This is a genomic window from Hymenobacter guriensis, assembly GCF_015773195.1.
Lineage (GTDB): Bacteria > Bacteroidota > Bacteroidia > Cytophagales > Hymenobacteraceae > Hymenobacter > Hymenobacter guriensis.
Window position 1 is genome coordinate 112433 of the sequence record NZ_JADWYK010000011.1, and the last position, 50643, is coordinate 163075.

Consider the following 50643-nt stretch of genomic DNA (forward strand, 5'->3'; position numbering starts at 1 on the left):
CCGACCCGCTGGAGTTGCTGGCCGTGGTGCGCGAGCTGCCCGACGAGGCTGACGCGGTGCTGCTCATCGGCCACAACAATACCATCACCGACTTTGCCAACCTGCTTTCGCCCAGCGCCATTCCCGAGATGCCCACAGCCGCGGTGGTGTGCCTGAAGTTCGACATCGGGCGCTGGCAGAACCTGGACCGCACCAACGCCGAATACTACTTTTTCGACGCGCCCAAGCACCACCGGGGCTAACCGGCCATCCTCCCTTTCCCCTGCCTCATGAGCCATCAGCCTACCTCCACCTTGCCCCGGTTCCAGGACCGGGAGCTAAGCTGGCTTTCCTTCAACTACCGCGTGCTGCAGGAGGCCCAGAACCCCCAGGTACCTCTGCTGGAGCGGCTGAAGTTTTTGGCCATCTTTTCTTCCAACCTCGACGAGTACTTCAAGGTGCGGGTAGCCACCATCCGCCGCCTGCTCAAGCTCAAGAAGAAAACCCTGGCCAAGCTGGGCGAAGACCCGGCCCAGCACTTGGATGACGTACTGCGCGAAGTAGGCCGCCAGCAGCAGGAATTCGGCAACACGTTTCGCAACCAGCTTCTGCCGGAGCTGCACGCCCAGCACATCCACCTCATCAACGAGCACGACCTCACCGACGAGCAGCGCCCGTGGGTGCAGCAGTATTTCCGGGACCGGGTGCAGGATCTGCTGTCGCCTGTTATCCTTGACGATACCCTGCACCACCTGTTTCTGAAGGACCAGACGGTGTACCTCACCTTCTTGCTGACGCAGCCCCTGCAGAAAAAGAAGGGTGAGGAGGACGAGCGGGTGCTGGTGATGGAGCTGCCCACCAAACGCCACGGCGGCCGCTTTGTGCGCCTGCCCGACCAGGGCGAGGAGCGCTACGTAATGTTTCTGGACGATGTGATTCGGTGCTGCGCAGCGGAGCTGTTTCCCCGGTTCGGGCGGGTGCAGGTGCACGCCATCAAGATTTCCCGGGATGCCGAGCTGGATATTCAGGAAGAGGTTTCGGGCAACCTGCTGGCCAAAATCAAGAGCAGCCTGCAGAAGCGCGAAACCGGCTACCCCGCCCGCCTGCTCTACGACCCGGCCATGCCCCGCGAGGTGCTGCGCGCCGTGCAGCAGAAAACCAACATCGACAAAAGTGAATTGGTGGAAGGCAGCCGCTACCACAATTTCCGGGACTTTTTCGGCTTTCCCGACCTGGGTTTGCCGCAGCTGAAGTATCCGAACCAGCCCCCCCTCAGGCATCCCACGCTGCCGCGCACCGGCTCCTTCCTGGATGCCATTGCCAAGCAGGACCACCTGTTGCACTTTCCCTATCAAAGCTACGATCTGGTGCTGCGCCTGCTGCGCGAAGCCGCCCAGGACGCGGCGGTATCCGCCATCAGCATCACGCTGTACCGGGTGGCCGACAAAAGCGAGGTAGCCAAGGCCCTGCTGAAAGCCGTGAAAAATGGCAAGCAGGTGACGGTAGTGGTAGAATTGAAGGCCCGCTTCGACGAGGAATCCAACATCAAGTGGGCCGAGAAGCTGCAGCGCGCCGGCGCCAACGTCATTTACGGGGTGCCCGAGCTGAAAGTACACAGCAAGCTGGTGCTCATTACCCGCGTCGAAAACGACCGTTCGCGCCAGTACGCCATGCTCAGTACCGGCAACTTCAACGAGGTAACCAGTGAAATCTACGCCGACCACGCCCTGCTCACCGCCGACGAGCGGCTGACCCACGAGGTAGGCCGCGTGTTCCGGTTTTTCGTGGACCGGGTGCCGCAAACCGGGTTCGAGCACCTGCTCGTGGCCCCATTTGAGCTGCGCGAAAAGCTCATTGCCCTCATCGACGAGGAAATCCGCCAGGCTCAGGCCGGAAACGACGCCTACATCATTCTCAAGCTGAACGCCCTGCAGGATGAGAGCATGATTCAGCGCCTGTATGATGCCAGCCAGGCTGGGGTGCGGGTGGAGCTGCTGATTCGGGGTATTTCGTGCGCGGTGCCCCAGGTGCCGGGCCAGAGCGAGAACCTGCACCAGCGGGGCCTTGTGGACCGCTACCTGGAGCACGCGCGGGTGTACGTATTTGGCAACGGCGGCGAGGAGAAAGTGTACGTGGCCTCCGCCGACTGGATGGTGCGCAACCTTGACCGGCGCGTGGAAGTGGCCTTCCCTCTCTACGACCCCGCGGTGCGCCAGGAAGTGCGCGACCTGCTGGACCTCCAGCGCCAGGACAACGTGAAGTCCCGCGACTTCCACAACCACTTCATCGGCCACGACGATACCCAGGCGCCCCGCATCCAGGCGCAAACGGCCACCTACGCCTACCTGAAAAAGCGCAGCACCCGCCGGCGCTAGGCGCCAGGGCACAGCGTCGGACCACCGTGCTTTCTCTTGTCCCGGCACCTGCCGGGGAGCACCCGGAAGTCACTACCGGGGCTTCGGAAGCTCTTGGCGAGGCTTCGGAAGTCGTTAGCGAATGTCCGAAAGTCGTTGGTGAATGTTCGGAAACTCCTGCCGAGGCTGCGGAAGTCATTAGTGGGAATCCGGAAGTCGTTTTAGGGGTTGTGGAAGTTACTGGCGGAAGGCCATAAGCTGGTCACAGGCATCTAAAAAGGCCCGAAGAATAGTTCTTCGGGCCTTTTTAGATGCCTGGCTTTCCTGACGAGCAGCTTACTTATTAAGCGTCTTGTTCAAAAATTTGCGCGGGGGCACAATGAACAGCTCTAGGCTGGCGTAGGGGGCGTTGGCCAGCTTGGAGTCGATGATTTTGCGCCGGTCGTTGTTGCTGCGGTCGAAGGCATCGAAGGCGTAGTTGTAGCGGTAGCCGCCTTCCACGCCAAACCAGAGGAAGTCGTAGATTTCCCGCTCCCAGCGCAGGCGGCCGCGCACCTCGGTTTCGCGCAGCTCCAGGGTGCGCAGCTGCCGGCCCTCGTCGTTGGTGATTGGCTCACGCAGCTTGATGTTGTAGCTGAGGCCATCCACGGAGTAGCCGGCAAAAAGCAGGGACCGGTCGGAAAGGTTGCGGCGCACCGTTACGCGGGCCGGAAACAGGGCCTCCACGCCCCACTTGTCATTGAAGGTGCGGTTGTAGAGCAGAGCCGGGTAGATGCTCTGCCGCCCGAAGGTGTAGCCCAGCTGCAAACCCAAACCCCAGGAAAACTGCGGGCTGCGCTTCCAGCCGTACACAAACTCCGACGACACCTTCAGGTAGTCCTTGATGCTCAGTTCCGAGGATGTGTAGTCGCCGTTCAGCTCACCTTTCACCCGAAACAAATACCAGTTAGTGGTATTCACGGGGCGGATAACGGCCAGCTGAGCGCCCAGTACTTTCAGGCCCTTGTCTTCGATATTCTGGTAGAGCTGGTAGTTGGCCGAGGGCGCAAACTGGAACTCCTCCCGCTCGTAGTTGATGCCCATCACCACCTTCAGGTGGGGGCGGTTGAGAAACGGAATGTAGCCTTTGATGATGAGGCGGGCATTTTTCGTGGCCTCGCCCTTGTAGTCCGTCAGGGTGCCCACTTTGCTGTCGGAGGCTACGTTGAAGCGCGGCATCCGCTCGTAGTGGAACACGAGGCCCTTGCTCGGGCCCATGCCTACCACCGAGGGCGTGGCAAATTCCTGGTCGCGGCCCACCTGGTCGGCCGCCACGGTATCGGAGGCCGGCGGAGCCGGAGGCGGGTACACCTGCGCCACCGCCAGCGGCCCGGCCGTCAGCAGACCAGCGGTCAGGAAGGCAGAAAAGCGTCGGCGACTTCGCGGGGCAACTAAAAACATCATGGCAGGCAAGCAAAAGAGCGGGGCTAGCCACCTGGCCGGCCCCAGGCATTAGAAGAGGAAATCGAAGCCCACGAAGACGAGGTTTTCCTCGCCCACGGAGTAGGTAGCGTTGATAACGGCCTGCTTGAGCACATCTACCCATACCCCACCGCCTACGGCCGTGTGGAAGGCTTTCAGGCCGGTGCGCTTATCCTGGGAGCTATACACGCGGGCTGCGTCGGCCAGACCCAAGATGCCGAACTTGCCGGGCACCAGATAGGCATTGAAGGTGAACAGCTGCACGCGCACTTCTCCGTTGGCGTACACCGAAGAGCGGCCGGCGAAGCGGGTGCGACGGTAGCCGCGCAGGTTGGTGGTGCCGCCCAGCGTGTTGGCCTGGTAAAAGCGGTAGTCACCCAGGTTGCGGTTGGCCCCGATGCGGCCGGCCCAGGTGAGCTGGAAGGGGAAGTTGGGCGAAAGGTAGAAGCGTACTTCCGAGGCCAGACGGCCATACTGCAGCTTTTCGCCGTTGAGCTGGCGGTTGTACTCGGCCGAGTTGTACCAGCGCAGGCCAATGCGCGGGTTCTTGGGTGAGGAGCTGGCATCCAGGTTCAGATAAGCCTTGCCGCCGAGGTAGCGGTTGTTTTGAAAATCGGAAGGGCGGATGCCCGAGGCAGCGCCGGTGTAGCCTTCATCGATGCCCTGCTGAATCTGCTGGCCCAGGTCTTCCCGGCTGATGCGCCACTGGTCGTACTGCGGGCCAAAGCCAAACTTCAGGAAGCTGAACACGTCTTTCTCCAGCATCGGCGCAAAGTTGAAGCGCGAGAAGCGGATGCGGTAGGTTTCGTTGATGTCGCGGTTGGTAATACGGTCATCGTCGGAGTCCAGCAATACGTTGCGGGTGTCGTTGCCTTTGCCGAAGTAGTTGTACAGCAGCTGTGGGCCGTAAAGCTGGCTGGTAATGTTCAGGTTCAGGTCGCCGATGACGTCGGTGAAGGTGCCGGTGTAGCGCACGTTGTAGGCCTTGCGGCTGGGGGCGTAGTTGGCGGCCAGCGTCTGCTCGGTGGCAAATGGCTCCCGCCGGAACCCGTAGGTGCGGTAGGTAGCGCCGCCGCCCACAAACAGGCCGTCGTCGATGTTGTAGCCGAAGTACAGAGCCGGGCCGAAGTAAGGCAGCTTGTAGTCCTTGCGGTCGGCGCGGTTAGGGTGGTCGTAGCGGCTCACTTCGGTGCCGGGCTCCAGGCGCAGGCGGGCTTCCTTGCCCACGTTGATGACGTTGCTGGTGTCGGCGTCGTAGATCTGGGTTTTGTGGCCCAGCCCACCCACGCGGGAGTTATCAGTGATGGAGTCGCGCTCTATGCCGCCGATAATGCGTACCACCGGCCCGCTTTTCGACTCACCCGTGACGCGGTACACGTCGTTGCCGGCAAAGCCGTAGATGCGGATATCCTTGGTCACGTCGCCGTCGAAGGTCTTATCGAAGAGCTGCTTGCTCCGCTCACCCTCCTTATTGATTTTGGTGACCGTGACGCGGGTTTTGTTGCCGGGCAGGCGCTGCACCTCAAACTGCTCGCGCTTGTCGGAGCCCTTCACCTCCACTATTTTGTCCAGCACCTCGTAGTAGTCGGCGGCCAGTTGGGGCAGCAGGTCGCGGCGGCTCTTGAGCTTGGCGGCAATTTCGGGGCCGTGCAAGCGGTAAATCTGGGGCGCCCAGTTGTCGCGCAGGGCCGAGTCAATGATGGCGTCGGTGAGGCTGGCCTTCATTTCCTGGGCAATCTTCACCCAGTCGTTCTTGCTCACTGAAGCCAGGAAGGTCCGGTCGTTGGCCAGGGCCGTGAGGTTAAGACCCTTATAGTCGGCGTAGTCCTTGCCGAAGTTCTGGAAGTTGCGGATGGCCCACTTGCGCGAAGCCAGGTACGGTAGCAGCCCGTCGCCCTTGAAAAAGGCCACGTCGCGGTCCTCGGGCACGGCCGTGAATTTCCGGTCGCCATCCTTGTCCTTGCGCTCAGCCCAGCGCCACTGGTCTTCGTGCCGGTCCCAGTCGCCAATCCACATATCGAAGAGGCGGGAACGGGCAAAGGCCTTTTCGTTAACGCGGTTGTCGTTGTCATCACGCAGGCGCTCCAGCACTTTATCGGTGCCCACCAGGTTGGTGGCGTTGCCCAGGCTTTCCACGTTGCTTTGGTCGTCCTTGGCATCTTCCTCAATAGCGGCCGGAATGTCAGCAAAACGGTCCACGTACGGCCCCAGCAGCGGGTCGCGGGGAATGTAGACGGGCGTGGGGTTGGTGTGCAGGATGCCGGCGGCCGTAGCCAGCGGCGGAATCACGAAGGAGGCATACGGGTGCTGGGCCGAAATCTGATCCTGCAGAATGTCCTTGGCGGCCGTTTCGCGCAGGGCCTCGGGCAGTACGGCGGCGGGGTCTTTGTTGAGGCTGCGCAGGGTGTAGAGGCGGCCTTCCTCGTTGCGCACTTTCAGGGAAGCCGTTTGCTTGCCACCACCCGTTTTGTAGGGCGTGAGGCCGCCGCGTTCCGTAGCCAGGTCCAGCACCGGAAACGCCACAGGTGTGGCCCACTCCTCGCGGTAATGCTCCCCAAACAGGGTTTTATGGAAACCGCCACGCTTGCTGTAGCGCGGGTTCACGGCCAGAGTTTTGGTGCTATCAGCAAAGGCCGGGCGGTTTACTTTGCCCGCATTGGCCAAACTGTCGACCACAGCCGTTTGCTGGGCGTACATGGGCGTGCGGAACACTAAGCGGCCTTTTTCGCCTTTGTCTTCGGGCACATAGTACTCCACCCATACCTCGCCGTTGTTGTAGTAGTTCACGCGGGCAAAGCCTTTCTCCTTGTCGGAGAAAAGGGCGTCGCCCCCGTCGCCGGGCTTCACGTGCTGGGTTTTGCAGCCCGAGCCGCTCACGATGTGGCTCAGGTTGCCTTCCTTGAAGTACTGAATGTTGTGCTCGTGCCCGGCGGCGTACACCACGTTGGGGTACTTGGCAAATATGTCGAGCAGGCCCTTCTTGTACTGCTGGTAGAGCGGGTGCGGAATATCCTGGCTGACGCCGCCATACTTGCGGGCAAAGGGGTAGATACTGCCGATGACGGGCAGCGGAATAAACGCGTACTTATAAACGATGCTGAGCGGGAAGAAATGGTCGGCCAGGGTGAAGTAGCCGCCGTGGATGCCGTCGGAGTACAGCGGGTGGTGGGCCACCACCATGATGTTCTTGCCCGCGTTGCGCCGGATTACGTCTTCGAGCTGGGAGAAGAAGTCGGTTTCGTCCTCTACGCCGCAGCCGCTGTTGCTGCCGTAGGGCCGCTCGTTGGTTTGCAGAAACCACTGCGAGTTGATGGCAATCATCACGATGTCGTCCTGCAGGCGCACCTCAAACGGGCCGGGGCAGGCGTCGCGCGGGATGAAAAAGTCACCGGTGTAGGCAAAGGCGGCCGAGTCCTTCTGCATGAAGTCCTCCACGAACTGCTGCTCGCGGTTCACCTGGTCCACGCTGCCTTTCAGGCCCTGTTTCCAGTCGTGGTTGCCGGGAATCATGTACTTCTCGCCGGCGTAGTTGCGCATGGTGTTGAGCTGCGCGATGATGCGCTTCTCCGACGTCTTGCGGTCCAGGGCCTTGGTTTCGGGCATCCCGTACTCGTAGATGTTGTCGCCCAGGAAGATGGTGGTGCTGCGCGAGCCCGCCGCCAGAATCTGGCGCCGCAGGAAATTAAGGGAAGGCTCACCTACCGAGTCAAGGGCGGGGGCGCCTACATCCCCAATCAGAAACACCGAGTAGCGGATGCGCGAGGTGTCGGGCGGAATTTGCTGCTCCCAGTTTTTACCCACGCCCCGATAGTTGGGACGCGTAGGATGCGGCGTTTGGGTTTTCTGAGCCCAGGCGGGCGCCGCGCTGCCCGCAAGCAGCAGGGCCAGACCCCAAAAGGCGGAAAATATCTTCATAGACAAAGGGTGATACGGCGGGCGGGAGCAACCCGGCGCGAAGGGAAGGCTACCAACGGGTCCGGCTCTGACAGGATACGGCCCCGGCAGCGCCTGCGTTGATGCTTGTGCGCTGCCGTACGCAAAGCAGCGCGGTACGGTTGGGCTGCCGGGCTTACAACCCGCCCGCCCGATTCGCGTTGTAGGCGGAAAGAACGGCTCCGCAGCGGGCCGCCGCTGCCCGCTGTCTTTTCCCCGCGCCGCCTCACTCATGGAAGCACCCGATACCCTCCCCGTCAAAAAGCCCAAGTCGGAAATCGTTAAGCAGGCCAAGGCCTACGTGGAAACGCTGTTCGAAGAAAAGCTCCCAAAACAGCTCGTGTACCACTCGCCGCGCCACACGCGCACGGTAGCCAAAGAGGCCACGGCTCTGGGCGAGGCGGCCGGCCTGTCGGCCGAAGATATAGAGGTGCTGCAGCTGGCCGCCTGGTTTCACGACACGGGCTACACAGAGGTGTATGACGGGCACGAGTTCCGCAGCATGGAGCTGGCGGCCCAGTGGCTGCAGCAGCAGCAGTATCCGGCCGAGCGTATTGCGCTGGTGCAGGAACTCATTAAAGCCACGCACCGCGACGAAACGCCCAAAACCGAGCTCCAGCAGCTCATGGTAGACGCCGACATGAGCAGCATGGGCCGGGAGGAGTTCTTTGGCAATGCCGAGCTGCTGCGTACTGAGTGGGAAACGACCCTGGGCAAAACCTACTCCAACCCCGACTGGGCCGAGTATCAGCTGGATTTTCTGTCGTCGGCGCATTTCTATTCCGATGCGGGCAAGGAGCGGTACCGCAAGCAGTTCAAGGCCAACATCAAGGAGCAGCGCGACCTGCTCAAGAAGATGGAGAAAAAGGCAAAGAAAAAAGAGGAAGAGCAGGTTGAGAACTTCGCCGAGGGCAAGCGGGGCGTCGAAACCATGTTTCGCTCTACCTACGGGCAGCACATCCAGCTCTCGGGCATGGCCGACCAGAAGGCCAACATGATGATCAGCTTGAACACAGTGATGCTGTCGGTTATCATCACGTACCTGGGTGCCAAAACCTCCCAGGTAGGCCCGGCCTTTACCAAAAACCCCATCCTGGCCATACCTATGGGCTTGCTGGTAGCCACGGCCCTGGGCTCGGTGGTCACGGCCATCCTTTCGGCCCAGCCCGACGTGACCAGCTTTAAGTGGCTGCGCCGTTCCCCGCAGATTGCCACCAACCGCCGGGTGAACCTGCTGTTTTTCGGCAACTTCACCACCCTCTCGCTCGACAACTTTCAGGCGGGCATGCACGAGCTGATGCGTAACAAGGACATGCTCTATACCAACATGATAACCGACATTTACTATCTGGGCGAAGTCCTCTCGCGCAAATACCGGCTGCTGCGCATCAGCTACACCATCTTCATGGTCGGCCTGATCCTGACGGCCATTTCCTTCGGTATCGTGCTGCTGTATAAGATGTAAGCATAAGATGTAAGCCCGCATAGTTTTCTGGTTGGCCGGCCGCCTTGTCATGGCCGAAAGCCAGAAAGCATCTAGCCATTCAACCACCCAACCAGAAACCCATTCAGCCATTCTCCCCCTTCCGCAGACGGCGGCAGAGGCCGGCCAGGGTGTGGGCCGAGGAGCCCAGCAGCCGGTGCAGCCGCCGCAGCTGCCCGAAGCGCACCAGTCGGCTGGTGGCGGCTACGTGTCCGTACCGAAACTCCAGCGTGAGGAGGCAGGCGTGGTCGGATATTTCTTCCAGAAAAAAGAATAGCAGCGAGTTCGGAAACATGCGGAAGTGCGCAATCTTCTCCACGTATTCCAGCCGCTCGGCACCCACAAAGTGCTGCACCGCCTGAAAATCGACCTGTCCACGGTTGAGTCCTACTTTGTAGGTGCTGCCCAGGCGGTTGCTTTTCGTTACATCATACTGCACGCCGTGGGCCCCGGTAAGCCAGTGCGGGCGCAGCCGCAGGTTGCTCACCACGCGCAGCGCGTAGGCCGCCGCCACAGGCAGCACGCGCCGCACCTGCACGGCGTTGGAGCTTCCCTGGCCGCCTAAATCAGCGCCCTGCACCAGCAGGCGCAGCGGGGTGAGGAGAGCATAGCGGTACGGAATGTCGCCCAGGTAAGCGTAGGAACTCACGCCAGCCAGCAGGCGCGTCCAGGTGAAGGCCGCGCGCACGGCCGCTACCGACTGCGTGGCCAGGTACTGTTGGGAAAGCAGCACGTACTCGTCGCCCACTACATCGTTTTTCAAAAGCCGGTGCACGATGATGACGTCGCGGCCCATGAGTTTGGTGTGCTCCCGAATGCGGGCCACATGTACCGGCCCGTAGTGCACAATCATTTTGAGCGTGAGGGCATGCTCGCGCACCACGGCCGCCAGCTGCGAGTCGGTGTCGCGCTCAATCAGGCGCAGGTAGTTCTGAAAATCCAGAAACACGCGGCGGCACTGCTGCACCAGCTCGGCAATGGAAGGCGGCGGCCCCAGCCGGTAGAATAGGATGGCGTCGCCCTGGATTTCGTTGACCTGCATGTTCAGCAGGTTGGCTTCGATGAGGATTTCCAGCAGATCGGCAATCAGCCAGGGGCCCCGGTCATTGCCGGACTCTTCGATAAAGCGCGTGAAGCCGCTGATATCGGGGATAAACAGCAAAGCCGGCTGAGCTGCGGCTTGCGGGGCGTCGGCCTGGGCGCGGCGCTGGCCCGCTATTTTGCGGGCCGTCCGCAGTTCATCGAGCAGCCCCATACCCCCGGCCACCGGCCGCAGCCGAAGAAAGAAATACGGCCCGGCACGATGGGCAGGCGGAGGCTGGTTTGGGTTCCATGGTTCTTTCCGGTTACTTTGCAGAAGCTGCGTTGTCTGGCCCCGTAGTTCAACGGATAGAATAGAAGTTTCCTAAACTTTTGATGTGGGTTCGATTCCCGCCGGGGCTACAATTTTATCGATATTATATCCGTTATGCTATTTTTTACCACTTCAACGGCTGTTTCTATAGACCCTGCATGATACGAATCATTCTGACGGATGACCACACGTTGCTGCGCAACGGCCTGCGGGCCCTGCTGGCCCGGGTGGAAGAAGTGGAAGTAGTGGGGGAGGCTGCCAACGGGCAGGAATTACTGGATATGCTGAGCACTACCCCGGCCGATGTGGTGCTGATGGATGTGGGCATGCCCGTGCTCGACGGACTGGCCACGCTGCCGTTTCTGCGCCAGCGTTTTCCCGAAGTGAAAGTACTGGCTTTATCAATGCTCGACCAGGAGGAGGACGTAAGCCAGATGCTGGCGGCCGGAGCCGTAGGCTATGCCCTCAAAACCGCCGACGCCGACGAGCTGGCTTACGCTATCCGCACGGTAGCGGCGGGCAAGCCCTTTCTGAGCTCCATCATTGGCCTCAATGCGCTGGCCCGGCTGCACGTTATGGCCCCGCGCAAGCCCGCGCCTCATATTCCCGAGCTTTCGGCCCGCGAGCTGGAAATCCTGGAGCTTATCGGGGAAGGCCTGACCAGCGGGGAAATTGCCGATCAGCTGTTTACCAGCAAGCGTACCGTCGAAACCCACCGGCTGAACATTCTGGACAAGCTACAGGTGAAAAACACAGCGGCCCTCATCAAGTATGCCGTGCGCCAGGGGCTGATTGTATAGACTCCCGCACTTCTGAAAAGAGTAGGCACAAAAAAGGGCTGGCAGAAACTGCCAGCCCTTTTCGTTCCTTGTGCACATAAACCAAGTACCTAGGATGATGGGGTTAAGAATACAATACTTATAAAACGTCCGATACCTTTTACAGAGCAGTAGTTGAACCAGATGCTACGCTTTTGCCTGGCGTAGTTGATACTGCATAGTTCCGCAAAAGGCGCCGTCATTTCGTCAGCATTCCTACGTATTCGCAGCAGGTATTTGTACGTATTTTTAAGTTTGACTTCCCAGCCATGTGACTAAAAAGCCCGCCAAGTATGGTTATTCCAGGCAGATACAGAAGCTAACCAGCAAAGCTAAATCAAATACAAACGCTTGTTGCCAAGCGCCTTGCAATGCTTCCAACAAAGAAACACTGTTAGCTGGGACGCCCCTCCTCCGACTTCCCGCCCAGCTTTTGCGTAAGCTCGCACAGCCATTCCGCACGTCTATGAACTCAGCTCCCCTCTCCGGCCTCTACGCCTCCTCGCTCAGCCTGCTCACCGACCTCTACCAGGTAACCATGGCCTACGGCTATTGGAAGCAGGGCCTGCAGGACCGCGAGGCGGTCTTTCACCTGTACTTCCGCAAGGCGCCATTCGGGGGGGGCTATGCCGTGGCGGCCGGCCTGGCCTACGTCGTCGATTTTCTCTCCACCCTTCGTTTCTCAGATGATGACCTCGCCTACCTCGGCAGCCTGCAAAGCGCCAAGGGCACCCCTATGTTTCCGCAGGAGTTCCTGACTTACCTGCGGGAGCTGAAGTTCACCTGCGACGTGGACGCCATTGCCGAGGGCACCGTGGTGTTTGGCAACGAGCCGCTGATTCGGGTGCAGGGGCCGCTGCTGCAGGCGCAGCTGGTAGAAACTGCCTTGCTTACCCTGGTTAATTTCCAGACACTTATTGCCACCAAAGCCGCCCGCATCCGTGAGGCAGCCGGTCAGGATACCGTGCTGGAATTTGGCCTGCGCCGCGCCCAGGGGCCCGATGGGGGCCTGAGTGCCAGTCGAGCCGCTTACCTGGGCGGGGCCGATGCTACCTCCAACGTGCTGGCCGGGCAGCGCTTTGGCATTCCGGTGAAAGGTACGCACGCCCACAGCTGGGTTATGGCTTTCGAAGATGAGCCTACTGCTTTTGCCGCATACGCCGAGGCATTTCCTGATGATTCCGTTTTCCTGGTAGACACTTACGATACGCTGGAGGGCGTACGCCACGCCATCAAAGTGGCTCGCGACCTGCGCGCCAACGGCCACGAGCTGGGCGGCATCCGCCTCGACTCGGGCGACTTGGCTTACCTCAGCCGCGAGGCCCGGGCCTTGCTCAATGAGGCGGGTTTCGAGAACGTACGCATCGTGGCCAGCAACGACCTGGAGGAAAACCTCATTACCAGCCTTAAGCAGCAGGGGGCCCGTATCGACACCTGGGGCATCGGTACCCAGCTCGTGACGGCCTACGACCAGCCGGCCCTGGGAGGCGTGTACAAGCTGGCCGCTCTGCGCAAACCCGACGATTCCGGCTGGGACTTCACCATCAAGCTCTCCGAGCAGCTGGCTAAAACCAGTATTCCCGGCATTCTGCAGGTGCGACGCTACGAAACCGAGAAGGGCCAGCCCCGCGCCGACATGCTTTATAACGCCGCTGAGCCCCTCCCCGACCAGCTCACTCTCGTAGACCCGCTGGATGCTACCCGCCGCCGCCCCGTACGCCCCGACGCGCAGTACCGGGAGCTGCTGGCGCCCATTTTCCGGCGCGGCGAACTTGTGCATCAACTGCCCACGCTGTCGGATAGCCGCGCCTACGCCCAGCGCGAGGTACAAAGCCTCGACCCCAGCATCCGCCGCTTCCTCAACCCGCACGTGTACCCGGTGGGGCTGGAAGAGTCGCTCAATACCTTCCGCACGAACCTGATTCTGTCGAAGCGGCCCCAACGGCCTGCCTAGAAGTTTACCTTATAGCGGCCGCGCACCGGACCGTTGCAACAGAAACATTATTACATCAAAAGGCCCGCTACCAGAAAAGTAGCGGGCCTTTTGCATAGCAGCGCGTCGGCCGCAGAAACAGCTACTTGGTGGTGACGATAACCACACCTTTGCGGCCTTTGGCGCCGTACTGCTTTTCGGCGTCGGCCCCCTGCAGGATGCGCATTTCTTTGATGGTTGATTCCGGGATTTTCCGCAGCTCCGCTTCAGTGGTTTCCTGGCCATTCACCAGAGTAAGCGCTTCTTTGAGGTCCACTTTCTGCTTCGGTGCCACGGCAGCTATGCGCTGGTTCAGCTCCCGCACGGCCGCGGAGTTGCTCTTGGCCTTGGTGGTGATGACTACCACACCATCCGCGGCTTTGTCGCCGAATAATGCACGGGCCGGCTCCCCCTTGAACACCTGCAGATCTGCATAATCATTTGGGTTAAGCTTGTCGACCTCGCTTTTGGAAGTGACTTTGCCATCCACGTAATACAGCGGCTCTACGGTCACTGCGGCTACTGGCTCGCCTTTCTCCGTGAACAGCACCTTTTCCGGACGGCGGCCAATGGCAATTTCGGCCAGGTAGCGCAGGTTGGAGCCATCAGCCGCCCGCACTTCCGATACGCCAATGAGCCGGTAGCCGGGATACTGCTTCACGATGTGCGCCAGCGCGGCCGGCGGCAGGGCACTGATGGTCGTGGGCGTCGTGACATCGGAGGCCGAAGCCGCGGCTTTGGTAACGGGAGCAAGAATAGCCGCGGCCCTCTCGGGCGCGGAGAAGCTCAGCAGGGCCAGGGCCAGGGGCAGCACCAGCAGATAGCGGGCCGCCTGCCGATGGGAAGATTTTTGGGCGTTCATCATCTGGATACGGGTTTTAAGCATGAGAAAAGAGAAAGGCGTTACCAGCGCCGGGCCCGGCGCCAGGGTGCTGAGCCGCACGAGGCTGTACTGGTACTGCTTGGCATCCACCTGCCCGGCCCGCAGCACGGCCGCATCGGTGATGAACTCCAGGTTTTCCTGCATGGCCCGTAGCAGCAGCCAGGGGCCGGGCCCAAACCAACCCACAATCCGCAGCCCGTGGCCCAAGAGAACATCCAGCGTGTGCCACTGCCGCACGTGTATCTGCTCGTGCAGCAGAATAGCCGGCAGTTCCGCGGGACCGTGCTGGGCGGGGTTCAGGTAAATCGTTTGCCAAAAGGAAAAGGGGTTGACATCGGCGGCTACCTCCCGGAAGGGCACACCCGCCGCAGCCGCCGGCCGCGAGGCCCGGTGCATACCCGCCAACGAGGCCCCCTGCAGCAACAGCCGTAGCGTGAGCAGCCCTACCCCGGTCCAGTATGCTCCCAGCAGCCAGAATTCGTAATTCGGGCCGGCAGCAGGCTCGGGGGCTCCCGCATTGCCCGGCAATGCCCAGACCGGAAAAACCACTTGCCGGAGTACTGCCGGCTGCGGCAGCACCACCGTCACGTCGAGCAGCGGGTACAGCATCGAGAAGCCACCAGCAACTAGCAGATAGGCTCGGTTGAGCTGATGAAACGTAAGGCGGCGCAGCAAAGCGTAGTATAAACCCAGTAGCAGCAGCAAGACCCCATTGGCTTTCAGCAAATACAAGAGCAGGTCCGGTATCATTTCTGGGGCGGCTTCTGGCGCTCAATCAGCTCAATGATTTCCTGCAGCTCCTGGGCGCTGATTTTCTGATCCTGCGCGAAAAAGGAAACTAATTCCTTGTAGGAGTTCCTGAAATAGTCGCCCACGAAGGTGCCCAGAAACCGCTTGCGGTACTCTTCGGCTGGTATCAGGGGCGTGAAGCGGAAGGTATTGCCGAGCTTTTCGCCGCGCAGGTACCCTTTACGCTCCAGGTTACGCACCGTAGAAGCCAGCGTAGTATAGGGTGGCCGGGGTTCAGGCAGCTGCTCCAGCACCTCCTTGATGAAGCCGCCGTTCAGTTGCCAGAAAACCCGCATGGCGTCTTCTTCGGGTTGGGTAAGTCGTTCCATTCTGCTTTTACGATTATTTCGTAATACTACGAACTATTCGTAAATACAAACACAAACCTGCCCGATATTTTTTTACTGACAAAGAAAAAGTCACGCTGCAGGCTGCAGCGTGACTTTTTCTTTACGGGCGTATTCCACAAGTTTTGCCGAAGCAAGTCTATCGGCCTCTCATGCCCGGTAATATTTACCTCAGCGAAGGCGGCCTTACCGTTGGCTGCTTCTCCCGGCCTCTCTACCGCCTTGGCTTGGCCCGCAGATACTGGTCGGGCCAGGCTACCTCGGCATCCAGCTCGTGAGCCGCGTGCAGCGGGAAGTACGGGTCACGCAGCAGCTCACGGGCTAGCAGTACCAGATTAGCCTGCCCGGTGGCAATGATAATTTCTGCTTCGGCCGCCGAGGTAATAAGGCCCACGGCGCCGGTTGGCAAGCCGGTTTCGCGCCGGATGCGTTCGGCAAACTGCACCTGATAGAGCGGACCCACTGGAATAGCGGCCTGCGGTACGTTTCCTCCGGTAGAACAGTCTATCAGATCTACACCCTTGGTCTTGAGCACACTTGCCAGCGTTACGGAGTCCTCATCGGTCCAGCCGCCAGGCGTCCAGTCGGTAGCGGAAATGCGCACCAGCAGCGGCAGCTCCTCGGGCCACACGGCGCGGGTGGCCGCCACCACTTCCAGCAGCAGCCGGATGCGGTTTTCAAAAGAGCCGCCGTAGGCATCGGTGCGCTGGTTGCTGAGCGGCGACAGGAACTCGTGCAGCAGGTAGCCGTGGGCCGCGTGCAGCTCAATCACCTGGTAGCCCGCCAACAGCGCCCGCTGAGCTGCTGCCCGAAAATCGTCCACCAGCCGCTGGATTTCGGCTAGAGAAAGTGCCTGGGGCGCGGGCTCATCAGTGGTGAAGGGTACGGCGCTGGGGGCCACGGTTGTCCAGCCCCCATTTGCCTCGGGCACCACGGCCCCACCCTGCCAGGGGCTGGCGTGGCTGGCCTTGCGGCCGGCGTGGGCCAGCTGAATTCCGGCCACGGCCCCCTGGGCTTTGATGAAATCGGTGATGCGGCGCAGAAAGGGCACGTGCTCATCCTGCCAGATGCCCAGGTCGGCGGGGGTGATGCGGCCTTCCGGCGCCACGGCCGTGGCTTCCTGAATGACCAGCGCGGCCCCGCCCACTGCCCGGCTTCCCAGATGCACCAGGTGCCAGTCGTTGGCGAAGCCGTCGGTGGCACTATACATGCACATGGGCGATACCGCAAGGCGGTTTTTCAGCGTAAGGCCGCGCAGGGCAAGCGGCGTAAATAAAGCAGCCATAAGAGGAAAAAGTCTACGGAGTGAAGTCCGTTTAAACCCTCGAAGGAGCCACCAGGTTTTACCGGCTGACTTAAAACCATCTGGCCCGGTAACGGGTATGCACAAAGCCGCTCCCTCAAGTCGGCTTCCCTGTATGCGCACGATTAAACAACTGCACCGCGCCCAGAGCGCGCCCATTGCCGACCTAGTAACGTACCGCGCCCTGCCTACGCGGGCCGTGGAGCACCTCGACCCGTTTCTGTTTCTCAACCACCACGGCCCGCAGGTGTACCGGCCCCACAACCAGGGTTTGCCGTTCGGCCCGCACCCGCACCGGGGCTTCGAGACGGTGACGTTCATCCTGGAAGGCGACATCATGCACCAGGATAGCGGCGGGCACCAGAGCGTGATTGAAGCCGGCGGCATTCAGTGGATGACGGCGGGCCGGGGGTTGATTCACTCCGAAATTTCTTCCGACGCCTTCAAGCAAACCGGCGGGCCGCTGGAAATCCTGCAGCTATGGGTGAACCTGCCCGCCAAAGACAAAATGGTGGAGCCGAAGTACCTCGGCCTGCAACGGGCGCAGATTCCGGCTGTTTCGCTGGATGAAGGCCGAGTGCAGCTCCACGCGGTTTCGGGCGGCTGGAGCGGCACGGCGGGCGCAGTCAGTTCGCCCGCGGGCATCAACCTGGCTACGGTGAATTTCCGGCAGGGCGGCAAGCTGGACCTGTCCGTTCCCGCCGAGCACACCGTTTTCTTTTACGTTATTCGGGGGAAGCTGCGCGTGAACGGGCAGGAAGCCGAAGCCCGCCAGCTGGTGGAGTTCAACTACGACGGCGACGACCTGACCGTGGAGGCCCTGACGGATGACACGGTGCTGCTGCTGGGCCACGCCCGCCCGTTTGGGGAGCCGATTGTGGCCTATGGGCCCTTCGTGATGAACTCCGAAGCCGAAATCCGCCAGGCCTACGCCGATTACCAGGCCGGCAAGTTCGGCACCTGGCACGAGTAGCCGGTCTTATAGGAACGGTCAGTCAAGCCGCTTTTCGTAGCAAAAAAAGCGCAGGCCCGGCCGAAACGCCAGCGTGATTTCACCCGCAAACCGGTAGCCCAGCTTAGGAAATAGCCGCTGCGTGGCCTGGTTTTCGGAGTTGGTATCTACGCGCAGGCTGCGGAGGCCGCGCTGCCGAGCCAGCTCTTCGGCTTGCTCCAGCAGCGCGGCGGCCAGCCCCAGGCCCTGGGCGGCCGGGTCCACGGCCAGCCGGTGCGTGACGATGGCCAGTTCCGCCGCGTCCCAATCGGCCTGGGCATACTCTGGGTCCTGGTCGATTGTGAGAGCAGCCACGGCTCTTACCTGACCGGCGTGTTCCGCCACCCACAGCTGCTGCCGGCTGATATCCTCCCTGAATACAGCCTCGTTCGGGTAAGAATCGGTCCACTGGAAGTTGCCGGCCACGTGCATCAGCGGCACCACGCGCTGCACCAGCTGGATGATGGCGCGCAAATCGGCTTCGGTGGCTAAGCGAATAATTGGCATCCTGATACTGGCATGAGTTAATGAATGGGCAGAACGTCGGGGCTGGCCTCGGGCGTATGGACGGGCTGGCGGTAGTGGGCCAGGGAGCGGAGCGAAAACAGCAGCCCGGCCAGCGCCAACAACGAGCCCAGCACGAACGGTGCCCCCGGGAAATGCACGGGCGCCGTGGGCCGGGTGAAGTAGGCAAACAGGTTGGTCATCACCAGCGGGCCGATGATGGACGTGAGGCTGATGAGGCTGGTGAGGCCGCCCTGCAGCTCGCCCTGCTCGTTGGCCGGTACCTGGCTGGAAATAATGCCCTGCAGCGCCGGCCCCGTAATGCCGCCCAGGCAGTAGGGCACCAGAAACAGGAACATCTGCCAGCCCTGCCCCGCTACCGCAAACAGTCCCAGCCCAATGGCATACAGCAGCAGCCCCAGGAACACGGCGTTACGCTGGCCCAGCCGTGGCAGCAGCACCCGAATGAGGCCGCCCTGCACCAGGGCCGTAAGCAGCCCCACAAAGCCCAGTGAGTAGCCTACCCAGTCTTCCGTCCACTTAAACTTAAGCATGGTGTAGAACGTCCACGTCGACTGCACGGAGTGAGCCCCGATGTACACCAGCACCAGCGTGACGACCAGCCCGGCTATTACGGGGTAGCGGCGCAGCTGCAGCAAGGAGCCGACGGGGTTGGCCCGTTTCCATTCGAAAGGCCGGCGGTTGCTCGATGCCAGAGACTCGGGCAGCACGAAGTAACCGTAGAGGAAATTGAGCAGACTCAGGCCGGCCGCCACGATAAACGGCACGCGCGGCCCCCAATGGCTGAACAGCCCGCCCAGCGTAGGCCCCACAATAAACCCCAGTCCAAATGCGGCCCCTACCATGCCGAAGTTCTGGGCGCGCTTTTCGGGCGTGCTGATGTCGGCAATGTAGGCGGTGGCAGTGGTGAAGCTGGCCCCGGCCACACCCGCAATCAGCCGGCCCAGAAACAGCCAACCGATGCTGGGCGCCAGGGCCAGAAAAATGTAGTCGATACCCAAACCCAGCAGGGAAAAGAGCAGCACGGGCCGCCGGCCGTACCGGTCGCTGAGGCCGCCCAGCACCGGGGAGCACAGGAACTGCATGGCCGCGTAGGCAAACGTGAGCCAGCCCGCATACTGCGAGGCCTGGCTGAGCCCCCCGCCCGTCAGTTCCTCAATAAGGCGGGGTAGCACCGGAATGATGATGCCCAGCCCAATAACATCGACCAAAATGGTAATGAAGATAAAGCTCAGCGCGGCTTGTCCTTTGGCCATAGCGGAAGGGTCGAAAATCAATGTATATACAACGGCCGGCGCAGTGCCTGCCAGGGCGGGCAAGCCCGCTTCGGCTATTCCGGTTAGCTACGGAGAAGGCAGCCCGGGCAAAGGTACCCGCTTTGCCCAGGAATAACAGCAGGCTTTTCTGTGAAGTACAGCACAGTTACCGCCGCATCTGCCAGTTGTGCACTTACTATTCATATTAGCGCCATTCTGTCCGAACGACGGGGCCGGCCGTAGCTGCGTCACCGTCATTGTGGCTGAATCTCAGCCCGAAAGCTGTTGGTACATGGTTTGCATACTCCTTTCCGAATCAAGAAAGGAACCAACCCCATGAAGCTCATCAGCCAGGAATTTATTCGCAACCTCGTCCCGCAACTCGACCTGCTCAACACGCTGGGTGGGGGCGTTGCGCAGGCCACGATGCGGATAGACAAGCGCGAGAAGGGCGTTGTTATCCGGGTAGCTGCCCCATCGGTGCAGCCCGATAATTTCCACGTTGTTCTCAACAATCAGCACCTCACCGTGTACGGCGAATACCGCCACGAGCCGGAAGCGCCGCTGGCGGCTCCGCTGTTCGTCCGCTCCCTCGACCTGCCCGACACGCTGGACCTCACGCGCATCGACGCCGTGCACGAAGGCCGTGAGCTGCTCGTGCGCATCCCCTATAAGGACTCCACCAGCCACCCGCGCGAAATCAACATCCGTCACCGGTAACCCGCCGCAACTCAGCGGCTTTCTATACCGCCGGCACCAACCGGCCCCTTGGTTTCATCAGCCACTGCCCCAGGCAGTGGCTTTTTCATGCCCGAAAGATTCGGTTGCCTGTTATCCGTTACCGGTTGTCAGGTTTTGTCATGCTGACCTCGACAATGAGGTAGAGATGCTTCGGCCCCGCTCAGCAGGCCGTTGTTTTATCAACAGGCAACTCACCACGGGCAACTGGTAACCGGCAACAGTAAGCTACCCGAACAATGGAATGAGCAGCACAAAGCCGGTGACTAGCGCCAGGTAGAACCAGCCCATAATCTGGCCGCGGTAGCGCCGGGGCAGGCGGTTACTGAGCATCAGCATGGCCACGATGAGCAGCGTGAGGTGTAACAGCAGAAAAACCACCGTTTTCACCCAGTTGCTGACAATGGTATTTTCGGGCTGCAGCTGGTTGGTTTCGCCCAGGCTGGCAGTCAGCAGGCGCAACAGGTAGTAGGCCCCGGTTTCGAACGCCAGAAACCCCAGCAACCCGAGTGCCAGCGCCCCCCAACCCGATTTTTCAGTTACATCTTTCATAGCAATACCCCAACGGCTCCGCGAAAGAACAAAAAAGCCAGCCGCTTTATGCGACCAGCTTTCTGCCAGTGTTCAGTAGTACGAAGCTCCAAGCGGGCTGTTATTTGAACTTGGGGTTGGCTTTGTACTGCAGCGTGAGAGAGGCCTTGCCATCGGCCGTGATGACGGCGTGGGTGGTGAAGGACAGACTGCGCTCCTGCCAGGTAGCGTCTTTGATGACGGTTTTGGCCGGCCGCTGCCCGGTAGGCACGGTGCCCTTCCACACGGCGGTTTCGTTGCCGGACGGGGCTTTGAGGTACTGGGTCTGCTGCATATCCACGCAGGCGCTCAGGCCCGTCAGCTCGGCCGGCACGCACACGGCCTGGGTACTTTTCTGGGCCAGAACCGTCGTGCTTTGCGCGGTGGCCAGATAGCCGAAGCTGCAGCAGGCAGCCGTAAGCAGCGCCCGGCGGGTCAGGAAAAAACGGTTCATATCGGAGGAGGGGAAACGCACGGAAGAAAGCAGGACCACCAACGGCGGAGCCCAACAACTTCTTAACCAAGAAGCAAGCCTCTGTACGCAGCCGGCGGCCCCGCGTTATGGACCCGGCACTATATAGTGGGCGGGACGCTACGGCCGGGGCTTGCCCAGCACCTCGGCTGTGCGGGCCTGCACGTAAAGCGCCTCCACCTTGGCTCGGGCCCAGGGCGTACGCCGCAGAAAGGTGAGGCTGGATTTTACGCTGGGGTTCACGGCAAAGCAGTTGATGCGGATGCGGCGGTCCAGCTCCTCCCAGCCGTAGTGCAGCACCAAGTACTCCAGAATCTGCGCCAGCGTGATGCCGTGCAGCTCGCGGATAAGGTGCCCGTTTTCGTCGCGGGCGTCGGGGGTGGCAGAGGTCATAGCAGTAGCTTTTTCTGGCCCGAAAGTACGGCATTTGGCTTCGGCAACGGGCACTTTGGCGGGGCTGAAGACACCAGAATCGGTGCTTCCTGCGTTACTTTGGCTATGCAACCCGCCAGCCGCCGTCCTCGTCGCCCCGTCGTGCGCCGCCGCTTTCCGCGGCCGGGGAAGTGGCTGCTTGGGGCCGCAGTGCTGCTTTTGCTGGGCGGGCTGGCGTTTTACTACGTGTATCAGCGGCAGCTGCACCGCTACGCCCGCCGGGCCTACGCCACTTTCTTCAGCCACCAGCTCACGGGGCGGGAGCACACGCCCCTGCTCACGGGCTATACCGTGCACGGTATCGATGTATCGGCCTACCAGGGCACTATCGACTGGCAAAAGGTAGCCCAAAACCGGGTGCGCTTTGCCTTCATCAAGGCCAGTGAGGGCGTGACCCTGCGCGACGCCCGCTTCGGGCGCAACCTACGCGGGGCGCGCCGGGCTGGCATCTACTGCGGGGCCTACCACTACTTTCAGCCCAACTACGACGGCCGCCAGCAGGCTGAGCTATTCGTGCGAACGGCCAACCTGCAGCCCGGTGACCTGCCTCCGGTGCTGGACGTGGAGGCCCAGGAGTTTCACGATGTAGCCCGGATGCGGCGGGGCATTGCCACCTGGCTACGGCTGGTGGAGCGGCACTACGGTGTGCGGCCCATTCTGTACTCCAACTATAGCTTTTACCAACGCTACCTGGCCGGGCACTTCGATAAATACCCGCTGTGGCTGGCCCACTACGAAGTACAGCAGCCCACCCTGGCCCGCGAAAAGTGGATTATCTGGCAGCACTCCGACGAATCCTACATTCCCGGCATTCGGGGCACGGTCGATTTCAACGTGCTGCAGGGCAATTTTCAGAACCTGCTGGCCCTCCGCATTCCGCCGCGCCGGGCTGGTACTGAGGCCAACTAGCTCTTTTCTTCCGCTGAAAGTTGCCCTCGATCAGATGCACAATCTTCCAAAACAGACTGGCAACTCACCACTGGCAACTGATAACTGACCTTCTATGCGCCTTCTGATAGTGTGTTTGCTGGCAAGCTTGCTAAGCAGCTGCGGTGGCTCGAAAGCCTTTACCCAGAGTGGGCAGGCCTCCTACTACGCCGATAAGTTCAACGGCCGCAAAACGGCCAGCGGCACCGTGTACCGGGCCAGCAAACGCACGGCAGCCCACAATACGCTGCCCTTCGGCACGGTAGTGCGCGTGACCAACCCGCGCAACCACCGCTCCGTGAAAGTCACCATCACCGACCGGGGTCCGCACGCCAAAGGCCGTATTATTGACCTTTCCCGCAAAGCTGCCCGTAAAATCGGTATCGTAGACGCCGGCGTGGCCCCGGTGCAGCTGAAAGTAGTAAAGGCCGCTCACCGCTAACGTTTTTCTACCCGCATGAGAATCCGCAAGAAAGTCCAGTGGAACCCCTCTCCCACGGCCAGCCGGTTTGTGGCCCTCGGTGCCTTTGTGAAAGCCGCCGAAGCCCAGCAGTGGACGGAAGCCGAAATCCAGTTTGTGATGGACGAAGTGGTGGAAGCCGCTGATGATGCCGAGGCCCACGAGATTCTGCGCGACTATACTTTGGTCAGCCGGCAGGGCTAACCTGTTGATTGTCAGATTTCGGTTGTTCGTTAAAAAGAGGAGGCTGCTGGGTTTTACCAGCAGCCTCCTCTTTTTAACGAACAGCTTACAACTAACGTCCTTTGCGCTTGGACTTTAGCTTCATCTTGGTGTTTTCTTTCACCACGTTCATGAGGCTATCCTGCTCGGCCTGCATGGCTTTGGTGGTGAGGCGGCCGCTCAACGACAGTTCGTCGCCTTCTTTCATCATCACGTGCGTGCTGTCGCGCAGAATCACAGTGCCGTCGGACTTGATGGTCGTGCCGTTGACGAGCTTTTCGGGTTGCGCCACGGTGGAGGTGAGGCCATTGCGGGTCACCAGCACTTTCCCCTCTTTCACGGTAAAGCCTTCTTTCATGGTCACGCCTTTGGGGGCAGTGGCTTTAGCCTTGGGCGCCACCGTGCGGCGGGGTGGAAGTTTAGTCTGGGCCAGAGCAGAGGACCAGCAGCCAGCAGCCAGCAGCAACGTAGCCGTGGCAAGTACAATGCGCTTCATATCAGGGATGGTAAGGGTGGAAAACAAAGTTGGAGGCAAGTAAATTACGCCTTTTGCGCGAAGACAAAAACTGGGCCAGCGGCGGGCGGGCAACCTCAGCGCGAGGCCCTGCGTTTGCCGGGATGAGGTTGCCGCGGCAGCCCTGGTTTCGTTTCTACCACTCTACGGCTCATTTTTTTACGTGGACTACAAAGACTACTACAAAGTGCTGGGGGTTGAAAAAACCGCTACTGCCGACCAGATCAAGAAAGCCTACCGCAAACTGGCCCGCCAGCATCACCCCGATGTGAACCCCAACAACCCCGAGGCCGAACAGCGCTTCAAGGAAGTGAACGAGGCCAACGAGGTGCTCAGCGACCCGGAAAAGCGCCAGAAGTACGACCAACTGGGCGCCGACTGGCAACGCTACCAACAGGCCGGCAGCCGCGGAAGCGGCGGGGGCTTCGACTGGTCGCAGTATGCCCAATACGGGCAAACGGGCGGCGGCGGTTTCGGCGGCGGCAGTCCTTTCGGCGACGAAGCCGATTTTTCGGACTTTTTCAGCTCTATTTTCGGCAATATGGGCGGGGGCCGCACGGGTGCCGGCCGCGCGGGAGCTGGCCAGGACTACCAAGCCGAGTTAGAGCTTTCCCTGGAAGAAGCCTACCACGGCGGGCCGCGTACGCTCACCGTCAACGGCAAAAACCTGCGCATCACTATCCAGCCCGGTGTGGAGGATGGGCAAACCATCCGCCTGCGTGATCAGGGTACCCCCGGCCGCAACGGCGGCCCCAGCGGCTCCCTCTACATTACCTTCCGCCTGCGCCCTGATGCGCGCTATACCCGCGCCGGCGCCGACCTGACGATGGACGTACCCGTGAGTATCTACACAGCCCTGCTGGGCGGCGAGCAGCAGGTAGATACGCTGGCGGGCCCGGTCAAAATCACCATCAAGCCCGAAACGCCGAATGGCACTCGTCTGCGCCTGCGCGGCAAAGGCTTCCCGGTGTACCGCCAGTCCGGCCAGTTTGGCGACCTGTACCTGCGCCTCACGCTCACGCTTCCCACCAACCTCACCGACCAGGAAAAAGACCTGCTCCGTCAGCTTGCGGCCCTGCGGAAGTAGTAGCTTAAGGGTATTCTGCTGAGTGGCTGGATGGTTTTCTGCCTGGCCCAGGCCGTAGCAGCGGTTCCAATAAGTCACTACCATACGTTGAAGAACAACAGTTCCCCAACAACTATCAACCATTCAGCCATCAACCATAGAACCAATGCCCTATGGAAACTCACTTCATCACCATCACTTACCACGACTGCGCCTCAACGTACGGGTTGAGCGAGGCAGTTGTGCGCGAATTTGTGGATCTGGGGCTGTTGCGCGTGGCCGAAGCACCCAATACGCTGGAGGAGGAGCCCGCCCACCTGGCCCGCCTCGCCCGCCTGCACCACGACCTGGGCCTGAGCACCGAAAGCATCGACATAGTGCTGCTGATGCGCCAACGGCTGCTGCAGCTGCAGCAGGAACTACGCCGCCAGCAGGCCCGCGCCGCTCAGCTGGAGCGTTTTCTGCTCGGCGGCACCCCCACGCTCGATATTAACTAACGCCTATCCGGTAACTTACGCGACCAGCAAGGCCAGCGCGGTGCCCGCAATGGTGGCTACCAGCTTGGGCCAGGGCAGTCGGTGCTCGGGGCTGGTTTCGAAGAGAATGGTGGTGGAAACGTGCAGAAAGTTGCCGGCTACCAGACCCAGCAGGGCCGCGTACCAGCCGCCCGTCAGCAGCTCATCCAACACCACGTAGTTGCTTACCAGCACGCCCGCCGGCGAGGCCAGCGCGAAGAGCACCAGAAACGGCAGGGCCCGCCGGAAGCTGCCCAGCCGCAGCAACAGGGTAGCCATCAGGGCAAAGGCCGCCGGAATGTGGTGGAGGGCCACCCCGGCCATAATCAGGTAGTAGTTCTGGCCTACCTCGCCCGTAGCCGAGCCGGGCACCATAATGCTGCCTTCCAGAAAGGAGTGCACCACCAACGCGCCCAGCAGCAGAAACGGCACCCGCCCCACGTGGGAGGTGTGATGGTGCATGTGCCCGTGCTCCACGCCCTGCGAAAACACCTCCAGCACCAGCTGCCCGAAAAAGCCCGCCAGCACGAAGTAGCCCACCCGCGGTGAGTCGGGTAGCATCTGGAGCGCTTCCGGCAGCAGGTGCGTGATGGTAAGCGTAAACAGATACGCCCCGCTGAAGGCCAGCAGCGGCTTCATCCAGGTGGTATGAGCCGTAGGTACGAAGCGCGTGAGCCAGCCGGCACCCAGCACGGCGGCAAACAGCACAAACAAGGCAATCCACATGGGATGGGTAAGTAAATGGTAAGTCAATAGCCGTCCGCTGCGTGCATTGTCATCAACTACCTGGCCGGCATCTGACAACCTATTCACGTTGGAACGACCATGTAAAATCCTGACAGCAGGCGAATAGCTATAAGCTCTGGCAACCCGCCGGGGTTTTGGCGCCCGGGGTATTCCCCTCAAAGTCAGGCGTATTTTTTCAGGATGAAGATCATGCGCGGCGATGTAGCCTGCTCAAACGGCTCCAGCCGGTAGTTGCCCAGCACCTCGGCCAGCCGCAGCCCGGCCATAGCGAAATACTCTTCAAACGACTCCCGACTAAGCGCCCGCACCCGCTCCTGATGGTGCTGCTCCTGTCCCTGCCTGTCCGCAAAGCGAATATCCTTCACGATGAAGCCACTTTCGAGGTGGCGGCTGATGCGGAAAGTGATGCCGTCCACCGTTTTTTCCTCGTAGGCGACCAGTTCCCGCACGGTGCGCTCGGTGTTCAGGAAGTCGATGACGAGCTTGCCGCCGGGGCGCAGCGCCTGAGCCGCCGAGCGCAGGGCCACCACGTTTTCCGTTTCGTGCTGAAAATAGCCGAAGCTCGTGAACAGGTTGAAAATGAAATCGAAGGGGCCGTAGGGCAGCGGGTCGCGCATGTCGTGCACGTGAAAGTGCAGGCGGGCATGGGCAAACTGCCGGGCGTGCGCAATGCTCTGGGGCGAGAGGTCTACGCCCGTCACTTCGAGGCCCTGCTCGCTCAGGTAAATGGCGTGGCGCCCTTTGCCACAGGCCAGGTCCAGCAGGCGGTACGAGGGCTTGGGGTGCAGGTGCGCCAGCAGCTGATCAATAAAGCGCCGGGCTTCCTGCTCGTCCCGGTCGCGGTAGAGCAGGTGGTAGTATGGTGAATCGAACCACGTGCTAAACCACTCGGGTCCGGGCTGCATCATGCGAGAGAAGGACTGAAATCAACGGAATATCCGCCGCTGCCTGCTGATTTACAGCGAATCGGGGGCGGCGGCTCCGGTTTTTACGGCCGGGTTCGGCTCCAGGTCCATGCCGCATACCGGGCACTTGCCGGGCTGTTGGCTGGCACTGCCCTCGCAGGCCATAGGACAAAGGTAGGCGGCCGTTTGGGCCGTGGGCGCTGCGGTGGTAGCCGGATTTTCGGCGGTGCTAACCGTCGGCTCGCCCTGGCAGCCCGCCAAAGCAATAGCTGCGACCAGCCCGAGGCCAGCCGCAGCTTTCTTACTTACATGTAGCATCAACGAAGGAGCGTAGCGCAGAAAACTACTGCTTGTCGCCGTCCTGCGTGAGGGCAGCATCTGAGTCTTCTTCCACGTTTTTCGTGGCCTCTACTTGCGCACCTTTAGCCGTGGTGGAATGCTCGGCCGTGGGCTTGGCATCCTTGTCCAGCGCCTCTACGTGCGAGCTGATGGGGCGCTCCACGATGCCGCCGTTGTCGTGCTCCTTTTCTTCGGCGTGCTCTTCCACGATGTCGAAGTTCTGGCTGGAGCGGGTGCCGGGGGCTACCATATCCACCGATACTTTCTGGCCGGGACGGAAGTCAGATGGTTCGCTGCTGCACGAGGCGAGGGCCAGGCCACCAGCCAGGCAGAAAAGCAGATGTTTTGCGTTCATAAGGGTAGGCAACAAAAGTCGTTTAGGCAAAGGTACGAGGCGCGGGCGGCTCAGGGTTAAGTCGAACCAGCTATTAGCGGAAGGCTTCTGGCTGTTGGCTGGCTAACCGGCTGCTTAGCACTTAGGCAGCGGCGGCGGGAGTGGCCTTCACTTCGGCCGGCAGCAGGTTTTTGCGGCGCAGCATCGATTCAAACAGCTTCAGGTCGTTGGGCGAGTTGAAGATGCGCGTGGGTAGGTAAAGGAACATGGGCACCTGGAACGTGCGGGCCACCCAGCCGCGCCAGCCGGTGGGCATTTCCGCGTTTTCAGGTGTTTTCAGGTAGAGCTGGTAGGCGCCGTCCTTATAGTGCACGCGGTCAATCATTTCCCAGGGAATGTTCATGCCCTGCTTGTCATTGAGCTTCATGAGCACGTGGCGCTGGTCGATTTCGAAGTTGACGCGCTCAAACAGGGCTTTGCTTTGCTCGTGCTGAGCCAAGGCCTGCACCTGGGCCGAGCGCAGCACCACAAACAGCACCGTCACGAGTACGGCCGCCGCCACCCACCACCACGAAAACACGAAGATGGCGGGCAGCAGCAGGACCACGAGCGGAATCAGGGCGTACCACCACTCGCGCTTCCACACCTCCGTGAGGGCCATGCGCACGTAGGTTTCGGAGCTGAGCTGATTTTTCTTGGTGCGGATGGCAAGCGGCGAAGGGCCCTGCGCCTGCCGGAATCCGCGTTGATTGGGTTGTTGCATTAGAGGTAATATGAAAAATGTGCTGAATGTGGTTTAATGTGGGAAATGAGTGATAAATGATTTGACACATTTCCCACATTAAACCACATTAGCACATTAAACTAAAACGCTTTCAAACTCATGTCCAGGCTATCGGCCGAGTGCGTGAGGGCGCCCACGGAAATGTAGTCGACGCCGGTGGCGGCTACCTCGGCAATGGTTTGCTCGGTGATGCCGCCGCTGGCTTCGAGCGGAAACCGGTCGGCCACCAAAGCCACGGCTTCCTGCATCTGGGCGGGACTCATGTTGTCGAGCATAATCCGGTCGATACCGCCAACTTCCAGAGCCTGCTGCACCTCAGCCAGCGTACGGGTTTCTACCTCTATGGGCAGCTGGCGGCCCAACTCGCGCAGGTAAGCGTGCGTGGCTTCAATGGCCTGCCGGATACCGCCCGCGTAGTCCACGTGGTTGTCCTTGAGCATAATCATGTCGAAGAGGCCGTAGCGGTGGTTGGTGCCGCCCCCGATGAGCACGGCCCACTTCTCGCACAGGCGGAAGTTGGGCGTGGTTTTGCGGGTATCGAGCAGGCGGGCACGGGTGCCGGCCAACTTTTGCTGCAGGTTTGCCGTGTAGGTGGCAATGCCGCTCATGCGCTGCATGCAGTTGAGCACCAGCCGCTCGGCCGTAAGAATGCTGCGCGCCGGCCCTTCTACCACAAAGGCGACGTCGCCGTGCTGCACGCGGGCTCCATCGTTCAGGCGCACTTCCACCTGCAGCTCCGGGTCTACTTCCGCGAAGATGAGCTGGGCCAGCTCTACGCCGGCCAGCACACCTTCGCCTTTTACCAGCAGATGCGCCCGGTTGCGCGCCGTAGCCGGAATAGCCGCCCGCGACGAATGGTCGCCGTCGCCGACGTCTTCGGCCAGGGCAGTGCGGATAAACGTGGTCAGGGCTTCGGGGGTGAGGTAGGAGGCGGTTTGCACGGTGCAAAAATAGAAAAGAAAAGGCCCCGACTTGCATCGGGGCCTGCGCAACTAAAAAGCCGACAGCGCTTTTTTATTCTTTCGTGAAGTCAATGGTATCAATCAGCTGCTTGCCCTGGGCGGGTTTTATCTTGATAAACACCCGGTAGGTGCCGCTTTTCCCCACATATTTGCCGATGGCGTACTGAATGCCGCCCTCCGAGGAACCCTGATGAATGAACTCGAAGCTGGTCGGCGCGTTCTTGGCGAAGAAGTCTTTGAGTACGAACTCGGCCTGGGTGGCGCTATAGCTTTGCTTGTCGCCATCGAAGCCCAGCTCTACGCTGGAGCCGAAGTGCTGCGCTACGCCGCGCGAGGAACCGCTGCGGATGGCTCCGCGTACGGCCCCGAAGGCGTCGCCCTGGGCCTGGGCGCCTACCACGGCGGCCAGCAACAGACCAACCAGCAATAGCGTACGGAAAAAGGAAGTTTTCATATCTAACAGTGGAATGCCCGGCCGTAGGCCAAAATTATGCCAACCCCCTAGAAGGAAGCAAATAATACCCGGCATTCTTCTTCACAGACAATACTAACAAAATCCCGGCGGTTCAGCACGTCCCCGCTATCTTTGCACCATGAATAAACAGGTACTGTTGGTAATTCTGGACGGGTGGGGCCTGGGCACTAACCCGGAAGTTTCGGCCATTGCAAAAGCACGCACGCCGTACGTTGATTCGTTGTTTCAGCGGTTTCCGCACAGCAAGCTCCAGGCCTCGGGCGAGGCCGTAGGCCTGCCGGATGGGCAGATGGGCAACTCCGAGGTGGGCCACATGAACATTGGGGCCGGTCGCGTGGTGTACCAGGACCTGGTGCGCATCAACAAAGCCATCCGGGAGCGGAAGTTGGGCTCGATGCCGGCTCTCACCAAAGCCTTCGACTACGCTCGTGCCAACGGTAAAAATGTGCACTACATCGGGCTGCTGTCGGATGGGGGCGTACACTCCCACATCGAGCACCTGAAAGCTCTCTGCACCTTGGCCCACGACGCCGACGTGCACAATGTCTTTATCCACGCCTTTACCGACGGCCGCGACACCGACCCCAAGGGCGGCGTGAGCTACGTAAACGACCTGGAGCAGCACCTGCAGCGCGGGGCCAGTGGCAAAATTGCGTCCATTGTGGGCCGCTACTACGCCATGGACCGCGACAACCGCTGGGAGCGGGTAAAAGAGGCCTATGACCTGTTGGTGAACGGCAAAGGCACGCCTTCCCAGAACCTGATCCAGAGCATGCTCGACTCCTACAAGGCGGGCCTGACCGACGAATTCCTGAAGCCCATCGTGAAAGTGGGCGCCGACGGGCTGCCGCTGGCTACCATTCAGGAAGGCGACGTGGTGCTGTGCTTTAACTTCCGCACCGACCGGGGCCGCGAAATCACGCAGGCCCTCACCCAGCAGGATTTTCACGCCTTCAACATGCACCGGCTGAACCTGCACTACCTCACCATGACGAACTACGACGCCACGTTTGTGGGCGTCACGCCGATTTTCGAGAAGGACAACCTCGACCAGACGTTGGGCGAAGTGCTGGCCGCCAATGGCAAAAAGCAGATTCGCATGGCCGAGACGGAAAAGTACCCGCACGTCACGTTTTTCTTCTCGGGTGGCCGTGAGGTAGAGTTTGCCGGCGAAACCCGCATCATGCGTGCCTCGCCCAAAGTAGCCACCTATGACCTGCAGCCCGAAATGAGTGCCTACGAGCTGCGCGACGCCCTGGTGCCGGAGCTGCAGGCCAGATCGGCCGACTTCATTGTGCTGAACTTCGCCAACCCCGACATGGTAGGCCACACCGGTGTATTTGAGGCTGCCGTGAAGGCCGTGGAAACCGTGGACACCTGCACCCAAGACGTAATTGAGGCCGCCCTGGCCAGCAACTACGCCTGCATCATCATTGCCGACCACGGCAACGCCGACATGATGGTGAACCCCGACGGCACACCCAACACGGCCCACACCACCAACCTAGTACCCTGCATCCTGGCCGACAACGACTACCGTGGCGCGCTGAACAATGGCAAGCTCGGCGACATCGCCCCCACGGTATTGCAGCTGATGGGCCTGCCACAGCCGGAGGAAATGAGTGGCGTAAGCCTGCTCCAACCCCAGACTTCCACGAATGCGTAAGGCCTGGCTGCTGGGCCTGGCGTGGCTGGCCGCGGCGTGCAGTTCCGATACCGAAACTGCACGCCGCGGCCAGCCCGCGCCCCGCTCCCGCTACTTTGCGCTGAACGCGTTTCTGGAAGATCAGGCCAAGCAGCTTAACCAGCGGCAGCCCGGCGTTACCAAGCAGGTTCGCCTGCGCACGGGCGGCCAGGAAACCACCCTGGTTCGTCAGCTTGACTGGAACAAGGAACTACAGATCTTCCAGCAGGCCGACATCACCAAACCGGCGTTGCGCGGTGCGTATACCGTTGATTCTACCGTGGAAAACGGCCTGTTGCGCCGCCGTTATCAGCGACGGCCGGGCATTGAGCATCCGGTACGTCAGCTCACCGTGTTGACCAGCGGCCCGCAGGTGGTAGCCGTGGAAGCCGTCATTACCCAGGACAACCCACTCGTATACTCAAGTAAAACGGTAGAACTCCGCTGTCAGAATGGCCAGGTGGCCAGCTATCGGGTAAATGGGGTGCAGAAACTGGTGCTATTCGACTCGGTACGATACGCTGTGAGCAGCCGGGTGCAGTAGGTTTTGGGTTAATCAACGTAGGGTTCTACATGCACGGCGCTCAGGCAGCCCTGCTGGAAGGTCACCGATACGTAGTTGGCCCGTTCCGTATCCCCGATTCGGACTTTATCAATGGATTGGCGGCTGGCGCGGTGAGCCTTTTGCAGGCGACGTTTCAGGCGCTGACCGTAGGCGGGCTGGAAGTTGGTGACGCTGGCATCCTGCAGCAGGTCTTTCTCCGGCGTGCGGTAAAACTCAAATACGTTTCCCTGGTGACGCAGCACTACAATGGTATCGGTTTGCCCGGGCACATGGCGGTTCTGGAAAGGCTTGCGGGCGGCTACGCGGGCCCCGGCTTCTACCAGCTGCTCTACCGTTAGCTCTTGGCCGAACGGGTCACCAGCCAACGTATCGTTGGTGATGCGCAACGTGCGGGTAGGCAAAGTAGCTGGGGTAGCAGGAGAAACAGCCCGGCGGACTGCAGTTGGATTGTGGGCAACTTCCTTGCCTGTCTCTGCCTCAGCCGGGGCTGAGCTACACGCACTCAACAGCAACGCCGCATAGAAGGCAGTGCTGAAAGCAGCTTTAGCAGACGAAAGCAGAGAGGCAAGCATGGGGCGAACCAGCAGGTGGTTGCCTCTATACGCAAAATCATAGCAAGTGGCCCACCGGAAACAAAGCATTTAGCCACGCTAAGGCTATGAAAAGCACTATTTCCGAACTACTCGCCCATCAAGGTAGCCACCACCCAGCGGCGGCCGCCGTGGTTACGGTGCTCCCCCAGGTAAATGCCCTGCCAGGTGCCCAGGGCCAGCTCGCCCCGGCTGATGGGCACACTCACGGCGTGGCCCAGCAAGCTGGCTTTGAGGTGGGCCGGCATATCATCGGGGCCTTCCTGGGTATGCCGGAAGTAGGGCGCGTTTTCGGGCACCACGCGGTTGAAAAACGTCTCGAAGTCGTGGCGCACGGTGGGGTCGGCGTTTTCGTTGATGCTCAGGCTGGCGGAAGTGTGCTGGATGAAAAAGTGCGCGGTGCCCACTTGCAGCTGCTCCAGCTCGGGCAGCTCGGCTACCAGCAGATCGGTAATCAGATGAAAACCCCGGCGTACGGCCGGCAGGCGTAGACGTTTCTGAATGAATACCATCGGGCTTACGGGTTTTTCCGCTCGTAGGCCCCCATGTCCGGAGTGGCCTGGTCGCGCAGCACGTGCAGCAGGTCGTATTCCAAGCCGGGCAGCGGCACGGCCTTGTTGCTGGCCGGGGAAAGCGTGTCGAGGCGGAAATCGAACTTGTCAGTGGTGCTGTTCAGGTACGTTTTTTTGAACTTGGGGTCCTGATTAAGTACGTTGCCGCCGTTGTTGAAGCCGGGCTTGGTGGCGCTGCTGGCCGTTGCGGTGTACTCCTTGGTGCGCAGCAGGTTGGTTGTGACGCTGATATTGTCCAGGTACCGCTCGGCGTTTTCGAAGTACAGCTCATCCGCGAAAGAGCCCCAAATAATGCTGTTGCGGACCGTTACCTCGGGGCTTACGCGGCGCGGCGGCGCCTTCACGGGCAACTCATCGGAAAACGTGAGCGAGGATGTTTCCCGGCGGTTGAACTGAGGCGTATAGTTGGCCACGGTGCAATAGTTAAGCACGTAGCGCCCGCCCTGGAAGCCCGCTACCGCAAACTCCCCGCAGTTGGTAAACAGGGAGTTATTCACCGTCACGTCGCCGGAAAAGCTGAGGATGCCGCCCCCAAATGGCGCCGTGGTGCTGCCAAACTGCAAAGCCGCCGCCGAAATATTTTTGATGATACTGTTTTCGACCAGCACCGCCGGGCGCGGCGCCGCGTTGTCGAGGTTCAGGACCACCAGCCCGAAGGCAGCATTTTTGATTTCGGCGTAGCGCACCACGTTGTCGTGGCTGCTGGCGTCGAGCTGAATGCCGGCCCACTGGCCCGGAATATCGTTGTAGAACGGCTCCAGGCGGTCGGCCTGGAAGCGTACGAAGCGCGGGTCGTCGGGCTTCATTTCGGTCGAGGGCTGTAAATCGGGGTTAATGCGCAGCTGCCCGCGTACCACCAGGGCCGCGCCGGCGTGGCTGTAGATGCGCGTACCGGCTTCGATGGTCAGGCGGCAGTCCTTTTCTACCAGCGCGTAGCCGAAGATGACGTGGGGCTTGTCGTTGCGCCACACTTCGTCGCACTTCAGGGTTTCCTCGGCGTGGAAGTAGGCGTTCTGCCCGTAGGCCACCAGCTTCACCCGCTGCTCGTTACCGTTGGTGCGGAACTGCAGCTCGTCTTCCACCAGAAAGGGCTTATCCTTGGCTACCTGGCCCAACACGGCTTTCACCAGGATCTGCACGCTGTCCTTACCCCGGATTTCCAGGCCATCGGCCGTGGGCTGGTCGTCGCCGTTGATGATGAGCGAGTAGGTGCCGGGCGCTTTGCCGGCCAGCCGCAGCTGCTCCACCCGCACGGCCCGGGCGTTGCGGTTGTACACCCACAGCCGCTTCGATGCCGTGCCTACCTGCGTGAAAACCGTGTCGAACAGCACCGTATCCGTCGAAAACTCCAGCCGGGCGTTGCGGTCCGTGGTCAGCAGGTCTTCCTTGGGCTCACAGCCGGGCAGCAACGTGGCCGCCGCCGAGAGAATCAGGAGAAGAGGCAGGAGAAAGCGCATAGCAGACAATCGTATAAAAAGCGTCATGCTGAGCGGAGTCGAAGCATCTCTACCGCTTCGTTGAACAATTCAAACGAAGCGGTAGAGATGCTTCGACTCCGCTCAGCATGACAAACGTGGTGAAGCTAACAGTTAGTGCGACTACCCTACGCCTTCCTGCAGACGCTCGGCGCTTTCGGCCAGACGCAACTGCTCCACAAACTCGTCGATGTTGCCTTCCATCACGCTGGCCAGGTTGTATACCGTGAAGCCAATGCGGTGGTCCGTCACGCGGCCCTGGGGGTAGTTGTAGGTGCGGATTTTGTCCGACCGGTCGCCGCCGCCAATCATGCTCTTGCGCTGGGCGCCTTCGGCTTCGTTCTTTTTCGCCAGCTCAATCTCATAGATGCGCGAGCGAAGTACCTGCAGGGCCTTGTCGAAGTTTTTGAGTTGGGACTTCTGGTCCTGGCACTGGGCCACCAGGCCGGTGGGCAAGTGGGTGAGGCGCACGGCCGAGTAGGTAGTGTTTACCGACTGCCCGCCGGGGCCCGACGACATAAACAGGTCCTTGCGCACGTCGTTCATGTCGATTTGCACGTCCAGCTCCTCGGCTTCCGGCATCACCACGATAGAGGCTACCGAAGTGTGGATACGGCCCTGGGTTTCGGTGGCGGGTACGCGCTGCACGCGGTGTACGCCCGATTCAAACTTGAGCTTGCCGTATACGTCCTCGCCCTTCACGGCCAGGATAATTTCCTTGTAGCCCCCGCTGGTGCCCTCGGTGGCGTCAATCAAGTCCATTTTCAGGCCATTGCGCTCGGCGTAGCGCATGTACATACGCTGCAGGTCGCCGGCGAAGATGGCGGCCTCGTCGCCCCCGGCCCCGGCCCGGATTTCCATGATAACGTCCTTGCTGTCGTTGGGGTCCTTGGGAATCAGCAGCTCTTTGATAACCGTTTCGAGACGTTCCTGCTCGGGGTAGAGCGTCTCCAGCTCATCCTTGGCCATCTGGCGGAAGTCCTCGTCTTTTTCCGTGGCAATGACCTCCTTAGCGTTGTCGATGTTGGCCAGCACATTCTGGTAGGCCTTGTATTCGGTCACGATTTTGCCCAGGTCCTTGTATTCTTTATTGAGGGCCTTGAAGCGCTTCATGTCGCTCATGGCGTCGGGCTGGGTGAGCTGCTCACTCACGTCCTCAAAGCGCCGTTGAATGGCCTCCAGTTTATCTAGCATCTCTCTTCTGAAAATGTATTGGGAGTGCAAAGGTACGCAAACGCCGCCGACGATATATACCCCGAAAACACCTGAGCGCTAAGCCGCTGCCCGTTGCCCAATATGGACCTTGCCATCTAAATAAATCAGTGGAAGTCTTCTAGCCATAGTAATCCGGGCTGCGGAGTTGTTCCGGGCGGACGAACCCGGTTAATTTGCCGAATAGCTGATTATCAGCTAAAAAACCAAAAAAGCTGTGCAGGCAACAACCGCCTCAGGCCGCTAATTGACGCCAGAAACCAGGCGGTAGAAATCGTAGATAATTTTATACGAAAGCCTTTGCGATGTAGAAAACGTTTCTACTTTGCGGCCATCAACCCCGCATTCATGGCCCCGCCTTGTGCTATTCAGGCTTTCTTCCACGCACGGCCAATCTTCACGATTGGCACCGGGACAACCGTGATTACAACCCGCTAGCGGGCCGCGGAATCCTCTTTCACCCTTGATTCGCCGCCCGCCTCGCCGGTAAGCCCCGCCCCAGGAGCTGCCGCCGCGAAGCGGGTTTTTTCTTGTCCATTATGAAGCCAGAGGCTATGCAGGTTTTGAAATTCGGGGGCTCGTCGGTGGCGACGGCCGCAAACATCGGGCGGGTGCTGGACCTCGCCGAGGCCGCTGCCCGGCAGCAACCTACGGTAGTAGTGGTATCGGCGCTGGGCGGCGTGACGGACGCCCTGATTGGGGCCGGCCGCCGCGCCGCCGCGGCCGATGCCAGCTACCGCGAGCAGCTGCAGGAGCTGGAGCAGCGCCATCTGGCTGTGGTGCGCGAGCTGCTGCCGCTTACGGGCCAGAGCGCCGTGCTCAGCGCCGTCAAGACCCACTGCAACGAGCTCGAAAGCATCTGCGACGGAATTTTTGCCCTGGGTGAGCTGTCCAACCGCAGCCTCGACAAGCTGGTGAGCTACGGGGAGCTGCTCTCCTCGAAGATAGTGGCGGCGGGCCTGGCGGCGCGGGGCGCGGCCCACCAGTGGCTCGACAGCCGCCAGCTTATTTGCACCGACGCCAAGTACGGGCACGCCGCCGTGGACTCTGCCGCTACCAACGCCCGCATTCAGGCGGCCGTGGAGGAAGCCGGCGCGCCGCTGTACGTAGCGCCCGGCTTCGTGGCCTCAGCCCCGGATGGCAGCACCACCACGCTCGGCCGCGGCGGCTCCGACTACACCGCCGCCATTTTCGCCGGGGCGCTGGACGCCGCGCAGCTGGAAATCTGGACCGATGTGAGTGGCATGATGACGGCCGACCCGCGCCTGGTGCGCGCCGCCCGGCCCATCCCGCGCATCTCCTATCAGGAGGCCATGGAACTCTCGCACTTCGGGGCCAAGGTGCTGTATCCGCCCACCATTCAGCCGGTGATGCGCTCGGGCATTCCGCTCTGGATCAAGAACACCTTTGCGCCCGAAGACGAAGGCACACTGGTGGAAGTGGCCTCGCCGGCCAACCACGCCTTTGTGCGGGGTCTGTCCAGCATTGGGCCGGTGGCCTTGCTGCGGCTCGAAGGCAGCGGCATGGTAGGCATTCCGGGGTTTTCGCGGCGGCTGTTTGCGGCCCTGGCCCGGGAGGAAGTCAACGTCATTCTCATCACCCAAAGCTCCTCCGAGCACTCTATCTGCGTGGCCGTGAGTGCGCCCGAGGCGGCCCGCGCCCAGCAGGCGGCCAACGAGGAATTTGCCCCGGAAATTCTGGCCGGCCGCCTCGACCCGCTCGACCGGGAGGACGACCTGGCCATTGTAGCGCTGGTGGGCGAGCAGATGAAAAACCACCCCGGCATCAGTGGGCGCATGTTTGGGGCCCTGGGCCAGAACGGGGTGAACATCCGGGCCATTGCCCAGGGCTCCTCGGAGAAGAATATTTCCACCGTCATCCGCCAGCAGGACGTGCGCAAGGCCATCAACGTGCTGCACGAAACCTTTTTTGAGGCTACCACGCGCCAGGTGAACGTGGTGGTAACGGGCGTGGGCAACGTGGGCCGTAAGCTGCTGGAGCAGCTCAGCCGCCAGCAAAACTGGCTGCGCGAAAAGCTGCGCCTTAACCTGCGCGTAGTAGGCCTGGCGACCAGTAAGCAGTTTGTGCTCGACGAAGAAGGCATCGACCTCAGCAACTGGCAGGCGGCGCTGGAAGCCGGGCAGCCGCTGAATCTGGCGACGCTTACCGAGCAGCTACTGGCCCTGAACCTGCGCAACACCGTGTTTGTGGACGTGACAGCCAGCGCCGACGTGGCCCAGGTGTACGCCGGGCTACTGGCCAAAAGTGTGGCCGTGGTAGCCTGCAACAAGGTGGCCGCTTCGTCGGAATACGAAAGCTACGCCCGCCTGAAGTCCCTGGCTCAGGAGTTCAACACCCATTTCCTGTTTGAAACCAACGTGGGTGCGGGCCTGCCCATTATTGGCACGCTGAATGACCTGCTGCGCAGCGGCGACGAGGTGCAGCGCATGCAGGCCGTGCTGTCGGGCACGCTCAACTTCGTGTTCAACAACTACGACGGCACCCGGCCCTTCGCGGAAGTAGTGCGCCAGGCCCAGGACGAAGGCTACACCGAGCCCGACCCGCGCCTCGACCTGACTGGCGTAGATGTGGCCCGCAAAATCCTGATTCTGGCCCGCGAAGCCGGCCACCCGCTCGAAATGAGCGACGTGGCAAATGAATCCTTTCTGCCGGCCTCCTGCCTGGAAGGCGACGTACCCGCCTTCTACAAGCAGCTGGCCGTGCACGAGCCTCACTTCCGGGGCCTGTACGACGCCGCGGCGGCCGAAGGCAAAAAGCTGCGCTTCGTGGCGAGCTTTGCCGATGGGCAAGCCCGCGTGGGCCTCCAGGCAGTAGCGCCCAGCCACGATTTATACTCGCTCCAGGGCAAGGACAACGCCGTGCTGTTCTACACCAACCGCTACGTGGAGCAGCCGCTCGTCATCAAAGGGGCCGGGGCCGGCGCCGAAGTCACAGCCTCGGGCGTGTTTGCCGACGTTCTGCGGGCCGTGCAGAGCTAATTCTGAATTATGAATCTTGAATTAAGAATTGAGTGGAGACGCGTAATTCTAGCTTGGCAGCCGCCGCTCACGCCCATGCCCTCAACACCTATTCCCACCCGCGCTGACTTTCCCCGTCCATGCCCAATTCAGAATTCAGCATTCATAATTCAGAATTAGCTGTCACCGTGCATGCTCCTGCCACCGTGGCCAACATGGTGTGCGGGTTCGATGTGCTGGGGTTTTCCCTGGCCGCCCCCAACGACGTGATGCACCTGCGCCTCCTGGAGCAACCCGGCGTGGTCATCATCAACGAAGACGACTTTGGCTTGCCCACCGAGCCCACCCGCAATGTAGCGGGGGCCGCGCTCTTGGCTATGCTGCGGGCCGTACCGGAGGTGCCGGGCGTGGAAGTGCGCATCCGTAAGGCCATCCGGCCGGGCAGCGGCATTGGCAGCAGCGCCGCCAGCGCGGCTGGGGCAGTGGTGGGCCTGAACCAGCTGTTGGGCAACCGCTTCAGTAAGCCGCAGCTGGTGGAGTTTGCCATGTTCGGGGAAGAAGTGGCCTCCGGCGTGCGCCACGCCGACAACATTGCGCCGGGCATTTACGGGGGCGTGACGCTGATCCGGGCCACCACGCCCACGCCCGATGTGGTACCGCTCGACGCCCCGCCGCTGTTCGTGACCGTGGTGCACCCGCAGATTGAGGTGAAGACCTCCGACGCCCGCCAGATTCTCAAGCGGCAGGTGAGTTTGCAGGACGCCATCCGGCAGTGGGGCAACGTGGGCGGGCTGGTGGCCGGCCTGCTCAAGCACGACTACGCCCTCATCGGCCGCTCCCTCGAAGACGTGATTGTGGAGCCCGTGCGCAGCATCCTCATACCGGGCTTCCGGGAAGTGAAAGACGGCAGCCGCGCCGTGGGGGCCCTAGGCGGGGGCATTTCCGGCTCGGGGCCTTCCTTATTCATGCTCAGCCAGGATGAAGCCACCGCCCGCGCCGTGGAAACCGTGATGCGCGATACCTACCAGCGCCTGGGCCTGGAACATCATATCTACCTGACCACCATCAACCCGCTGGGCTGCCAGATCGTGGAAACTGCCTAACGCCTGCCGCTTTGCGCCCCGCTCAGCCTAATCATCCATACCAAACCCGACTAACCTCAACCAGTATGCGCTACTACAGCCTCAACCGTCAGTCTGAAACCGTGGACTTCCGGACCGCTACCATCGCTGGGCAGGCCCCGGATGGCGGCCTGTATTTCCCCGAAATCATTCCGCAGTTTCCGGCGGGCTTTGTGGAGCAGCTCCCGCACCTGGAGCCGGCCGAGGTGGCCTATACCGTGCTGGCGCCCTACGTGGGCGAGGCTATTCCCGAGGCGGAGCTGCGCCGCATCTGCGCCGAAACGGTGAATTTTCCGTTTCCGCTGGTGCCCGTAGCCAACGGCATCAGTGCCCTGGAGCTGTTTCATGGGCCTACGCTGGCGTTTAAGGACGTGGGGGCACGCTTCATGAGCCGCTGCCTGGGCTACTTCTCCCGCAGTGAGACCCGACCCGTAACGGTGCTGGTAGCTACCTCCGGCGACACGGGTGGGGCCGTGGCCAGCGGCTTTCTGGGCGTGCCGGGCGTGGAAGTGGTTATTCTGTATCCGTCGGGGCGGGTGAGCCCGGTGCAGGAGCAGCAGCTCACGGCCCTCGGCCAGAACGTAACCGCCCTGGAAGTGCGCGGCAACTTCGACGACTGCCAGCGCCTGGTCAAGCAGGCCTTCCGTGACCAGGAGCTCATGCAGCAGCGGCGCTTTACCTCGGCCAATTCCATCAATGTGGCGCGGTGGCTGCCTCAGCAGGTGTACTACTGCTACGGCGTGGCCCAGGCCCTGGCCCAGACCGGCAAGCCCCCGGTGGTGGCCGTGCCCAGCGGCAACTTCGGCAACCTCTGCGCCGGCTTGCTGGCCCACGTTTCGGGGCTGCCGGTAGCGCGCTTTGTGGCGGCCTGCAACGCCAATGCCGTAGTGCCCGCCTACCTTACTTCGGGCCGGTACGCGGCCCAGCCGGCCGTAGCCACCCTCTCCAACGCCATGGACGTGGGCGACCCCAGCAACTTCGGCCGTATTCTGGAGCTGTTCGGCAATGAATACCCCAGCATTCGGGAAAAGCTCAGCGGCTACTCGGTGTCGGACGCCGAAACCTCAGCCACCATCCGGCGCGTGCATCAGCAGACGGGCTACGTGCTCGACCCCCACGGAGCCGTAGCCTACTTCGCCCTGGAGCATTACCTGGCCCGCAACCCCGAGGCGGCAGGGGTATTCCTGGAAACGGCCCACCCCGTGAAGTTCCCCAACGTGGTGGAGGCTGCTACGGGCCGGGAAGTGGCCGTGCCCTCAGAACTGCAAACCCTTATGCAACAGCCCAAGCGCAGTGTGGTGCTGGAGCCCGCCTACGAGGAACTGCGAGAGTATCTAACGGGCCAGCTCCAGGAAAACCCGGTGACGGCCTGACAGGATCTACCCCTATCTTTGGGAGCGGGCCGGGGGCAGTATTTCCGGCCTGATCTAGTGTCTTTGCCTATGCGTTTCTTATTCTGCTTTCTGGTGGTAGCCGGCGGCGTGCTGAGCGGCTGCCGGCCCGACCAGATTGAGCACCTGCGTAACACTAAGGAGTTGGCCGTGGAAGCCGAAAACTGGCAGGTGAAGCGCATTCTTCCCAAAGACCTGTTGCATGCCACCCGCTGGGCCGGCGACTCCCTTACGGGCTACGCCGACCGGGAGCTGAACTGCGTACTCGCGCAAAAGCTGCAGGAAGGTGGGGTAGCAGCAGCCCTCCCTTACTGCCAGCCCGAAACCTATGCTTCCGTCGATTCGCTGGCGCGGGTGCTGGAGGCCGTGCCCCGGCGGGTAACCGCTAAGCCCCGCAACCCCGCGCACCAAGCCAAGCTGGCCGCCGCCGAACTCACGCCCGACACCCTGCGCACCGTGCGGCGGCCTTCCATAGAAGTGTTTTTCTACCAGCGGCCCATCGTGCTCCGTGACGCCCAGTGCCTGCGCTGCCACGGCGAGGTGGGCAAGGACGTGGCCGCGGCTGACTACGCGCTTATTCAGAAGCAATACCCCCAGGATCAGGCTACCGGCTACCGCCTGGGCCAAGTGATGGGGGCCTGGCAGGTACAGCTGAAGCGGGCGGGCGTGGCGGAGTTCTACACCATGAAAACCCGCAAAATCATGAAGCGGCGCAAGCTGTTTTAGACGCCCGTTTTTCCTTTACGTACCAACGCCCGCATGGCCCTTCCCACCTACCACCCGCGCATCAAGATCTGCTGCATCAGCACCCCGCAGGAGCTGGCGCTGGCCGTTGCCGCCGGAGCCGACGCGCTAGGACTGGTGGCGCGCATGCCCTCGGGGCCCGGCGTGCTGCCCGACGACCAGGTGCGGCGGCTGGCCCAGCTCACGCCCCCGGCCGTAGGCTCTTTTTTGCTCACCAGTGAAACCGATACCTCGGCCATCATTGCGCACCAGTGTCGCACAGGCACATCCACGCTGCAGATTGTAGACCGCCTCAGCACGGGCTCCTACCAGGATCTGCGCACGGCCCTGCCCGGCATTCAGCTGGTGCAGGTGATTCATGTGGTGGACGAGCGGGCCGAGGAGGAAGCACACCGCGTGGCCCCGCACGTGAATGCCATTCTGCTGGACAGTGGCAACCCCGGCTTGGCCGTGAAAGAGCTGGGCGGCACCGGCCGCACCCACAACTGGGCCATTAGTCGCCGCATCCGCGACGGACTAAACATGCCGGTGTTCCTGGCCGGTGGCCTTACCCCCGACAACGTGCAGGACGCGCTGGCGGCCGTGCGCCCCTTCGCCGTAGACGTGTGCAGCGGCATCCGCACCAACGGCCACCTCGACCCCGTCAAGCTCCGCCGCTTTGTACAAGCCGTGCGGTCGTTTGAAGGGTAGCCCAACCTTCCGCCGGCTTTCTCAGTTTGGGCAGGTATGACTGCTACTTCCGAAAAACCCATCATCATTATTGGCGCCGGCATGGCAGGCCTTACTTGTGCCAACTATCTGCACCGCGCCGGCCGACCCGTGCTGGTGCTGGAGGCCGCCGATGCCGTGGGGGGCCGCGTGCGCACCGACGTAACGCCCGAGGGATTCCGCCTCGACCGGGGCTTTCAGGTGCTGCTCACGCGCTACCCCGAAGTGCAGCGCCTGATGGATTATGGCGCCCTGAACCTGAAGCCCTTTCGGCAGGGTGCCATTATTCGCCTGCCCAATGGCGAACAGACTACCCTGCTGAATCCTTTGCGCCAGCCCACGGCGGCACTTACGGCCCTGGCCTCGGCGGTGGGTACGCTGCCCGATAAGCTGCGGGTGGTGAGTTTGGCCCGGCACGTGGCCCAGCATACCCCGCAGGAGCTGCTGAACCGGCCCGACCTCAACGCCACCGATACGCTGCGCTTCCTGCACCACTATGGCTGGAGTGAGCAGATGATTACCAACTTCTTCCGCCCCTTTTTCGGAGGCGTATTCCTGGACCGCGGCCTGAGCACGGCGGCCAACTTCTTTGAGTTCGTGTTCCAGCAGTTTGCCGAGGGCGAAGCCGTAGTGCCGGCCTTGGGGATGCAGCAGATACCGGAGCAGCTAGCCGCCCGCCTGCCCGCCGGCACCGTGCGCCTGAACACGCCCGTAGAGGCTATTGATGGCACCACCGTGCGCCTCTGGACCGACCAGACACTGGAGGCTGCTGCCGTGGTAGTGGCCGTGGATGGGGAAGCCGCCCGCAAGCTGTTACCCGGACAGCCCGCCGCCGAAGCCGGCTGGAACCAGACCACCTGTACTTATTTTGCCGCTCCCGCCGCTTTGCCCTCCCGCCACGACCGGCTGTTGCGCCTCAACGCTGCCCCCGATGCCCTAGCGCATAACGTAGCCTTCCCCGCCGAAGTAAGTGCCGACTATGCGCCGGCGGGCCAACGGCTAGTATCAGTAAGCACCCACGGGGAGCATGGGCTGAGAGAGGCGGCCCTCACGGCAAAGCTGCGTCAGGAGCTGGCCGCCTGGTTTGGCGCCGAAGCGAATAGCTGGCAGCACCTGCGCTCCTACACGCTGCCACAGGCCCTGCCCGCGTACCCGGCCGGCCAACCCGCTCACCAGCCCCTGTGCCTTACTGACCACCTCTACCGCTGTGGCGACTACACCGCCTACCCCTCCCTGAATGCGGCCATGCAAACCGGCCGGGAGGTGGCGGAGCAGCTGTTGGCGAATTAATACCACTGAATGGTCTACTGGCTTTAACTGCTTAGGCCCCAAAGGCGGCACCTGCTGGCGTCTTCTTTATCGGGCCGCAAACCCCTCCCACCGGGTCCACCACTCCGGCCGCTCCGGCAGCCGCAGCTTCGCGCCCTCAAACTGCCGCAGGCCGTGCCCGGCGCCGCCCAGCTCCCGGAAGGACGAGGCGACCCGCACGCGGTAATCGTGGTCGATACGGAGGATGTGGCGGTCGAAGGCGCGGTGCAGGGTGGGCGTGAGAGCCAGGCCGTTGCCGATGGTATCGTCGTGGCTCAAGGCTCAGGGCACGATGTGGCAGGCATCGAGCAAAGGTGCTACGGCGCTGGTGCCGGTGCTGATGAGCTGCAGGCCGGAAATGGCGCAGGTGTAGTTGTACACCCGTAGCACTTCGCGCTTGAAAACGGCACTGCGTACGGCCGTTTCTACTTCATCGGCAAGGTTGATATGGGTTTGATACACGACGGCGGGCTCTTCCAGCATCTGGCGGCCCAAGCTGTGCAGGGTATCCGCGCCGGCCGTGGGGCGGTAACGGAAGCGGGTTTGCGGAAAGTAGCGGTCCAGCAGGGCTTCGCGAAATAACTGACGGGCAGCTGCTTCCTGGAGCAGTAGCCAGAGGGCTTCATCGAGGGCAGCGTAGGCTACCACTTGGCACAGTGGCCCAGGCTGCGCGGAGAGCCGGAAGCCGTGAGCACCAGGGGCTGGCCGAAGTGGGTGTGCAGGTGCCAGAACTTCTCGCCGGTGAGGTGGTAAAACCGCAGCGCAAAGTTGTTGGCCCAAAACCGCCCCGACACGCTCAAGTCGCGGCAATTGCTTTGGAAAGCGGCCAACAGTGCCGGCGTGATGATGATCTGGTTGTCCTGGATAGTGCCTTCTTCGATACCTTCCAGCACGGCCAGCAGCAACGCTGGCTTATAGGGTGCTTCCTCCCCGCTCAGCCTGCTGGTTTTGAGCTTGCGAAAACGCGCGAGGTAGTGGGGCAAGTCGGTCATGGCAGGGCCCAAGGTACGTGCTGAACTACTCTTGCCGGCACTCGGCTACTGCTTAGGGTGGGCGCGGTTGCCCCGTTGCGCATCGTAGCCTGCAGCGGGGTTCGAGAAGAAGGCAAATCGAATGACGACCAGCACCAAGAGCGTTGCGGCCAGAATACCTAGCGTGAGGCCGCTACGGAGCAGCGTAGAGGAACTGACCACCGAAACACCCCAGATGCGCAACACGCCGAGGGCGGCCAAAGTCAGGCAAAGCAGCCCGATGGCCGCGCCCAGTAGCTTTTTCATATGGCAGTTGGGTTAGAGCTGGTCGAGCCAGCCTTTCTTTTTGGTGTCAAATTCCTCTTGGGTGATGATGCCCTCGTTGAGCAGGAGCTTGAGCTTCTGCAGTTGCTGCACCGGGTCGGCGCTGGTGGGGGTGCTGGTGGCTTCCTGCTTTTCGGTGGCGAAAACCCGGCCCAGTTCGGCCCCCGCGCCCAGCTGCAGGCCCGCGCCAGCCAGGCCGCTTTCGTTGCGGGCCGCGTCGCGCAGGGCTTTTAGCTTTTCCAGCTCGGCGTAATTGAGTCCCCCGGCTGCTGCCGCCTGGGCATCGGCCGACACGTCGGAAATGCGGCCAATGCGCTGCTGGGTGGCCTTGTCGAAGACGGTGCCGTTGATACGAAAGTCTGTCAGCGCGCAGCCGAGGCGGGCAAACTCGGGCGTCAGCAGCTCCTGGAGCTGAGCCGAGAGCGGACCGAGGTGCGCGTCAATCTGTTGATAGGAAAACTGCGCCGAGGCCAGCACGGTAGCCAGCACTGACGGAATACGGCTTTGCAGCAGCGCCCGGGCCTGCTGCACGGTGTAGAGGTCCTGCTGGCCGGCTATTTCGGCGAAGAACCGCTGCCCATCGTCGAGGCGAAAGGAAAAGCTGCCGTTGGCGCCCAGCTCCACGGGCAGCTGGTACACCGGATCCACGTACTTGATGGGCATGGCGGTGCCCCAGCCCTGGTTCACGTTTTCGGCCTGCCGGAAGAAGTAGACCTTCACCTTATGCTCGCTCTCGAAGCCCGTGCGCAGCTTGGTAAGCGTGGTGATGAAGGGCGTGTTTTCCGTTTCGAGGTTGTAGATACCCTCCGTGGTCAGCGCATCGGCCACGCGGCCCTCGTAGACCAGCAAAGCCCCCTGGCCTGGCCCGATGATGAGCTTGCTGGCGTTCTTGAGCTCGTCGTGCTCGGAGGGAAACTTCGTCAGCAGCACGCCCGGCTGCGGGTTGGCCCACTCGATGACAGAGGCCAGCTGGTTGCGGAAAAAGCGAAAGGCCATAGCTACGGAAGTTCAGAGTGTTTCTGGAGTTGCCCAATCAGGCTAAGGGTATACGTCTGGTGGCCGTCCTGCAGCGCAAACCCCTGCGCATAGCGGATGGCCCGGTCGGGGCTGTCGGACGCGGCCAAGGGCTGGGTGAAGCGGATAGCGCCGGTGCGGGCATCCAGGCATTGGACGGAGACTGGAATGGTGGGCGAGGCCGTGGGCTTAAATGAAATCAGCACGTAGTCGGCATCGGCGTACAGCAGGCTGGGGTCGAAGTACAGCCGGCCCGGGGTGAAGTCGGCGTAGGACAGCACCCGGGCTTCTTTCAACTCGTAGGGCGTGATGAGCCGCTTCACGTGCGGGTCGGCGTCGGTGAAAATGCCCGAGCCGCCGTAGTCGTCGCTCCACTCAAAACGGGGCAAGTCCCGGGCCCCACCGCCGTTGTCGCGGTACTGGTACTTGATCAGCTGAATTTTATCCTCGGGGTAGGTGGTGCTTTTGCGGCTGAAGATGAAGGCTGTTTTTGTAGGGGCCCGGGGCTGCAGGGTGCTGAAGCCGTGCCGGGCCTCGTAAAAATCATCCTGGGTGTACACTTGATGGATCAGCGGGAAGTACATCAGGTTGCGCCCGTCGTTGGTGAACAGGGCGAAGTAGTCGCCGTAGTCGTCGTCGCCGGCTTCTACGGTGGCAATGCCGCTGGTTAGCTTCGGCTGCCCCTGAAACAGGGGCTTGGTTACCTCTTTCAGGCTGTTAGCGGCTTTGTCCACGCGGTACACGGCCGTTTTGTTGGCAATGAGGTACAGGTCGCCGTTCGAAAACTGCTTGAGGTCGAAATCGGGGGAAGAAGCGCTGGGCGGAATGGGCACGGGCACACTTTTCAGCGCCGCCCCGGTGGTGGCATCGGCAAACACCGCGTAGCTGCTATCCTGAGTTTCGCCGTCGTAGCTACGCGTGCCCACCTGGAAGAGCACGGGCTTCTGCGTGGGCGCGAGGTACAGCAGGGCTTCGCGGCTGCTGAAGCTGAACTTGCTACTCTTTTCTTCCTCGGCCGGCGCAGCCGGCACGGACGCTACGAACACGGGCTGGGGCGCATCCCGGGTGAACAGCTGCCGGGCTCCGAAAACCAGGAGCAAGGCCACCACTGCCACCACGCCGGCCAGCACGCGCAGCTTTGGGGCCGGGCCGGCGGGCGGCGCTACCTGCCGTACCGTGTAGTTGATGTTGATGTCGTCGTTGTCGAGAAAGTATTCCGTGCCGCAGTTCTCGCAGCGGAACACCTCTGGGCTCACCAAGGCCTTCTGCGTGCTGCCGCACTTGGGGCACTCAATTGCTTTTATTGCTTTGGCCATATAGTACCCGGATAATCTGACCGGCGGCAGGAAGCCACCGGCGGAGCGCGCCGCAAATTAGTGGGTAGTTGGTGGTTTCGGCGCAAGTTGCCTAAACGTGGCCTATTGCCTACCCCCGGGCCTAGGCAAGCCGCCGGGCTGCCCGGAATAGCGTTTTTACCGTTGAGCCGCTACCTTCCGGCTGCGGGCGCTGGCCGCCCGCAGCTAAAACTACTTTTTACTCATGCACGACACCACGCTGCACGAAACAATACTTCTGGTCCTGGGCCTCCTGTTTGCCATGCTGCTGCTCGTGATGCTGAGCCAGAAGCTGCGCATCTCCTACCCCATCTTTCTGGTGCTGGCCGGGCTGGCGCTCAGCTTCGTGCCGGGGCTGCCGCCCATCACCATCAACCCCGACCTGATCTTCCTCATCTTCCTGCCGCCCCTGCTCTATCAGGCTGCCTGGGACACTTCCTGGAAAGATTTCTGGCGGTGGAAGCGGCCCATTACCTTGCTTGCGTTCGGACTGGTGTTCTTCACTTCTACCATCGTGGCCTACGTGAGCCGGGCCATGATTCCGGGCTTCACGCTGGCGCTGGGGTTCCTGCTGGGCGGCATCATCTCCCCACCCGACGCCGTGGCGGCCACTTCCGTACTCAAGGGCATCAAGGTGCCGCGCCGCGTGACCAGCATCCTGGAGGGGGAAAGCCTGATCAACGACGCCAGCTCCCTGATTGTGTTCCGTTTTGCGCTGGCGGCCGTGGTGTCGGGCACGTTTGTGTGGCAGCAGGCGGCTACTTCGTTTCTGCTGGCCAGTGGCTTGGGTTTGGCTATTGGGCTGGCGGTGGGTTACGGCTTTTACCTCATTCATAAGTACCTGCCCACTACGCCCAGTATCAACACGGTGCTCACCTTTATTGCCCCTTATGTGATGTACCTGCTGGCCGAGGAATTCCACTTCTCGGGGGTGCTGGCCGTGGTGAGTGGGGGGCTGATGCTCTCTTACCACTCCCACCGCGTGTTTGATGCCGACACCCGCCTCCAGGCCAACAGCGTGTGGACCAGCGTGGGGTTTGCCCTCAACGGCCTGGTGTTTATTCTCATTGGCCTGGAGCTGCCAGTGGCCGTGCACGGGCTGGGCTCCTACTCGCTTGGGCAGGCCATCAGCTACGGCCTTATCATCAGCGCCATCGTTATCCTGATTCGGCTGGTGTGGATGTTTCCGGCTGCCTTTGTGCCGCGCTGGCTGTTTCGCAGCATCCGCACCAAGGAAACCAGCCCCGGCTGGCAGGGGCCCATTATCATCGGGTGGGCCGGTATGCGGGGCGTGGTGTCGCTGGCTTCGGCCCTGGCCGTGCCTCTGCTGCTAAGCAACGGGCAGGCCTTTCCGCAGCGCAACCTCATTCTGTTCATCACCTTCGTAGTCATTCTGGTTACGCTCGTGTTTCAGGGCCTCACGCTGCCGGCCATCATCCTCCTCACGGGCGTGGCCGAAATCGAGGACCGCATGCCCACCGACGAGCAGGAAGCTGGCATCCGGCTGCGGCTGCGACACGTGGCCCTGGCTCACCTGTCCCGGCACTACACCTCCGACATCCAGGCCAACGAAATGATAGCCGCCCTCCAGCAGCGCATGCAGGCCGAGGCCCAGCGCACCGGCAACCTGCTCGAAGCCCTCGACTACGATGAAAACAAGCGTCAGGCCCTGCAGCGCTACCATCAGGTGCTGCTGGATGTACTGCAGGTGCAGCGCGAGGAGCTGTTTGTGCTACGGGCCGAGGATGTATTTGAAGAGGAAATGCTGCGCCACCAGGAGGCCCAGCTCGACCTCGACGAGGCCAAGATCAGCCACATGCCCCACTAAGGCGTGGGTAGTGAACAAGCATTGATTTTAACGCCTCAGAACGTCATGCTGAGCGTGTCTAAGCATCTCGCTTGCTGACGTTGCAGAAGTAAGTGTCATGCTGAGCGGAGTCGAAGCATCTCTACCGCTTCGTTGAGTGGCTCCTACCGAAGCGGTAGAGATGCTTCGACTCCGCTCAGCATGACGTTCTTTTTATTTACTGTACATACTCTATAGTCACTTCGGTAGACATGCGCCAAAGAGCCAAGGCTTTGGAAGCGTTGTAAACCTTGCGTACAATCAAGGATTTGAGGGTGGGCGGGGACGTGCTTTGCGGCATACCAATTCGCTTGTGTTATGCAGCACGTATCGCCCGTTCGCCTGCCCTTGGTTACGGGAGGCAAAACTTACCACGACGTTACCGAGGACGTTAGCCGCCACGTGGAGGCCAAACCCAACCGCCGCTGGGCACTAGCCCTCACGGCCGCTCTACTCCTGCTCGGCGTCTTCTTCTACTCGGTCTACCGCACCTTGTGGTACGGCATCGGAGAATGGGGGCTGAACAAAACGGTAGGCTGGGCCTGGGACATCACCAACTTCGTGTGGTGGGTGGGCATCGGCCACGCCGGCACGCTCATCTCGGCTGTGCTGCTGTTGTTCCGTCAGAAGTGGCGCACCTCCATCAACCGCGCCGCCGAAGCTATGACCATCTTCGCCGTCATTTGCGCGGCCATGTATCCGGTGCTGCACCTTGGCCGGCCCTGGCTCATGTTTTGGGTGTTTCCACTCCAGAATACCTTTGGCTCGCTCTGGACCAACTTCAACTCGCCCTTGTTGTGGGACGTGTTTGCCATCAGTACCTACTTCACCGTGTCCCTGGTGTTCTGGTACACGGGCCTGGTGCCCGACTTCGCCACCATCCGTGACCGGGCCAA

At 61.4% G+C, this 50643-nt stretch carries 51 protein-coding genes and 1 tRNA gene (1 of these 52 running past the window's edge); 23 read left to right on the top strand and 29 right to left on the bottom strand.

The genetic code is table 11. The features are described from left to right. Positions 1-242, top strand: partial view of a SixA phosphatase family protein gene (locus I5L79_RS16880; RefSeq protein WP_196956246.1) — the final stretch only. The gene continues 256 nt to the left of window position 1, outside the view; only the last 242 of its 498 coding nucleotides appear in the window; its start codon lies beyond the left edge, outside the window; it ends in the stop codon at positions 240-242. A 27-nt stretch (positions 243-269) separates the two neighbouring features. Then, a complete protein-coding gene (ppk1, locus tag I5L79_RS16885; protein WP_196956247.1) occupies positions 270-2354 on the top strand; it encodes a polyphosphate kinase 1 in 2085 nt (694 codons plus the stop codon). A 315-nt stretch (positions 2355-2669) separates the two neighbouring features. Here ppk1 and I5L79_RS16890 read toward each other — a convergent pair whose 3' ends face one another. Together I5L79_RS16890 and I5L79_RS16895 are read right to left on the bottom strand one after the other, a co-directional pair. After that, entirely contained in the window at positions 2670-3776 is a 1107-nt protein-coding gene (locus tag I5L79_RS16890; protein WP_196956248.1) for a DUF6268 family outer membrane beta-barrel protein, read from the bottom strand. 48 nt (positions 3777-3824) lie between these two features. Continuing rightward, positions 3825-7709 carry a metallophosphoesterase gene (locus I5L79_RS16895; RefSeq protein WP_196956249.1) on the bottom strand — a complete coding sequence of 1295 codons (3885 nt, stop codon included), beginning with the start codon at positions 7707-7709 and terminating at the stop codon, positions 3825-3827. Between the two features lie 250 nt (positions 7710-7959). On the opposite strand from I5L79_RS16895, the gene I5L79_RS16900 reads away from it, so the two are divergent. Beyond that, positions 7960-9192: a Pycsar system effector family protein gene (locus tag I5L79_RS16900; protein ID WP_196956250.1), complete on the top strand. Its 1233-nt coding sequence runs from the start codon at positions 7960-7962 to the stop codon at positions 9190-9192. A 103-nt stretch (positions 9193-9295) separates the two neighbouring features. Here I5L79_RS16900 and I5L79_RS16905 read toward each other — a convergent pair whose 3' ends face one another. Continuing rightward, positions 9296-10465 (bottom strand): DUF2652 domain-containing protein, encoded by a 1170-nt coding sequence (locus I5L79_RS16905; protein ID WP_196956251.1) that lies wholly within the window; start codon positions 10463-10465, stop codon positions 9296-9298. A 116-nt stretch (positions 10466-10581) separates the two neighbouring features. On the opposite strand from I5L79_RS16905, the gene I5L79_RS16910 reads away from it, so the two are divergent. The 3 genes from I5L79_RS16910 (at position 10582) to I5L79_RS16920 (ending at position 13336) form a co-directional block, all read left to right on the top strand. Continuing rightward, positions 10582-10653 (top strand) — tRNA-Arg (locus tag I5L79_RS16910). A 69-nt stretch (positions 10654-10722) separates the two neighbouring features. After that, positions 10723-11364 (top strand): response regulator, encoded by a 642-nt coding sequence (locus I5L79_RS16915; protein ID WP_196956252.1) that lies wholly within the window; start codon positions 10723-10725, stop codon positions 11362-11364. A 484-nt stretch (positions 11365-11848) separates the two neighbouring features. Then, on the top strand, positions 11849-13336 hold the full coding sequence (locus I5L79_RS16920) for a nicotinate phosphoribosyltransferase (RefSeq protein ID WP_196956253.1): 1488 nt from the start codon (positions 11849-11851) through the stop codon (positions 13334-13336). Positions 13337-13457: 121 nt separating this feature from the next. Here the strand turns inward: I5L79_RS16920 and I5L79_RS16925 are convergent, their stop codons facing one another. The 3 genes from I5L79_RS16925 to I5L79_RS16935 form a co-directional block, all read right to left on the bottom strand. Then, a complete protein-coding gene (locus I5L79_RS16925) occupies positions 13458-14987 on the bottom strand; it encodes a M56 family metallopeptidase (RefSeq protein ID WP_196956254.1) in 1530 nt (509 codons plus the stop codon). Next, positions 14984-15355: a BlaI/MecI/CopY family transcriptional regulator gene (locus tag I5L79_RS16930; RefSeq protein ID WP_196956255.1), complete on the bottom strand. Its 372-nt coding sequence runs from the start codon at positions 15353-15355 to the stop codon at positions 14984-14986. Before I5L79_RS16930 ends, I5L79_RS16925 begins: the two co-directional genes overlap by 4 nt. Positions 15356-15587: 232 nt before the next feature. Beyond that, positions 15588-16658: an NADH:flavin oxidoreductase/NADH oxidase gene (locus I5L79_RS16935; RefSeq protein ID WP_196956256.1), complete on the bottom strand. Its 1071-nt coding sequence runs from the start codon at positions 16656-16658 to the stop codon at positions 15588-15590. A gap of 133 nt (positions 16659-16791) precedes the next feature. On the opposite strand from I5L79_RS16935, the gene I5L79_RS16940 reads away from it, so the two are divergent. Then, a complete protein-coding gene (locus tag I5L79_RS16940) occupies positions 16792-17649 on the top strand; it encodes a pirin family protein (protein WP_196956257.1) in 858 nt (285 codons plus the stop codon). 18 nt (positions 17650-17667) lie between these two features. Here I5L79_RS16940 and I5L79_RS16945 read toward each other — a convergent pair whose 3' ends face one another. Both I5L79_RS16945 and I5L79_RS16950 read right to left on the bottom strand, forming a co-directional pair. Next, complete coding sequence (locus tag I5L79_RS16945) at positions 17668-18174, bottom strand: GNAT family N-acetyltransferase (RefSeq protein ID WP_196956258.1); 507 nt, start codon at positions 18172-18174, stop codon at positions 17668-17670. Between the two features lie 17 nt (positions 18175-18191). Further along, positions 18192-19448, bottom strand: coding sequence for a TCR/Tet family MFS transporter (locus I5L79_RS16950; RefSeq protein WP_196956259.1), 1257 nt, complete (start codon positions 19446-19448; stop codon positions 18192-18194). A 297-nt stretch (positions 19449-19745) separates the two neighbouring features. Between I5L79_RS16950 and I5L79_RS16955 the strand changes: the two genes are divergently transcribed. Then, the gene (locus tag I5L79_RS16955; RefSeq protein WP_196956260.1) at positions 19746-20168 is read left to right on the top strand and encodes an Hsp20/alpha crystallin family protein; all 423 of its coding nucleotides are present in this window, start codon (positions 19746-19748) and stop codon (positions 20166-20168) included. 246 nt (positions 20169-20414) lie between these two features. Here I5L79_RS16955 and I5L79_RS16960 read toward each other — a convergent pair whose 3' ends face one another. From I5L79_RS16960 to I5L79_RS16970, 3 genes are all read right to left on the bottom strand, one after another. Continuing rightward, positions 20415-20738 carry a hypothetical protein gene (locus I5L79_RS16960; protein ID WP_196956261.1) on the bottom strand — a complete coding sequence of 108 codons (324 nt, stop codon included), beginning with the start codon at positions 20736-20738 and terminating at the stop codon, positions 20415-20417. Positions 20739-20838: 100 nt separating this feature from the next. After that, positions 20839-21210 carry a hypothetical protein gene (locus I5L79_RS16965; RefSeq protein ID WP_196956262.1) on the bottom strand — a complete coding sequence of 124 codons (372 nt, stop codon included), beginning with the start codon at positions 21208-21210 and terminating at the stop codon, positions 20839-20841. A gap of 138 nt (positions 21211-21348) precedes the next feature. Then, positions 21349-21621, bottom strand: a complete 273-nt coding sequence (locus I5L79_RS16970; RefSeq protein ID WP_196956263.1) for a VF530 family protein — start codon at positions 21619-21621, stop codon at positions 21349-21351. 105 nt (positions 21622-21726) lie between these two features. Between I5L79_RS16970 and I5L79_RS16975 the strand changes: the two genes are divergently transcribed. From I5L79_RS16975 to I5L79_RS16985, 3 genes are all read left to right on the top strand, one after another. Further along, the gene (locus I5L79_RS16975; RefSeq protein ID WP_196956264.1) at positions 21727-22569 is read left to right on the top strand and encodes a glycoside hydrolase family 25 protein; all 843 of its coding nucleotides are present in this window, start codon (positions 21727-21729) and stop codon (positions 22567-22569) included. Between the two features lie 94 nt (positions 22570-22663). Then, positions 22664-23029: a septal ring lytic transglycosylase RlpA family protein gene (locus tag I5L79_RS16980; RefSeq protein WP_196956265.1), complete on the top strand. Its 366-nt coding sequence runs from the start codon at positions 22664-22666 to the stop codon at positions 23027-23029. A 15-nt stretch (positions 23030-23044) separates the two neighbouring features. After that, positions 23045-23251 carry a hypothetical protein gene (locus I5L79_RS16985; protein ID WP_196956266.1) on the top strand — a complete coding sequence of 69 codons (207 nt, stop codon included), beginning with the start codon at positions 23045-23047 and terminating at the stop codon, positions 23249-23251. A gap of 91 nt (positions 23252-23342) precedes the next feature. On the opposite strand, the gene I5L79_RS16990 is transcribed toward I5L79_RS16985, so the two are convergent. Beyond that, positions 23343-23765 carry a DUF6799 domain-containing protein gene (locus I5L79_RS16990; protein WP_196956267.1) on the bottom strand — a complete coding sequence of 141 codons (423 nt, stop codon included), beginning with the start codon at positions 23763-23765 and terminating at the stop codon, positions 23343-23345. Positions 23766-23946: 181 nt separating this feature from the next. Here I5L79_RS16990 and I5L79_RS16995 point away from each other — a divergent pair, with 181 nt between their 5' ends. After that, positions 23947-24870, top strand: coding sequence for a DnaJ C-terminal domain-containing protein (locus I5L79_RS16995; protein WP_196956268.1), 924 nt, complete (start codon positions 23947-23949; stop codon positions 24868-24870). 152 nt (positions 24871-25022) lie between these two features. Further along, entirely contained in the window at positions 25023-25346 is a 324-nt protein-coding gene (locus I5L79_RS17000) for a chaperone modulator CbpM (protein ID WP_196956269.1), read from the top strand. A 15-nt stretch (positions 25347-25361) separates the two neighbouring features. Here I5L79_RS17000 and I5L79_RS17005 read toward each other — a convergent pair whose 3' ends face one another. The 7 genes from I5L79_RS17005 to I5L79_RS17035 all read right to left on the bottom strand — a co-directional run bounded on the left by I5L79_RS17005 (position 25362) and on the right by I5L79_RS17035 (position 29889). Then, a complete protein-coding gene (locus I5L79_RS17005) occupies positions 25362-26090 on the bottom strand; it encodes a ZIP family metal transporter (RefSeq protein ID WP_196956270.1) in 729 nt (242 codons plus the stop codon). 182 nt (positions 26091-26272) lie between these two features. Continuing rightward, the gene (locus tag I5L79_RS17010; RefSeq protein WP_317191392.1) at positions 26273-27019 is read right to left on the bottom strand and encodes a class I SAM-dependent methyltransferase; all 747 of its coding nucleotides are present in this window, start codon (positions 27017-27019) and stop codon (positions 26273-26275) included. A gap of 48 nt (positions 27020-27067) precedes the next feature. Next, positions 27068-27334, bottom strand: a complete 267-nt coding sequence (locus I5L79_RS17015; protein ID WP_196956271.1) for a heavy metal-binding domain-containing protein — start codon at positions 27332-27334, stop codon at positions 27068-27070. Between the two features lie 25 nt (positions 27335-27359). Then, on the bottom strand, positions 27360-27710 hold the full coding sequence (locus I5L79_RS17020; protein WP_196956272.1) for a hypothetical protein: 351 nt from the start codon (positions 27708-27710) through the stop codon (positions 27360-27362). A 121-nt stretch (positions 27711-27831) separates the two neighbouring features. Beyond that, positions 27832-28452 carry a hypothetical protein gene (locus I5L79_RS17025; protein WP_196956273.1) on the bottom strand — a complete coding sequence of 207 codons (621 nt, stop codon included), beginning with the start codon at positions 28450-28452 and terminating at the stop codon, positions 27832-27834. Positions 28453-28553: 101 nt separating this feature from the next. Beyond that, positions 28554-29414 carry a carboxylating nicotinate-nucleotide diphosphorylase gene (gene nadC, locus I5L79_RS17030; RefSeq protein WP_196956274.1) on the bottom strand — a complete coding sequence of 287 codons (861 nt, stop codon included), beginning with the start codon at positions 29412-29414 and terminating at the stop codon, positions 28554-28556. A gap of 73 nt (positions 29415-29487) precedes the next feature. Next, a complete protein-coding gene (locus tag I5L79_RS17035; protein ID WP_196956275.1) occupies positions 29488-29889 on the bottom strand; it encodes a DUF4783 domain-containing protein in 402 nt (133 codons plus the stop codon). A 139-nt stretch (positions 29890-30028) separates the two neighbouring features. On the opposite strand from I5L79_RS17035, the gene gpmI reads away from it, so the two are divergent. Next, positions 30029-31576, top strand: coding sequence for a 2,3-bisphosphoglycerate-independent phosphoglycerate mutase (gpmI, locus tag I5L79_RS17040; protein ID WP_196956276.1), 1548 nt, complete (start codon positions 30029-30031; stop codon positions 31574-31576). Continuing rightward, positions 31569-32138 (top strand): hypothetical protein, encoded by a 570-nt coding sequence (locus tag I5L79_RS17045; protein ID WP_196956277.1) that lies wholly within the window; start codon positions 31569-31571, stop codon positions 32136-32138. The genes gpmI and I5L79_RS17045 overlap by 8 nt, the downstream gene beginning before the upstream one ends. A gap of 8 nt (positions 32139-32146) precedes the next feature. Here I5L79_RS17045 and I5L79_RS17050 read toward each other — a convergent pair whose 3' ends face one another. The 4 genes from I5L79_RS17050 to prfA form a co-directional block, all read right to left on the bottom strand. Further along, positions 32147-32560, bottom strand: coding sequence for a hypothetical protein (locus I5L79_RS17050; RefSeq protein ID WP_196956278.1), 414 nt, complete (start codon positions 32558-32560; stop codon positions 32147-32149). Positions 32561-32838: 278 nt separating this feature from the next. After that, complete coding sequence (locus I5L79_RS17055; protein WP_196956279.1) at positions 32839-33261, bottom strand: secondary thiamine-phosphate synthase enzyme YjbQ; 423 nt, start codon at positions 33259-33261, stop codon at positions 32839-32841. A 5-nt stretch (positions 33262-33266) separates the two neighbouring features. Continuing rightward, complete coding sequence (locus I5L79_RS17060; RefSeq protein WP_196956280.1) at positions 33267-34778, bottom strand: right-handed parallel beta-helix repeat-containing protein; 1512 nt, start codon at positions 34776-34778, stop codon at positions 33267-33269. A gap of 141 nt (positions 34779-34919) precedes the next feature. Beyond that, entirely contained in the window at positions 34920-35990 is a 1071-nt protein-coding gene (prfA, locus tag I5L79_RS17065; protein WP_196956281.1) for a peptide chain release factor 1, read from the bottom strand. A 572-nt stretch (positions 35991-36562) separates the two neighbouring features. Here prfA and thrA point away from each other — a divergent pair. From thrA to I5L79_RS17095, 6 genes are all read left to right on the top strand, one after another. Further along, the gene (gene thrA, locus I5L79_RS17070) at positions 36563-39007 is read left to right on the top strand and encodes a bifunctional aspartate kinase/homoserine dehydrogenase I (protein WP_196956282.1); all 2445 of its coding nucleotides are present in this window, start codon (positions 36563-36565) and stop codon (positions 39005-39007) included. Positions 39008-39126: 119 nt separating this feature from the next. Further along, positions 39127-40089 (top strand): homoserine kinase, encoded by a 963-nt coding sequence (locus I5L79_RS17075; protein WP_196956283.1) that lies wholly within the window; start codon positions 39127-39129, stop codon positions 40087-40089. 65 nt (positions 40090-40154) lie between these two features. Next, positions 40155-41480: a threonine synthase gene (gene thrC, locus I5L79_RS17080; protein WP_196956284.1), complete on the top strand. Its 1326-nt coding sequence runs from the start codon at positions 40155-40157 to the stop codon at positions 41478-41480. Positions 41481-41549: 69 nt separating this feature from the next. Further along, entirely contained in the window at positions 41550-42224 is a 675-nt protein-coding gene (locus I5L79_RS17085) for a c-type heme family protein (protein WP_196956285.1), read from the top strand. Positions 42225-42257: 33 nt separating this feature from the next. Beyond that, entirely contained in the window at positions 42258-42932 is a 675-nt protein-coding gene (locus I5L79_RS17090) for a phosphoribosylanthranilate isomerase (protein ID WP_196956286.1), read from the top strand. A 36-nt stretch (positions 42933-42968) separates the two neighbouring features. Then, positions 42969-44240 carry a protoporphyrinogen/coproporphyrinogen oxidase gene (locus I5L79_RS17095; RefSeq protein WP_196956287.1) on the top strand — a complete coding sequence of 424 codons (1272 nt, stop codon included), beginning with the start codon at positions 42969-42971 and terminating at the stop codon, positions 44238-44240. A gap of 66 nt (positions 44241-44306) precedes the next feature. On the opposite strand, the gene I5L79_RS17100 is transcribed toward I5L79_RS17095, so the two are convergent. The 6 genes from I5L79_RS17100 to I5L79_RS17125 are packed head-to-tail and all read right to left on the bottom strand — an operon-like array spanning position 44307 to position 47883. Next, positions 44307-44537, bottom strand: coding sequence for an HNH endonuclease (locus I5L79_RS17100; RefSeq protein WP_196956288.1), 231 nt, complete (start codon positions 44535-44537; stop codon positions 44307-44309). Positions 44538-44540: 3 nt separating this feature from the next. Beyond that, a complete protein-coding gene (locus I5L79_RS17105; RefSeq protein ID WP_196956289.1) occupies positions 44541-44906 on the bottom strand; it encodes a hypothetical protein in 366 nt (121 codons plus the stop codon). After that, positions 44900-45250, bottom strand: a complete 351-nt coding sequence (locus I5L79_RS17110) for a hypothetical protein (protein WP_196956290.1) — start codon at positions 45248-45250, stop codon at positions 44900-44902. The genes I5L79_RS17105 and I5L79_RS17110 overlap by 7 nt, the downstream gene beginning before the upstream one ends. Before the next feature lie 45 nt (positions 45251-45295). Further along, on the bottom strand, positions 45296-45535 hold the full coding sequence (locus I5L79_RS17115) for a hypothetical protein (RefSeq protein ID WP_196956291.1): 240 nt from the start codon (positions 45533-45535) through the stop codon (positions 45296-45298). Between the two features lie 12 nt (positions 45536-45547). Continuing rightward, the gene (locus tag I5L79_RS17120; RefSeq protein WP_196956292.1) at positions 45548-46549 is read right to left on the bottom strand and encodes an SPFH domain-containing protein; all 1002 of its coding nucleotides are present in this window, start codon (positions 46547-46549) and stop codon (positions 45548-45550) included. A gap of 2 nt (positions 46550-46551) precedes the next feature. Then, positions 46552-47883, bottom strand: a complete 1332-nt coding sequence (locus I5L79_RS17125) for a hypothetical protein (protein ID WP_196956293.1) — start codon at positions 47881-47883, stop codon at positions 46552-46554. A gap of 223 nt (positions 47884-48106) precedes the next feature. On the opposite strand from I5L79_RS17125, the gene I5L79_RS17130 reads away from it, so the two are divergent. Next, positions 48107-49729: a Na+/H+ antiporter gene (locus I5L79_RS17130; protein ID WP_196956294.1), complete on the top strand. Its 1623-nt coding sequence runs from the start codon at positions 48107-48109 to the stop codon at positions 49727-49729. 336 nt (positions 49730-50065) lie between these two features. Further along, positions 50066-50643 (top strand): NrfD/PsrC family molybdoenzyme membrane anchor subunit (nrfD, locus tag I5L79_RS17135; RefSeq protein ID WP_196956295.1); only part of this gene is annotated, 578 nt, incomplete at its 3' end.

Excerpts from the sequence above, each read along its gene's own strand:
- ppk1 (WP_196956247.1), top strand. The coding sequence starts at position 270 with ATGAGCCATCAGCCTACCTCCACCTTGCCCCGGTTCCAGGACCGGGAG.
- I5L79_RS16890 (WP_196956248.1), bottom strand. The coding sequence starts at position 3,776 with ATGATGTTTTTAGTTGCCCCGCGAAGTCGCCGACGCTTTTCTGCCTTC.
- I5L79_RS16895 (WP_196956249.1), bottom strand. The coding sequence starts at position 7,709 with ATGAAGATATTTTCCGCCTTTTGGGGTCTGGCCCTGCTGCTTGCGGGC.
- I5L79_RS16900 (WP_196956250.1), top strand. The coding sequence starts at position 7,960 with ATGGAAGCACCCGATACCCTCCCCGTCAAAAAGCCCAAGTCGGAAATC.
- I5L79_RS16905 (WP_196956251.1), bottom strand. The coding sequence starts at position 10,465 with ATGGGGCTGCTCGATGAACTGCGGACGGCCCGCAAAATAGCGGGCCAG.
- I5L79_RS16915 (WP_196956252.1), top strand. The coding sequence starts at position 10,723 with ATGATACGAATCATTCTGACGGATGACCACACGTTGCTGCGCAACGGC.
- I5L79_RS16920 (WP_196956253.1), top strand. The coding sequence starts at position 11,849 with ATGAACTCAGCTCCCCTCTCCGGCCTCTACGCCTCCTCGCTCAGCCTG.
- I5L79_RS16925 (WP_196956254.1), bottom strand. The coding sequence starts at position 14,987 with ATGATACCGGACCTGCTCTTGTATTTGCTGAAAGCCAATGGGGTCTTG.
- I5L79_RS16930 (WP_196956255.1), bottom strand. The coding sequence starts at position 15,355 with ATGGAACGACTTACCCAACCCGAAGAAGACGCCATGCGGGTTTTCTGG.
- I5L79_RS16935 (WP_196956256.1), bottom strand. The coding sequence starts at position 16,658 with ATGGCTGCTTTATTTACGCCGCTTGCCCTGCGCGGCCTTACGCTGAAA.
- I5L79_RS16940 (WP_196956257.1), top strand. The coding sequence starts at position 16,792 with ATGCGCACGATTAAACAACTGCACCGCGCCCAGAGCGCGCCCATTGCC.
- I5L79_RS16945 (WP_196956258.1), bottom strand. The coding sequence starts at position 18,174 with ATGCCAATTATTCGCTTAGCCACCGAAGCCGATTTGCGCGCCATCATC.
- I5L79_RS16950 (WP_196956259.1), bottom strand. The coding sequence starts at position 19,448 with ATGGCCAAAGGACAAGCCGCGCTGAGCTTTATCTTCATTACCATTTTG.
- I5L79_RS16960 (WP_196956261.1), bottom strand. The coding sequence starts at position 20,738 with ATGAAAGATGTAACTGAAAAATCGGGTTGGGGGGCGCTGGCACTCGGG.
- I5L79_RS16965 (WP_196956262.1), bottom strand. The coding sequence starts at position 21,210 with ATGAACCGTTTTTTCCTGACCCGCCGGGCGCTGCTTACGGCTGCCTGC.
- I5L79_RS16970 (WP_196956263.1), bottom strand. The coding sequence starts at position 21,621 with ATGACCTCTGCCACCCCCGACGCCCGCGACGAAAACGGGCACCTTATC.
- I5L79_RS16975 (WP_196956264.1), top strand. The coding sequence starts at position 21,727 with ATGCAACCCGCCAGCCGCCGTCCTCGTCGCCCCGTCGTGCGCCGCCGC.
- I5L79_RS16980 (WP_196956265.1), top strand. The coding sequence starts at position 22,664 with ATGCGCCTTCTGATAGTGTGTTTGCTGGCAAGCTTGCTAAGCAGCTGC.
- I5L79_RS16985 (WP_196956266.1), top strand. The coding sequence starts at position 23,045 with ATGAGAATCCGCAAGAAAGTCCAGTGGAACCCCTCTCCCACGGCCAGC.
- I5L79_RS16990 (WP_196956267.1), bottom strand. The coding sequence starts at position 23,765 with ATGAAGCGCATTGTACTTGCCACGGCTACGTTGCTGCTGGCTGCTGGC.
- I5L79_RS17000 (WP_196956269.1), top strand. The coding sequence starts at position 25,023 with ATGGAAACTCACTTCATCACCATCACTTACCACGACTGCGCCTCAACG.
- I5L79_RS17005 (WP_196956270.1), bottom strand. The coding sequence starts at position 26,090 with ATGTGGATTGCCTTGTTTGTGCTGTTTGCCGCCGTGCTGGGTGCCGGC.
- I5L79_RS17010 (WP_317191392.1), bottom strand. The coding sequence starts at position 27,019 with ATGATGCAGCCCGGACCCGAGTGGTTTAGCACGTGGTTCGATTCACCA.
- I5L79_RS17015 (WP_196956271.1), bottom strand. The coding sequence starts at position 27,334 with ATGCTACATGTAAGTAAGAAAGCTGCGGCTGGCCTCGGGCTGGTCGCA.
- I5L79_RS17020 (WP_196956272.1), bottom strand. The coding sequence starts at position 27,710 with ATGAACGCAAAACATCTGCTTTTCTGCCTGGCTGGTGGCCTGGCCCTC.
- I5L79_RS17025 (WP_196956273.1), bottom strand. The coding sequence starts at position 28,452 with ATGCAACAACCCAATCAACGCGGATTCCGGCAGGCGCAGGGCCCTTCG.
- I5L79_RS17035 (WP_196956275.1), bottom strand. The coding sequence starts at position 29,889 with ATGAAAACTTCCTTTTTCCGTACGCTATTGCTGGTTGGTCTGTTGCTG.
- gpmI (WP_196956276.1), top strand. The coding sequence starts at position 30,029 with ATGAATAAACAGGTACTGTTGGTAATTCTGGACGGGTGGGGCCTGGGC.
- I5L79_RS17045 (WP_196956277.1), top strand. The coding sequence starts at position 31,569 with ATGCGTAAGGCCTGGCTGCTGGGCCTGGCGTGGCTGGCCGCGGCGTGC.
- I5L79_RS17055 (WP_196956279.1), bottom strand. The coding sequence starts at position 33,261 with ATGGTATTCATTCAGAAACGTCTACGCCTGCCGGCCGTACGCCGGGGT.
- I5L79_RS17060 (WP_196956280.1), bottom strand. The coding sequence starts at position 34,778 with ATGCGCTTTCTCCTGCCTCTTCTCCTGATTCTCTCGGCGGCGGCCACG.
- prfA (WP_196956281.1), bottom strand. The coding sequence starts at position 35,990 with ATGCTAGATAAACTGGAGGCCATTCAACGGCGCTTTGAGGACGTGAGT.
- thrA (WP_196956282.1), top strand. The coding sequence starts at position 36,563 with ATGCAGGTTTTGAAATTCGGGGGCTCGTCGGTGGCGACGGCCGCAAAC.
- I5L79_RS17075 (WP_196956283.1), top strand. The coding sequence starts at position 39,127 with ATGCCCAATTCAGAATTCAGCATTCATAATTCAGAATTAGCTGTCACC.
- thrC (WP_196956284.1), top strand. The coding sequence starts at position 40,155 with ATGCGCTACTACAGCCTCAACCGTCAGTCTGAAACCGTGGACTTCCGG.
- I5L79_RS17085 (WP_196956285.1), top strand. The coding sequence starts at position 41,550 with ATGCGTTTCTTATTCTGCTTTCTGGTGGTAGCCGGCGGCGTGCTGAGC.
- I5L79_RS17090 (WP_196956286.1), top strand. The coding sequence starts at position 42,258 with ATGGCCCTTCCCACCTACCACCCGCGCATCAAGATCTGCTGCATCAGC.
- I5L79_RS17095 (WP_196956287.1), top strand. The coding sequence starts at position 42,969 with ATGACTGCTACTTCCGAAAAACCCATCATCATTATTGGCGCCGGCATG.
- I5L79_RS17110 (WP_196956290.1), bottom strand. The coding sequence starts at position 45,250 with ATGACCGACTTGCCCCACTACCTCGCGCGTTTTCGCAAGCTCAAAACC.
- I5L79_RS17115 (WP_196956291.1), bottom strand. The coding sequence starts at position 45,535 with ATGAAAAAGCTACTGGGCGCGGCCATCGGGCTGCTTTGCCTGACTTTG.
- I5L79_RS17120 (WP_196956292.1), bottom strand. The coding sequence starts at position 46,549 with ATGGCCTTTCGCTTTTTCCGCAACCAGCTGGCCTCTGTCATCGAGTGG.
- I5L79_RS17125 (WP_196956293.1), bottom strand. The coding sequence starts at position 47,883 with ATGGCCAAAGCAATAAAAGCAATTGAGTGCCCCAAGTGCGGCAGCACG.
- I5L79_RS17130 (WP_196956294.1), top strand. The coding sequence starts at position 48,107 with ATGCACGACACCACGCTGCACGAAACAATACTTCTGGTCCTGGGCCTC.